Annotated in this window: 51 protein-coding genes, 1 tRNA gene and 2 pseudogenes (2 of these 54 running past the window's edge); 18 read left to right on the plus strand and 36 right to left on the minus strand. The window is 45.0% G+C overall.

Features of this window, described 5'->3' with window-relative positions; genetic code table 11:
- The 6 genes from KHN79_RS19110 to rbsD form a co-directional block, all read right to left on the minus strand.
- Window positions 1–177, minus strand: the 5' end (the start) of a protein-coding gene (locus KHN79_RS19110) for a substrate-binding domain-containing protein (protein WP_182009120.1). It extends 834 nt beyond the left edge of the window; only the first 177 of its 1,011 coding nucleotides appear in the window; the start codon lies at window positions 175–177; its stop codon lies off the left edge, out of view.
- A 34-nt stretch (window positions 178–211) separates the two neighbouring features.
- Window positions 212–1,129, minus strand: a complete 918-nt coding sequence (gene rbsK, locus KHN79_RS19115) for a ribokinase (RefSeq protein WP_182009119.1) — start codon at window positions 1,127–1,129, stop codon at window positions 212–214.
- A 197-nt stretch (window positions 1,130–1,326) separates the two neighbouring features.
- Entirely contained in the window at window positions 1,327–2,205 is an 879-nt protein-coding gene (gene rbsB / locus KHN79_RS19120) for a ribose ABC transporter substrate-binding protein RbsB (RefSeq protein ID WP_182009118.1), read from the minus strand.
- A gap of 80 nt (window positions 2,206–2,285) precedes the next feature.
- A complete protein-coding gene (gene rbsC / locus KHN79_RS19125; protein ID WP_182009117.1) occupies window positions 2,286–3,266 on the minus strand; it encodes a ribose ABC transporter permease in 981 nt (326 codons plus the stop codon).
- Entirely contained in the window at window positions 3,263–4,768 is a 1,506-nt protein-coding gene (gene rbsA, locus KHN79_RS19130) for a ribose ABC transporter ATP-binding protein RbsA (protein ID WP_182009116.1), read from the minus strand. The genes rbsC and rbsA overlap by 4 nt, the downstream gene beginning before the upstream one ends.
- A 41-nt stretch (window positions 4,769–4,809) precedes the next feature.
- On the minus strand, window positions 4,810–5,229 hold the full coding sequence (gene rbsD / locus KHN79_RS19135; RefSeq protein ID WP_182009115.1) for a D-ribose pyranase: 420 nt from the start codon (window positions 5,227–5,229) through the stop codon (window positions 4,810–4,812).
- Between the two features lie 486 nt (window positions 5,230–5,715).
- Here rbsD and KHN79_RS19140 point away from each other — a divergent pair, with 486 nt between their 5' ends.
- Window positions 5,716–8,076: an EAL domain-containing protein gene (locus KHN79_RS19140; protein WP_182009114.1), complete on the plus strand. Its 2,361-nt coding sequence runs from the start codon at window positions 5,716–5,718 to the stop codon at window positions 8,074–8,076.
- Window positions 8,077–8,127: 51 nt separating this feature from the next.
- Here KHN79_RS19140 and KHN79_RS19145 read toward each other — a convergent pair whose 3' ends face one another.
- Window positions 8,128–8,304, minus strand: a complete 177-nt coding sequence (locus KHN79_RS19145) for a hypothetical protein (RefSeq protein WP_182009113.1) — start codon at window positions 8,302–8,304, stop codon at window positions 8,128–8,130.
- A gap of 249 nt (window positions 8,305–8,553) precedes the next feature.
- Window positions 8,554–8,949: an NUDIX domain-containing protein gene (locus KHN79_RS19150; protein ID WP_182009112.1), complete on the minus strand. Its 396-nt coding sequence runs from the start codon at window positions 8,947–8,949 to the stop codon at window positions 8,554–8,556.
- Between the two features lie 452 nt (window positions 8,950–9,401).
- Here KHN79_RS19150 and KHN79_RS19155 point away from each other — a divergent pair, with 452 nt between their 5' ends.
- Window positions 9,402–10,079, plus strand: coding sequence for a murein L,D-transpeptidase catalytic domain family protein (locus KHN79_RS19155; protein WP_182009111.1), 678 nt, complete (start codon window positions 9,402–9,404; stop codon window positions 10,077–10,079).
- Window positions 10,080–10,176: 97 nt separating this feature from the next.
- Here KHN79_RS19155 and KHN79_RS19160 read toward each other — a convergent pair whose 3' ends face one another.
- Window positions 10,177–10,695: a DUF4136 domain-containing protein gene (locus KHN79_RS19160; protein WP_182009110.1), complete on the minus strand. Its 519-nt coding sequence runs from the start codon at window positions 10,693–10,695 to the stop codon at window positions 10,177–10,179.
- Between the two features lie 312 nt (window positions 10,696–11,007).
- On the opposite strand from KHN79_RS19160, the gene KHN79_RS19165 reads away from it, so the two are divergent.
- From KHN79_RS19165 to KHN79_RS19185, 5 genes are all read left to right on the plus strand, one after another.
- A tRNA-Gly gene (locus tag KHN79_RS19165) sits at window positions 11,008–11,082 on the plus strand.
- A gap of 377 nt (window positions 11,083–11,459) precedes the next feature.
- Window positions 11,460–12,476, plus strand: coding sequence for a TRAP transporter substrate-binding protein (locus tag KHN79_RS19170; RefSeq protein WP_182009109.1), 1,017 nt, complete (start codon window positions 11,460–11,462; stop codon window positions 12,474–12,476).
- Between the two features lie 53 nt (window positions 12,477–12,529).
- Window positions 12,530–13,078, plus strand: coding sequence for a TRAP transporter small permease subunit (locus KHN79_RS19175; protein ID WP_182009108.1), 549 nt, complete (start codon window positions 12,530–12,532; stop codon window positions 13,076–13,078).
- A gap of 151 nt (window positions 13,079–13,229) precedes the next feature.
- Window positions 13,230–14,507: a TRAP transporter large permease subunit gene (locus KHN79_RS19180; protein ID WP_182009402.1), complete on the plus strand. Its 1,278-nt coding sequence runs from the start codon at window positions 13,230–13,232 to the stop codon at window positions 14,505–14,507.
- Between the two features lie 34 nt (window positions 14,508–14,541).
- Complete coding sequence (locus tag KHN79_RS19185; RefSeq protein WP_182009107.1) at window positions 14,542–15,027, plus strand: gluconokinase; 486 nt, start codon at window positions 14,542–14,544, stop codon at window positions 15,025–15,027.
- A gap of 38 nt (window positions 15,028–15,065) precedes the next feature.
- Here KHN79_RS19185 and KHN79_RS19190 read toward each other — a convergent pair whose 3' ends face one another.
- Together KHN79_RS19190 and KHN79_RS21775 are read right to left on the minus strand one after the other, a co-directional pair.
- Window positions 15,066–16,073 carry a DUF2804 domain-containing protein gene (locus tag KHN79_RS19190; protein ID WP_182009106.1) on the minus strand — a complete coding sequence of 336 codons (1,008 nt, stop codon included), beginning with the start codon at window positions 16,071–16,073 and terminating at the stop codon, window positions 15,066–15,068.
- A 206-nt stretch (window positions 16,074–16,279) separates the two neighbouring features.
- Window positions 16,280–16,402: a hypothetical protein gene (locus KHN79_RS21775; RefSeq protein ID WP_259344853.1), complete on the minus strand. Its 123-nt coding sequence runs from the start codon at window positions 16,400–16,402 to the stop codon at window positions 16,280–16,282.
- Between the two features lie 441 nt (window positions 16,403–16,843).
- Between KHN79_RS21775 and KHN79_RS19195 the strand changes: the two genes are divergently transcribed.
- The 3 genes from KHN79_RS19195 (at window position 16,844) to KHN79_RS19205 (ending at window position 21,887) form a co-directional block, all read left to right on the plus strand.
- Entirely contained in the window at window positions 16,844–19,486 is a 2,643-nt protein-coding gene (locus tag KHN79_RS19195; RefSeq protein WP_182009105.1) for an EAL domain-containing protein, read from the plus strand.
- A 194-nt stretch (window positions 19,487–19,680) separates the two neighbouring features.
- Window positions 19,681–21,090: a nodulation protein NfeD gene (locus tag KHN79_RS19200; RefSeq protein WP_182009104.1), complete on the plus strand. Its 1,410-nt coding sequence runs from the start codon at window positions 19,681–19,683 to the stop codon at window positions 21,088–21,090.
- Between the two features lie 86 nt (window positions 21,091–21,176).
- Window positions 21,177–21,887: a slipin family protein gene (locus KHN79_RS19205; RefSeq protein ID WP_348542131.1), complete on the plus strand. Its 711-nt coding sequence runs from the start codon at window positions 21,177–21,179 to the stop codon at window positions 21,885–21,887.
- A 76-nt stretch (window positions 21,888–21,963) separates the two neighbouring features.
- Here the strand turns inward: KHN79_RS19205 and choV are convergent, their stop codons facing one another.
- The 13 genes and pseudogenes from choV to KHN79_RS19270 form a co-directional block, all read right to left on the minus strand.
- Window positions 21,964–23,148 carry a choline ABC transporter ATP-binding protein gene (gene choV / locus KHN79_RS19210; protein ID WP_182009102.1) on the minus strand — a complete coding sequence of 395 codons (1,185 nt, stop codon included), beginning with the start codon at window positions 23,146–23,148 and terminating at the stop codon, window positions 21,964–21,966.
- A 2-nt stretch (window positions 23,149–23,150) separates the two neighbouring features.
- A complete protein-coding gene (choW, locus tag KHN79_RS19215) occupies window positions 23,151–23,993 on the minus strand; it encodes a choline ABC transporter permease subunit (RefSeq protein ID WP_025587758.1) in 843 nt (280 codons plus the stop codon).
- A gap of 84 nt (window positions 23,994–24,077) precedes the next feature.
- Window positions 24,078–25,016 (minus strand): choline ABC transporter substrate-binding protein, encoded by a 939-nt coding sequence (locus tag KHN79_RS19220; RefSeq protein ID WP_025587760.1) that lies wholly within the window; start codon window positions 25,014–25,016, stop codon window positions 24,078–24,080.
- A gap of 61 nt (window positions 25,017–25,077) precedes the next feature.
- Window positions 25,078–26,792 (minus strand): annotated as a pseudogene (betA, locus tag KHN79_RS19225) (choline dehydrogenase).
- A gap of 20 nt (window positions 26,793–26,812) precedes the next feature.
- Window positions 26,813–28,273 (minus strand): betaine-aldehyde dehydrogenase, encoded by a 1,461-nt coding sequence (gene betB, locus KHN79_RS19230; RefSeq protein ID WP_182009101.1) that lies wholly within the window; start codon window positions 28,271–28,273, stop codon window positions 26,813–26,815.
- Window positions 28,274–28,291: 18 nt separating this feature from the next.
- Complete coding sequence (gene betI / locus KHN79_RS19235) at window positions 28,292–28,891, minus strand: transcriptional regulator BetI (RefSeq protein ID WP_182009100.1); 600 nt, start codon at window positions 28,889–28,891, stop codon at window positions 28,292–28,294.
- Between the two features lie 520 nt (window positions 28,892–29,411).
- Entirely contained in the window at window positions 29,412–30,170 is a 759-nt protein-coding gene (locus tag KHN79_RS19240; RefSeq protein ID WP_182009099.1) for an SDR family oxidoreductase, read from the minus strand.
- A gap of 9 nt (window positions 30,171–30,179) precedes the next feature.
- Window positions 30,180–31,076, minus strand: a complete 897-nt coding sequence (gene mmsB / locus KHN79_RS19245; protein WP_182009098.1) for a 3-hydroxyisobutyrate dehydrogenase — start codon at window positions 31,074–31,076, stop codon at window positions 30,180–30,182.
- A gap of 25 nt (window positions 31,077–31,101) precedes the next feature.
- Window positions 31,102–32,290: pseudogene (locus tag KHN79_RS19250) on the minus strand (enoyl-CoA hydratase/isomerase family protein).
- A 10-nt stretch (window positions 32,291–32,300) separates the two neighbouring features.
- Window positions 32,301–33,077, minus strand: a complete 777-nt coding sequence (locus KHN79_RS19255; RefSeq protein ID WP_182009097.1) for an enoyl-CoA hydratase — start codon at window positions 33,075–33,077, stop codon at window positions 32,301–32,303.
- 53 nt (window positions 33,078–33,130) lie between these two features.
- Window positions 33,131–34,285, minus strand: a complete 1,155-nt coding sequence (locus KHN79_RS19260) for an acyl-CoA dehydrogenase family protein (RefSeq protein ID WP_182009096.1) — start codon at window positions 34,283–34,285, stop codon at window positions 33,131–33,133.
- Between the two features lie 85 nt (window positions 34,286–34,370).
- Entirely contained in the window at window positions 34,371–35,864 is a 1,494-nt protein-coding gene (locus KHN79_RS19265; RefSeq protein WP_182009095.1) for a CoA-acylating methylmalonate-semialdehyde dehydrogenase, read from the minus strand.
- Between the two features lie 56 nt (window positions 35,865–35,920).
- Window positions 35,921–37,099, minus strand: coding sequence for a thiolase family protein (locus tag KHN79_RS19270; protein ID WP_182009094.1), 1,179 nt, complete (start codon window positions 37,097–37,099; stop codon window positions 35,921–35,923).
- A 209-nt stretch (window positions 37,100–37,308) separates the two neighbouring features.
- Between KHN79_RS19270 and KHN79_RS19275 the strand changes: the two genes are divergently transcribed.
- From KHN79_RS19275 to KHN79_RS19305, 7 genes are all read left to right on the plus strand, one after another.
- Entirely contained in the window at window positions 37,309–37,695 is a 387-nt protein-coding gene (locus KHN79_RS19275) for a MerR family DNA-binding transcriptional regulator (protein ID WP_182009093.1), read from the plus strand.
- Between the two features lie 69 nt (window positions 37,696–37,764).
- The gene (locus KHN79_RS19280) at window positions 37,765–38,934 is read left to right on the plus strand and encodes an isovaleryl-CoA dehydrogenase (protein WP_182009092.1); all 1,170 of its coding nucleotides are present in this window, start codon (window positions 37,765–37,767) and stop codon (window positions 38,932–38,934) included.
- Between the two features lie 98 nt (window positions 38,935–39,032).
- Window positions 39,033–40,640, plus strand: coding sequence for a carboxyl transferase domain-containing protein (locus tag KHN79_RS19285; protein WP_182009091.1), 1,608 nt, complete (start codon window positions 39,033–39,035; stop codon window positions 40,638–40,640).
- A 107-nt stretch (window positions 40,641–40,747) separates the two neighbouring features.
- Window positions 40,748–41,530: an enoyl-CoA hydratase-related protein gene (locus KHN79_RS19290; protein WP_182009090.1), complete on the plus strand. Its 783-nt coding sequence runs from the start codon at window positions 40,748–40,750 to the stop codon at window positions 41,528–41,530.
- Window positions 41,523–43,580, plus strand: a complete 2,058-nt coding sequence (locus KHN79_RS19295; RefSeq protein ID WP_182009089.1) for an acetyl/propionyl/methylcrotonyl-CoA carboxylase subunit alpha — start codon at window positions 41,523–41,525, stop codon at window positions 43,578–43,580. Before KHN79_RS19290 ends, KHN79_RS19295 begins: the two co-directional genes overlap by 8 nt.
- Window positions 43,561–44,466: a hydroxymethylglutaryl-CoA lyase gene (locus tag KHN79_RS19300; RefSeq protein ID WP_182009088.1), complete on the plus strand. Its 906-nt coding sequence runs from the start codon at window positions 43,561–43,563 to the stop codon at window positions 44,464–44,466. The genes KHN79_RS19295 and KHN79_RS19300 overlap by 20 nt, the downstream gene beginning before the upstream one ends.
- A 452-nt stretch (window positions 44,467–44,918) precedes the next feature.
- On the plus strand, window positions 44,919–45,785 hold the full coding sequence (locus KHN79_RS19305; RefSeq protein ID WP_182009087.1) for a choice-of-anchor L domain-containing protein: 867 nt from the start codon (window positions 44,919–44,921) through the stop codon (window positions 45,783–45,785).
- A gap of 271 nt (window positions 45,786–46,056) precedes the next feature.
- Here KHN79_RS19305 and KHN79_RS19310 read toward each other — a convergent pair whose 3' ends face one another.
- The 6 genes from KHN79_RS19310 to rimK form a co-directional block, all read right to left on the minus strand.
- Window positions 46,057–47,949 (minus strand): FUSC family protein, encoded by a 1,893-nt coding sequence (locus tag KHN79_RS19310; protein WP_182009086.1) that lies wholly within the window; start codon window positions 47,947–47,949, stop codon window positions 46,057–46,059.
- 14 nt (window positions 47,950–47,963) lie between these two features.
- Window positions 47,964–48,386, minus strand: a complete 423-nt coding sequence (locus tag KHN79_RS19315; protein WP_182009085.1) for a MarR family transcriptional regulator — start codon at window positions 48,384–48,386, stop codon at window positions 47,964–47,966.
- Between the two features lie 305 nt (window positions 48,387–48,691).
- Complete coding sequence (locus KHN79_RS19320) at window positions 48,692–49,096, minus strand: DUF1801 domain-containing protein (RefSeq protein WP_182009084.1); 405 nt, start codon at window positions 49,094–49,096, stop codon at window positions 48,692–48,694.
- A gap of 50 nt (window positions 49,097–49,146) precedes the next feature.
- Window positions 49,147–49,923, minus strand: coding sequence for an aminoglycoside phosphotransferase family protein (locus tag KHN79_RS19325; RefSeq protein WP_182009083.1), 777 nt, complete (start codon window positions 49,921–49,923; stop codon window positions 49,147–49,149).
- 66 nt (window positions 49,924–49,989) lie between these two features.
- Window positions 49,990–50,532 carry a DUF4157 domain-containing protein gene (locus tag KHN79_RS19330; protein WP_182009082.1) on the minus strand — a complete coding sequence of 181 codons (543 nt, stop codon included), beginning with the start codon at window positions 50,530–50,532 and terminating at the stop codon, window positions 49,990–49,992.
- A 475-nt stretch (window positions 50,533–51,007) separates the two neighbouring features.
- Window positions 51,008–51,913 (minus strand): 30S ribosomal protein S6--L-glutamate ligase, encoded by a 906-nt coding sequence (gene rimK, locus KHN79_RS19335; RefSeq protein WP_182009081.1) that lies wholly within the window; start codon window positions 51,911–51,913, stop codon window positions 51,008–51,010.
- A gap of 404 nt (window positions 51,914–52,317) precedes the next feature.
- Here rimK and KHN79_RS19340 point away from each other — a divergent pair, with 404 nt between their 5' ends.
- Window positions 52,318–53,265, plus strand: coding sequence for a universal stress protein (locus KHN79_RS19340; protein WP_182009080.1), 948 nt, complete (start codon window positions 52,318–52,320; stop codon window positions 53,263–53,265).
- 47 nt (window positions 53,266–53,312) lie between these two features.
- Here the strand turns inward: KHN79_RS19340 and KHN79_RS21675 are convergent, their stop codons facing one another.
- The 6 genes from KHN79_RS21675 to KHN79_RS19365 all read right to left on the minus strand — a co-directional run.
- Window positions 53,313–53,699, minus strand: a complete 387-nt coding sequence (locus KHN79_RS21675) for an enolase C-terminal domain-like protein (protein ID WP_244812689.1) — start codon at window positions 53,697–53,699, stop codon at window positions 53,313–53,315.
- The gene (locus tag KHN79_RS21680; RefSeq protein WP_244812691.1) at window positions 53,693–54,298 is read right to left on the minus strand and encodes an enolase C-terminal domain-like protein; all 606 of its coding nucleotides are present in this window, start codon (window positions 54,296–54,298) and stop codon (window positions 53,693–53,695) included. The genes KHN79_RS21675 and KHN79_RS21680 overlap by 7 nt, the downstream gene beginning before the upstream one ends.
- Entirely contained in the window at window positions 54,291–55,313 is a 1,023-nt protein-coding gene (dgcN, locus tag KHN79_RS19350) for an N-acetyltransferase DgcN (RefSeq protein ID WP_182009078.1), read from the minus strand. The genes KHN79_RS21680 and dgcN overlap by 8 nt, the downstream gene beginning before the upstream one ends.
- Window positions 55,314–55,395: 82 nt before the next feature.
- The gene (locus KHN79_RS19355) at window positions 55,396–56,115 is read right to left on the minus strand and encodes an ABC transporter permease (protein WP_182009077.1); all 720 of its coding nucleotides are present in this window, start codon (window positions 56,113–56,115) and stop codon (window positions 55,396–55,398) included.
- A gap of 10 nt (window positions 56,116–56,125) precedes the next feature.
- On the minus strand, window positions 56,126–56,842 hold the full coding sequence (locus tag KHN79_RS19360; protein ID WP_182009076.1) for an ABC transporter permease subunit: 717 nt from the start codon (window positions 56,840–56,842) through the stop codon (window positions 56,126–56,128).
- A 59-nt stretch (window positions 56,843–56,901) separates the two neighbouring features.
- Window positions 56,902–57,671, minus strand: the 3' portion of a protein-coding gene (locus KHN79_RS19365) for a transporter substrate-binding domain-containing protein (protein ID WP_182009075.1). It continues 10 nt past the right edge of the window; the window shows 770 of its 780 coding nt (coding positions 11–780); the start codon falls outside the window, past its right edge; it ends in the stop codon at window positions 56,902–56,904.

Below are 57,671 nucleotides of genomic sequence, written 5' to 3' on the forward strand. Positions count from 1 at the left end.
TCGGTTGATTTTAAGGCTGCGGGCAAGTGCGGACGGCGCGTAATAATTGAGTTCTTTTGCTGCGTTGTTAACACGTTCAGAAATTTCCTCGCTGACAAAGCGAGTTTTGTTAATAACATGGCTCACTGTTGAAGTGGAAACCCCTGCCAGTTTTGCGATGTCTTTCATCGTTGCCATGTTACTAATTCCTTTTTATTAGGGTCTGTTGACCCTAGCTTTCAGCCAAAAAAGCATCCACCTCATCACGAGTTGGAATAGAAGTCTGAGCACCGAAGCGAGTAACTGAAATCGCGGCCGCCGCGTGCGCAAACTTAATTGCTGATTCTAAAGACAAACCTTCCAATAAACCAGTGACGAATGCCCCATTAAATGTATCACCCGCAGCGGTGGTGTCTGTCGCCTCTACACGGAAACCTGAAATGATTTCACCGTGACCATTTTGGCTCAGCCAAACACCTTTAGCACCCAGTGTGATCATAACGATTTCGATGCCCTTCGCATGTAGAACATTCGCTGCTTCTTGCGCGCTATCGTTATCCGTTACCGTAACACCCGTTAGCACTTCTGCTTCGGTTTCATTTGGTGTAATAACGTCAATACAAGCTAGCAATTGATCTGACAACTCTCTGGCTGGAGCCGGGTTTAGAATCACATTTGTTTTTGCATCTTTAGCAATAAGGGCCGCTTTTTCAATACCACATAGCGGTGTTTCTAGTTGCATCAGCAGATACTCAGCCTGACGGATGCGCTCCAGATCAGGCTCAATGGCCTCTGCTGTAAGCTTAGCGTTAGCTTCTGCCGAAATGCAGATGCTGTTTTCACCACTGTCTGATACCTGGATCATCGCGATACCTGTCGGGCAGTTTGGCTGCATCTTAACTGCGCTGATATCAATGCCATCTACTTTAAAATTCTCACGAATATTAATACCGAATGCGTCATCGCCGACACAAGCAATAAAACCGATATCAGCCTTCAGGCGCGCCGCAGCAACGGCTTGGTTCGCACCTTTTCCGCCAGGAATAACTTGGTAGTTGCGGCCATGAAGCGTCTCGCCAGGGCGAGGAAAAGAAGGCACTTGAAGAACATGGTCAGCGTTTACACTACCTAACACTACTAACTTATTCATACGGTTATCCTCGGTTCTGAATGAACCCTTTTTGAAAAACAGTTTGTTGAAAAACGATAGATGACTTTAACTTCTCTTTTCGGACGAATGAGCCGCATTAAAAAGTCATAGGCATCTATTCTTGCTCTCTCCTCCTGACAACAGATAAAAACGGAGGAGAGAGCGAAGAAATCAGGGCAATTTATCCAGTATCAGGCTTATTTGGTTACCACTTTTAAAGGAACCGGGATGTAAGCTTCTACTTGTTCGCCTTTTAAGACTTTGTCTGCCGTCTCCACACCAAGAGCACCAATCAGATCGGGTTGCTGAGCAATAGTCGCCGCTAACTTACCGCGGTTAACTGCTGCGATACCATCATCAGTACCATCAAAACCTACGATTACGATGTCTTTACCTGATGCCTGAACTGCGCGCAGAGCCCCTAGGGCCATTTCATCGTTTTGCGCAAATACCGCTTGTACATCTGGGTTAGCTGCCAGTAGGTTTTCCATAACGTTCAGACCCTTAGTACGGTCGAAGTCCGCTGGTTGGCTTGCAAGAAGTTCCATGCTGCTACTCTTAACAGAAGTCATGAAGCCCTCACCACGCTCACGCGCTGCAGACGTACCTGCAATACCTTCTAGCTGAATCACTTTCGCTTTCTCGCCAACTCTCTCCATGATGTAATGACCTGCCATCTCGCCACCCACTACGTTATCTGAAGCAATATGACTAACCACGTCACCACGGCTTGCACCACGGTCTAGTGTAAGTACAGGGATCTTAGAACGGTTCGCCATACGAATCGCGTTAGATACTGCATCTGAATCCGTTGGATTAATCAAAATTGCTTTAACGCCACGAATGCTCAAATCTTCGATGTTCGACAGTTCTTTACTCGGATCGTTTTGCGAGTCCAGTACAATCAGGTTGTAACCAAGTTCTTTCGCTTTCGCTTCAGCGCCGTCTTTCATCGTTACGAAGAACGGGTTGTTCAGGGTTGAAACCACAATCGCCATCGTATCCTGAGCTTGTGCAGCTACTGATACCGTTGAAGAAAGAAGTGCAGCAGAGATAAGAGTTGCGAGTTTTTTCATCGTTCTAGTCCTTTGTGTAGGGGGAGCCAGTACACGTCTACCAGCTCGGTTTTATTCACATTGTTTTAGATTGTTATGAATTACTTGTTTTTGTTGTCTACCAGTACCGCTAGCAAGATAACCACTGCTTTCGCAATCATTTGGTAGTAAGAGGAAACGTCTAGTAAGTTCAGCGCGTTGTTCAGGAAGCCGATGATAAGCGCACCGATTAACGTACCCATGATTCGGCCTTTACCACCCATCAGGCTGGTGCCACCCAGAACAACTGCTGCAATTGCATCAAGCTCGTAACCCATACCTGCTGTTGGCTGTGCAGAAGAAAGACGAGATGTTACGATGATGCCGGCAAGCGCCGCTAACATACCGCAGATGGCGTACACACCAATCTTCACGCGGTCAACATTGATACCGGATAAGCGAGTCGCTGATTCATTGCCGCCAAGTGCGTAAACGTAGCGACCAAAGCGAGTGTGGTTTAGTAAGTACCACGCTGCGGCAAACACGATCACCATCAGCCAGACAGGAACCGGAATACCAAGCGCATAACCTGTACCAAACCATGCAAACGCATCTGCAGTATCAGTGAAGCCAGTTGAGATTGGACGACCATCGGTATATACCATGGTTACACCACGTAATAACGTCATAGTAACCAGTGTGGCGATAAAGGCCTGAACTTTACCCTTAGCGATAATGATGCCGCTAATCGCACCCAACGCGGCACCAGCAAGAAGTGCGGTTGGTACGGCAACCAAGACAGGAACTTCCATCGCAATCAGGCTTGCAGCAAATGCACCACAGAGTGCAAGCACAGAACCCACACTTAGATCGATACCCGCGGTCAGGATAACCAGTGTCATACCCACTGCGATGATCGCATTTACTGAAGTTTGACGCAGAATATTAAGAATGTTGTCTACCGTAAAAAAGTTCGGATTTAAAAACGACACAACAACAATCAGAAAAATAAGTGCAATCAGTGATTTTTGTTCAATCAACCACTCTTTATTGAACAGCTTTTTGCTGGTTTCAGCTGGTTTGTTCATGGTGTTAGTACTCATGCTGCTTCCTCATTGATCTTTTTGCCTACGGCACAGGCGAGTAATTTTTCTTGATCGGCGTCTTTCGCATCAAATTCGCCAGTAATACGACCTTCATGCATAACAAGAATACGGTCACTCATACCGAGCACTTCCGGCATCTCAGAAGAAACTAAGATGATGCTCATGCCGTCGGCTTTGAATTTGTTGATTAGCTGGTAAATTTCTTTCTTGGCACCAACATCCACACCGCGCGTTGGTTCATCCAGAATCAGAACTTTCGGTTTGGTCATCAGCCCTTTAGCAATAGCCACCTTCTGTTGGTTACCGCCAGAAAGGTTGCCGATAATCTGGTCACGTGTTGGCGTTTTTATGTTGAAGAGCTTGATAAAGTCTTCCACTGCCAGCACCTCTTCACCATGTTGGATTTGGACACCCTTGGTCAGCTTGTCCAACGAACATAGAGACATGTTCTCTTTGACTGACAAGCCAAGCACCAAACCATCACCTTTACGGTCTTCGGAAATGTAGGCAATACCATTTGCTAAACCATCTTGAGGGCTAACGGGATTGATGGTTTTGTTGTCCAAGTTGATAACACCACGCTCACTAGGTAAAGCGCCGTAAATCACCTTCATCAGCTCTGTACGACCTGCGCCCATCAAACCCGAAATACCGAGGATCTCACCACGTTTAAGTGAGAAGCTGACATCGTGAACACCGGAACCGGTTAAACCAACGACTTCAAGACAGGTTTCTCCATGTTTCACATCAATGCGCGGGTACTGCTCTTCAAGCTTACGGCCAACCATCATTTCGATAAGACCATCTTCATTGGTATCCACCACCTGACATTCGCCAATAAATTTGCCATCACGAAGTACGGTAATGTCGTCACAGATTTCAAAGATTTCTTTTAAACGGTGCGAGATATAAACGATGCCGCAACCTTCAGCACGAAGCTCATTGATCACTTTAAATAGAGACTCGGTTTCCGTATCAGTCAGTGCATCCGTAGGTTCGTCCATGATGATAACTTTGGATTCAAAAGAGAGCGCTTTTGCAATTTCGACCATTTGTTGCTCACCAAGACTTAGATCACCAAGCAGTGTCTTGGAACTGTGCTTTACGTTTAGACGCTGAAGTAGCTTATCGGCTTCCTGATACATTTTGCTCCACTGAATACGCCCCATCGTGCCGGTGAATTCACGTCCAATGAAGATATTCTCAGCAATCGTCAGCTCAGGAATCAAATTCAGTTCCTGATGGATAATACTGATTCCTGCTTCCTGGGAGTCTCGTGGACCTTTAAATGCCGCAGGTTGACTCTGATACTTAATGCTCCCGGAGTCCATTTGATAGATACCGGTCAGCACTTTCATCAATGTTGATTTGCCTGCCCCATTTTCACCCATGAGCGCCATCACTCGCCCTGGGTAAACGTTCAGGCTCGCTTTATCTAACGCCTTAACGCCCGGAAACGCTTTTTCAATATCGCTCAGTTGTAGAATGGCTTGAGTCATAATCTTTCCTCAAATTCTCTGGCTTAAAAAGCCATGCCAGCTTAAAAAACTACGCCAGCTTGGAAGATAACGTTCGCATATGGCGTACATTCACCAGTACGAATCACGGCTCGGCTTTGTTCTGTGCGAGCTTTAAACGCTTCGTGCGAAACATAGTTAACTTCGATGTTTCTTTCTGTTCTTTCGCTTTCTTTGTTGAGCTCTTCAATCAGCGCCTTATGAAGCTCAGGGCTAACATCGGTAAACTCTTCTGCAATAATGACGCCTTCGATTTGAGATTCAGAAAGAATCACTCGGACGGTATCAAGAAAACTTGGTACCCCATGAGTCAACGCCAAATCGATTCGTTGTACGTGTTCAGGAATTGGCAGTCCGGCATCACAAATGGTGATTTCGTCGGTATGACCTAAGGTAGCCACCAAGTAAGAAATATCTGAGTTTATAAGGGCAGTTTTTTTCATCTCATAGACCTTTCGGTTACACGTTCATACAACGATAAGTGACTGTATTAAGATATTTTGGTTATTTACAGAAAACTCATCGAAACGTTTCGACGCCATAATAATTCGATGCTGAATTTTGAAAAGAGGTCATTCAGGAAGGTGTGAGAATGATCTGCAAACCAATCATCGAAATACACAAAAATAAAACATAAATCACACATTATTCATCGAAACGTTTCGATGGACATTCTAAACCCGAGCGGGGAAAGTTTGTATGACGTCGCTTTCTCAATTGACGATTCGCGGACAAACTGAGTGACAACGTGATTAATTGGCCAAAAAGCAATCTTCAGATCACAGTTCCAGAATAGCTAGCAGTTTTTTGCGAGCAATACCCATATAAACAACTAATGAAATCAGTTACATTTCATATAGATATTTCATTCGTTCACTACCAAGCAGGTATGAAACGTTTGTAGGGAAACAAACGGAATTAAAAAAATAATGAAATTGAGCAGTAGAGTCATTTTGCTTGTCACGCCAGTTATCTTGCTAAGCGCATTGGTATCGAGTTACATCATACATAGTGTGCAAAAACAAACACTCATCAAGCGCGAAGAGAGTTATATTCAACTACAAATGGAGAAACTCGCGGGACAGTTTCGGCATGCAAGTGCTTTTCTTAACGGCCTTAACTACACTCTGCGTAAGAGTGATATTCTTCAAGACTACCTGATTAATCACGATAATCCCTATAGGGAGAGCATATTATTCAACCAACTTGATGAAACCGCTAACGTGTTAAGCCACGGATATAATGGTGCTGTTAATATGGCAATCCTCAATGGCTATCAAACACCACTCTATTTCGCGGAAAGCGAGCCTTTTGACTCTACAGACTCCATTGATCCCAATGTCTTACATTACATCTCAAATAGCTTTGAACAACACGGCAACGGTAGCCACACCGGCTTTATTTATGACTCCAGCGGTCAGAATGTTCTCCTTCAATACGGATTAGTCGATAAACGGACAGGAGAGCAGCCACTGAGCTTCGATCCTAGAAACGCGTTTTTTATTGTAGTGACCGTTTCACTTGATGCATTCAGCGATATCAAACATGAAATTGAGTTCGACACACACAGTGTGATCACTTTTTCTGACCAACCAGTTTCTCTTGATATACCGCTTGCACAAACCATCGAACTACTGCCCCACTTGTTTGCAGTCCTGTCTCCTGCGGAATACTTAATGTGGAACAAAATCGATAAAGTATGGCTAGAGCTGGCCTTGTCATTCGGTATCGCTGCATTTTGTACCATTGCATTAATTGTTTTTGTCCTGTACCGCAATGTATTGCGCCCCGTCGCTCAACTGGATGAACAACTTAAAGAACTTGAATCGAATCAGCGAAGTAATATAGAGAAGCTGGAAACCAATGATGAGATAGGCCGCCTGTCGGCACATTTCTTTGATATGTACGAAGAATTAAACGCCGCTTATCATAAAACCAAACGTTTTGCCGAAACCGATCACCTCACGCAACTCGCTAATCGCCACCGATTCCAGGAACTTGCAACGCGGGAGCTCTCCTCTCCACCTCCATATCTGTGGGTTATCTATGTCGATTTAGATAACTTTAAATACGTTAACGACAAATATGGCCATAAGGTGGGGGACGAATTATTAAAAGTTTTTTCTTCCCACATGAAGAACGCTTGCCAAAAGATTTCCCAGCAATATGACGCCCCCTGTTTTGGTGCGCGCCTATCCGGTGATGAGTTCGCTATTCTGCTAAGCTCTGACCATTATTTGCCTGACACCCCAGATTTGCTTGCAACAGAGTTACTGAAACCTATCAGTAGCCTAAGCCATTCCAGGTCTAATAATTTACCCGTTACCGCCAGTGTTGGCATTGCCTGCTACCCAGAGGATGGAACAGATATAGCGAAACTCCTCTCCAGCGCTGACGCTGCTATGTATCAGGCAAAAAACGCAGGGAAAAACCAATACGCGTACTACTCTGCCGAGCTAAACATAGAAACTAATAGACGAAGCCAAATAGAACAAGCACTCCGGAGAGCGGATGTAGAGCAAGAGTTCCATCTGGTTTTTCAGCCTTATATGAACTGCTCAGATTATTCAGTTGAAGGGTTAGAAGTACTATTACGCTGGGAAGCGAAAGGATTAGGATCAGTACCTCCTTCTGAGTTTATCCCCATTGCTGAGCAATCAGGTTTATTTGACAAAATAGACCGCTGGGTGTTTTCCAACGCAATCGCCAGATACCATGAGCTGAGAGGTATCTTTGACAAAGACATTATTCTGTCGATTAACTTATCATCAGCTGAGTTAAACTCCGTCAAGATGGCCGAGTACATTCACACGCATTGCAAAAATAACAATGTCGAATCGAAGTTCATCGAGTTTGAGATAACCGAAACTTTTACATCAGATCACCGCGGAACAGCCCTTATTGATATGCTTTCTAGATTAGGTTATCGACTCGCACTCGATGACTTTGGTTCAGGTTATACTTCTCTGACTCAACTCGTTCAGTATCCTGTTCAAAAGATAAAACTTGACCGGGAGTTCTTAATGACATTGATGAATACCGATAATAGGCATGTCATTAAACCAATTATTGAGCTTTGCCACGCTCAGAATAAAACGGTAACCGCGGAAGGCATAGAAACAGAGACAGTGCATCAATGGCTGTCTGGAAACCGTTGTGACTACGTACAAGGTTACCTGTTCGGTAAACCAGTAAATATCGGGCAACTCCGTGAGTGGTGGAGGTCTGCTAGCCGTAATCATTCCGAACAATCAAAACTGGCGGAGCTGTCAATTGCAGATAAGCGTTAAGAGTTAACCAAATAGCGTTCCGTAAGTATTCAAGATAAGTGAAATTAGAACTTAACGGTGTTTTTCTTCGGTCATAACCGGCACCCGACTTTTCGCAGGTACAGTCGACATAAAAAAATCACAAGCCAGACGGGTCGCGGTTGTGGGCTGCCCCCAAGCACCACATAAATCTTTACTGCTCGCTTTATCTCTCATGAAATGTCGGCACTGCCCGCATTTCTTATCCATATAATTACCTTTTAAATCAAAGCCTAATTTTTAATATTACTGAAGCCTGCTTAGCCAACACTTAAACTCTCATATAAAAGTGAAACAGAGAATTTAACAATCAGTAAAACTAACACAAGACATTTAATAAAAAGTTGATATTTAACAATATCCAGCCTGAATATAACTGGATACCAAATAGATAACTCTAAAAATACACAAGTTAAAACCTTTGACTTAAGTAATTCTTAAAAACTATTACCTTAATAATTAGGTAATTACATTTTTTAACCTCTGTAATTCTTTTAATGCAACTCGGTCAACTTCAGTCCCAACTGGTGAATCAACCGGGGAATACCAATCTACACACTCTGCTTCATGGCACTCTATTTTTCCTTCCCAGTCAGAAACCACATAATAATGAATTAACTGCAGCTCAGTCGTTGGATGGTAGAGCGAACATAGGTACACAAATGATTGTGGAATGACATTTAACTCTTCTTCAAGTTCACGAAACAGAGCCTGCTGTTGGGTTTCCCCTTGCTCCATATGCCCGCCAGGGATTGCTATTGCTCCCGGATCAGTTGCCTTATCTTTTGCTCTCGTTTCTAGCAGAACTTCCTCGTCTTTCAGTAACATGAAAGACACACATTCAAATACCTTCATTTCAACCTCATCCCTGTTATTGAACTTTGTATGTGACTCCACGTAAGTGCTTAAACTCTATCTTTCACTCATAAATGTTACGACCACGGTCACAAATCTTAATTTCCAAATCATATCTAACCATGAAAAATAAACATATTGAAATGATAAGATTTTTTCTACTTCCTTTATAATGAAACGTTGTTTTTTACCTTTTTAGAGAATTATCTGACGCTATAACTGGTTTTATTAACTACTCAAATACGCTATTATTCACTCTCAAGCTTTTCGGTTATATCGAAAAGCTTTTTATTTTCAAATTGTTAGCAATGATGCTGACATTAGATATTTAACCTCATACATAGATGTTTTGTCTTATGAAATGTAGGGTTAATCATATGGAAGTGCATGTAGTATTACTGAACACAGCATGTTCAGTGAGTTTGTAACACATTAATTTTTAATAATTCAAAATGAAAAAGTCATTATTATTGTTAATATGGACCTTTTTTTCCGTATTCACTTTCGCGTCTGAAACAAGTTCAGATGTTAAAAATCAAGTTGAAGAAGAGAAATACATTCAACTGCAAATATTACACAGTCTTTCTCAAGAACATGTTGTAGAAGCGTATCTTGAAGCCAAATTAGAAGGCGTTATTGATTTTAAGCTTTTTAATGACGCTTACCATGCGTACGAAAAGACAACAAAGCGCAAAAAATCAATTCTTACGATCATTGATTACAGCAAACCGTCCACTGAAAAACGATTTTATGTCGTTGACTTAGATAAGAAAAAACTTATCTATAAGACCTACGTATCTCACGGGGTTAACAGTGGCAAGAAGCAAGCAACAAAGTTCTCGAACGTTGTGAATTCACGTAAAACATCATTAGGTACGTTTTTGACTGACACTACTTATTATGGCTCTAACGGGTATTCTCTGCGCCTAGACGGGCTGAGTTCCGGAATAAACGACAAAGCTCGCGAACGTTACATTGTTGTGCACGGTGCCAAATACGCTAACCCATCTTTCATTGAAAAGAACGGTTACTTAGGGCGCAGTTGGGGTTGTCCTGCTCTTCCTGAAAACCTAACACGCGATATCATTGATACGATCAAAGGCGGCAGCGTCATTTACGCTAGCGCTTAAAAACACAGGCAATACTTAACTTAAAAAGGGAGCTGTCACTTGACGCTCCCTTTCTATTTATGTATCAGAAATACTTGAAAACCCGACAAAGTCGGCACTATTGTTCCCCGTAGGGATAGTTTTCAAACATTTTCGCAATTTCTTCTGCAATTAAATTTTCTCTGCTTTCAGTGTCCATGGATTCCGTTAGCTTACGACTGGACACTCCTTTCCACACCACTTGATTCGCTTTAGCATCCACCAGCTGGACAACCAAATTACCGTATTTTCTCTCTCTGTACCGATCAGGACCAGAACTAATCACACCAAAGCTATTCCATCCGTACCCAAAACTAAGGGTTGAACCAGAAGAAACAAACTCAGAGCTTGTAACAATATCATGGTGAACATAAATATCCCCACCACTTTCTACTTTACTCAGCCCTTGTCCCTCAAGTTGAACAGCAATGCCCTGTTCTATACGTCGTGTATCAATACTCGCAGGTGTATCTCCCAGCTCTCCAAAATCAAACGTCCTATATGATGAAAAATCGGCCTGTTTATCGACATCAGTCGTTACTGTGCCACAAGCTGTTATCAGCAAGGTAATAAAACCGATTATGAATCCTTTCCACATTTACCTTCTCCTCTGTTATACCGACAACAACTGTGATCGCGGCCTTAACGATTACTCGTATAGCTGGAAATAAATAATTGTTGATACTGATAGAGTTTTGACCATGAAAGCCAAGTGTTCAATGTACAGGCACTCTCTTAGGCTAGCATGATGCTTTGAAGTGGTAGTGTGGTCGTAATGAACGCTCTTTATCCCTTGTTAACCGGACTTTTATGACATCTTGATTAATTTTCACCCAACCAACAAACAATTGAAGAGAAAAGACTTTTCTTTTCGATTCAATGTGGCATAGTGACTACGTCCTTTCGATGCGCGGGCATCGTATAATGGCTATTACCTCAGCCTTCCAAGCTGATGATGCGGGTTCGATTCCCGCTGCCCGCTCCAAGTCTCAAATCAATCTCTAAAATAATCCCATCAATACTCTTTTATTGAATTTCGTTTTACTAACATCAAATCCATAAGCTTAACAACATCCAATTTATTCCTGCTTCCTACTACCTCATCTCGCAACAACCTTTACTCCAAAAACTGCGAATTACTTGCCTATTACCAACACATCTATGTAAGAACGGCATCTACTTAAGCTCGTTTTGATGAAAACCTCACCATTCGTGTTATGAAAAAATTAACGATGTTATAAAACGTGATCAGATTCTTAGACTTTAATTTACGTTACCGGTAACTTTCCACATGTTCCCGGTAACATTCGGGCGTAGTAGGAATACAAATAGAGATCCGAAATTAAATTAAAGGACCAATCAATGAACATCTTACAAAAATCCCTTACCTCCGCTATCTCGCTAGCTTTGTTGTCAACTTCAGCGTTCGCTGCTGACTTTAACTTTAAGTTTCAATCCAGTGACCCATCTGGTGACAAGAACTTTCAAGTTCAAAAAGAATGGACGGAACGCGTAGAAAAAATGTCTGGTGGCCGTATTGAAATCGACTTGCTACCAGTTGGTGCTGTGGTTAAACACACAGAGACCTTAGGTGCAATCAAAATGGGCATCATTGACGGTCACATCACAGCAACAGGTTACTTCACAGGTCAAGATCCAGCGTTTGGTCTGATCGGTAACATGGTTGGTGCATGGTCAGATACCCGTCAACTGCTTCAATACATCAACTACGGTGGTGGTTATGAATTGATGACTGAGCTTTATGCCCCTTACGGAGTTAAATACATTGGTGGTTCAACAACAGGTGTTGAATCTTTTGTATCTAAGGTACCGCTAAACGGTGTTGCTGACCTAAAAGGTCTTAAGTTGCGTGCTCCAGAAGGTCTGGTTCAACAAGTGTTTGCTGCGGCAGGTGCAACACCAGTCAACCTACCAGGTTCAGAAGTCTTTACTGGATTGAGCAAAGGCGTTATTGATGCAGCTGACTACACCGTTTTCTCTACCAACCATCAAGCTGGAATGAATGATGTTGCAACCCACCCTGTTCAACCGGGCTTCCACTCACTGCCAACCATCGATATTTCAATGAGTCAGAAAAAATGGGACAAACTACCCGCTGATCTTCAAGAAATCATGACGGTATCTGTTCGTGACTTCGCGGAAGATATTACGACTCAACTGCGCATCGCTGATGAGAAAGCGGTTAAAGAAGCAGAAGCAAACCCGAACATTACGATTCACAACTGGCCTGAAGAAGAGCGTAAAAAATTCCGTCAGATTGCGATGGGTGAATGGGAAAAATACGCTGAGCTCTCTCCTAATGCGAAAAAAGTTTACGATTCTATTACGACTTACCTAAAAGACTCAGGTCTTCTATAAGTTGTTAAATACAGGGAGGTTTACTCCTCCCTATTTCATTTGGAAGTTTACATATGAAAGAATCAGACACAAATATCGTGGCTGAAATGCCTCAGAATTTTCTCGACAAAGCGATAACGAAAATCAGTGAGCTGTTTAGTTTATTATTTGTCGCCACCGTCATCATTTCTTTTTATGAAGTAGCAAGTCGTTATTTATTTAACTCACCAACAATGTGGGTTCATGAAACTGCCTCTTTCATTGGTGGTTCACTTTTTGTCATTGGTGGTGCTTACGCTCTGGCAACCGACAAGCATGTACGCGTTGTATTGCTCTACGATTCTGTCTCGCAAAAAACGAAACGCTACTTAAATATTTTTCACCACTTAGCGGGACTGCTGTTTAGCGGGCTTCTAATTTACGCCGCATGGCAAACCGTTGAGAACTCATGGTTTGCTCCATGGGGAGGATTAAGACTGGAAACTTCTGGTTCAGCATGGAATCCACCGTTTCCAGCCCTTCTTAAAGGCATCATTCTATTTACCGTTTGCTTAATGTTCATTCAATTCATATTGCATTTAGTTAAAGAAGTTAAACAACTAAGGGGCGACGACAATGAGTAATTTATCCTCTACAAAGCCCAACGTGGGGAACTATAAGCCTTGGTTCCTTGTTATCGGCCTTGTCACTTTAGCCGCCGTTTTAGGTTGGGTTGGGTATCAAACCTTTACATCTAACTTGTCTTCGATTGGTATCGAATATGGCAGCTTGTTAATGCTTGCTTTGATGATTGGCCTTTTGTTAACTGGCATGCAATTAGCCTTCGTTACTGGCCTCGTCGCGCTGGTATTTACGTTAGGCTGGTTTGGCGTCGACGCACTACCGCTTATCACAAGTCGTATTTTCAGCTTCGTAAGCGGGTATGTGTTCCTGGCAGTACCAATGTTTGTCCTTATGGCAGCGTTACTCGATCGTTCAGGGATAGCCCGAGACTTGTTCGATGCAATGAAAAGCGTTGGCCGTAAAGTTCGTGGCGGTGTTGCCGTTCAGACATTACTTGTTGCTGTAGTCCTTGCATCCATGTCGGGCGTTATTGGCGGCGAAACCGTGCTACTCGGTATTCTTGCCCTGCCACAGATGTTAAGACTGGGCTATGACCGTAAACTGGCGATCGGTACAACATGTGCTGGCGGAGCACTAGGTACGATGCTGCCACCAAGTATCGTACTCATTATTTATGGTTTGTCAGCATCAGTATCCATTGGCGACTTGTTTAAAGCGTCATTCGTACCAGCATTGATTCTGGCTATGTTCTACATGGCTTACGTATTGATTCGCTGTAAGCTGAATCCAGCCCTTGCTCCACTGCCTTCAGAAGAAGATCTGGCGAAAGATGCACAAGAACACCCAAGTTACTTTAAAGCACTGTTCTTCCCTCTGCTATCGGTTGCTACGGTTTTAGGCAGTATTTACACCGGTGTTGCATCGGTCACTGAAGCCTCTGCTTTGGGTGTGGTTGGTATTGCTATCAGCGCAGCCATCCGTAAAGAGCTCAACTGGACCATGATTAAAGAGTCCTCCATCGCAACCATGCGTACATGCGGCATGATCATGTGGATCGGTATCGGTGCCTCAGCTCTGGTTGGTGTTTACAACCTGATGGGCGGTATCGACTTTGTTGAGGAAACCATACTCGCACTGAGTGGCGGTAATGCAATGTCTACTCTACTTATCATGATGGTCATTCTTTTTGTTTTAGGAATGTTCTTAGATTGGGTCGGTGTAGCACTCCTTACCATGCCTATTTTCGTTCCGATTATTACCGGGCTTGGAATGGATCCAATCTGGTTTGGTGTGGTGTTCTGTCTAAACATGCAAGTAGCATTTTTGTCACCACCGTTTGGCCCGGCAGCATTTTATCTAAAATCCGTTGCACCTAAAGACATAAGCCTTGGTGAAATCTTCACTGCACTACTTCCGTTTATAGCACTTCAAGTGAGTGTTCTGGCTCTTGTGATTGTGTTCCCAGAGCTTGCACTTTGGTGGCGATAAGTTTGCCCATTGAGCCTGATAAAGAGTTAATAATATGAATAAAAAATACGTTGTTATGGGTGTTTCTGGGTGTGGTAAGTCGTCGATCGGAGACTCATTAGCTAAATCTCTAAACATTCCTTTTTTTGATGGTGATGATTACCATCCGGTAGAAAACGTCGAAAAAATGAGGAATGGAATTCCTCTTACCGACGAAGACAGAAAAGAGTGGTTGTTAACGCTAAATGCCCTAATCCAAGAGCAAGAAAACTTAGTTCTGGCCTGTTCCGCGCTCAAACCCGAGTACAGAGATGCGTTAAGAAAGGGCTGCGATGATCTAACATTCTGCTATTTGAAAGGAGATTTTGATACGATCTGGTCACGACTTAAGGCAAGAGAAGATCATTACTTTCAGGGTTCAGCAATGTTAGAAAGTCAGTTTAAAACCCTTATAGAGCCTACTGAACAAGAAGCAATATACATCGATATCGACCAGTCCCCGGACAAAGTGGTAAGCGATATTCTGTCAAAAGTCAGATAAAACCAGAAGGGCTGCACTCGCAGCCCTTCTGTCCGTTGTTACCATTTTGCATAATGGTCTTCTGTCAGTCCCACAACATCATTCAACTCATGTTTTTTGCCATGCCTGTCAGTAACAGAACCACTAAAATAACCGATATATTGGCGGAAGTTGGTTTTGAGAAGCCAAAAATTCTTCTTCTCTGAGCGGCAGTTTAAAGGAGTAAAAGTCAGATCAATGCTCCCGTCATGGGAGGTAATCCTCCACTGATCTTCAGGATTACTACGTGAGAAATGAAACTGTACAGGAGCCATCAAATGACGCTCTCCATTTATCCACGCCACATTTTCACAATAACCGGTTTCGTTCACCCCAACAGCAAGGTTCAATCCCAAGCATTGCTTATCACTAATATGATTAATACTTGCCCATCGCCAACTGGTTTCTCTTCGCATATAACCTGCGGAAAAATCATAACCAGCTGAGACATGATTTAAGTCTTGCTCCTGTCCCAAAATAAACAGATTTCCCGTCACAGCTAACCCATTATGTTTCTGCGTATAAGTCCAGCCTGAATAGCCTGTAGGAGTGCACAACATTAGCGGCTCACTATCAGGCTCTGGTTTTAAACGCAAAACCGCATTTACAGAGTCTGTGACAAAGTGAACATGCCAAACCCCTTCTTGAATAGAGAACTGAATGGCGTTGTCTGCAAGATTAGCCACGCTTGACCAGCTCGAAGGCTCCGTCTGATAGCCGACGTTGAAAGGCTTGAGCCATTGTTGCTCAATGAGTTCGTTGTTCTTAATATCAAACAAATAACAAAATCCAGTCGCTAAATAACGAATGTCCGCAATCGCAATACCGACAAGATAGTCAGGGGTCACTAAAGAAACAAACTGGAACTGCTTAAAATCGAAATACTTGCGTATCTTCGTTACTGGTTTATCCATTTCATTTCTATATTGGAAGTTTTCAAGCTCTAAATATCGCGGAATCGCCTCTAGATGACCAAAAGTCGGCATTCCATCAGCCTGAATAAATGACTCCAGTGGATTTCTGATCATGACTCAATCTTGTTTCGTTAACACATGTAAAGGATAACATTACTTTAACAAGTTGCGGTTGCACCACTCCACAGCAATGTAAAACAAATAAAAGATGGGATTAATAAATTCAATACTGCGTGATATGCATTGAGAAGATAGCTAAAGCGAGCGACATGACGTCTCGCTCGCTTGGGTAATAGTGCCTGATGACCTTTTATATCTACTTAATTGAAAACGTCCATTAAACGATCAAACCAGGTGATCTCACCGTGTGCGACCAAGTCGTAAATAGTAAAAAAGATCATACAAATGATAGCTAACTTGACTAAGCGGTAAATAATAAACATCGTAAACTCCGTTCGTTTTTCTTCAGTTTAATACCGGAGCCGGTATTTATAAACTCGATAAGTCTTACCTCTCAATAAATTGACACACAAACAACCGCAAGATGCATGGTGTAGCGAGGATAAACTAGGGCGGTAATGACCTGACGATTTGGTGTTTCCAGCAAGTAACTTTTGTATGCAAACCACTGAATATGCATAATCCAAGCTTTTGATTGAATATTTATATCAAGAGCAAAGCAAAAGCAGTCTGATAGCATTAAACTAAAATAATGCCAGTTTGCTTTGAAAAAATCAGATATGAATCAAAAAATTCAATAACCAAATATCATAAACTTTCATCAAATCTATAGCTGTAACAAATTTTTAATGAAAGCGCTTCATCTAACCAACTCAAACCTTCGATATAAAACCGCTTTATACTTTTCTCTTGGTTTGCTGGGAATGGTGATAAGTTTCCTGCTCATAAGCCGGTATTTTTTTCTGTACAGCTTAGACGAGCTAGAAAATATGGAAATAGACCATGCCAACAAGCAGGCACTAGCCGTGGTTGATATGATGGTGACTCAACAAGAAGAGGCGTCTTACGACTGGGCTTATTGGGATGAAACCCATGACCTTTTTATCGAGCATGATATAAAGGGCTACACCGAGCGAAACCTTTATGTTGAGACCCTCGACTCCCTAAGCCTGGACTTAATGTCTTTTCTGACGCTTGATGGGAAAGAATTCTTGTCCCTGACTCGTGAAAACTCCCCTGAAATCTCTGCTCAGTTATCTGGTAAATTGGCCACTCACCCTCTCATTCAGCAATATCTGATATCAATGAGTAATCTCCCCGATTCCCATAAAACATCACTTTCCGGGCTGCTGAGAATAGATAACACCATTTGGGGACTTAGCCTGACGCCAGTCAGAAACAGTGATAGCAGCAGTATTTCGAACGGGTGGATGCTTTGGGGAAGAAACCTCTCCGTCCGTTTTCCGGGCGACTACAGTACTGTGCTTTCAACACAAAACTCACTCGATCTATTAGACTCAACGAAGCATAACCTCGCCCGAAACATAGAAAAAACTTCGAACACAATTGTAACCGCTTCCAAGTTAAATGATCTGAGTGGAACACCGATTGCGTGGCTGACAACAGAGATGAAACGCGAATATTTTAAGAAAGGGAGTGCGCTTTTCATCTACTTATTTGCTTCGGTAGGCTTAGCCGCAGCGATTATTGCAATAGTTACTTTTATCATCTTTAGAATTAAAGTCGCGACACGATTTGCACATTTTGCAGAAGACATTCATCAAATAGCCTCGGAATATCAACTGGATGGTGTGCAGTCCGTAACTAAAGATGAGCTTGAACTAGCAACAAAGTTAGTCCGAAAGCTATCTGAAAGTACCTCATTAACACAATTGCAGTTAAAAGATTCAATAGAGAATTTTGGCGCGCTATACAATAGCACCTCTCTTGGAATGATCTTCGTTATCGAACGTGAAATTGTCGATGCTAACCTACGTGCAATGGAGATACTCAGATACCAAAAATCTGATTTCATTAACCGCCCTCTTGAATCACTCTGCTCGCCTGAAGAAGACGAGTCAAAACTGGAAGGGATGTTGATTGAACTTGAAAATGGCAGAACGCAATTCGAAGCTCAAATACTCGACGGTAAAGGAGAGATCATTGATTGCCAGTTAGAAGCAGCTCTGATTCAGTGTAAAGGGCAAAGTGCGATAATGTTGTTACTTCAAGATATACGTGAGACCAAACAGCAAGCTCAAATGATTCAGAAACTAACCGAGTTCGACCCCATCTCTGGTTTTTGTAACCGCCCAGTGATCCTCGCTTCCCTTGAGAACCTTGTCAAAACGCGACCTAACCGCTTTTCGTTTATTTACATCTGCAGTAAGCAATTGAAACAAGTGACGGAAGTATACGGGCACTACGTCTTTGATGAAGCGCTTCAACACGTTTCAAAATTACTCAGGGAACACCTTGGTACTAATCAGATAGGCCGTATCAGCGAACATGAATTTATCGTCCTAATTCCAGAGACCTCAAAGCACCAAGAATTGATTGAAGCCACTAACCGCCTTCTCAACCAGCTATCTTATAAGGCCGTATTTTCAGACATTACGGTGTCATTAGATACAAAAGCGGTGATGATGGACACCAAAATCACTCACCAGCCTGTAGAGCACCTGCTTCTTGCCGCTCGTCATTCTGCGCAATCTATTCGGGGGCGAAAAATTCGTGAAGTATTCGTTACGGACGAAGAACTCTCAGCGCAAGCAGAAATGTTGATGGTCATTAACCGTGACTTAGAATCTGCTATTCAACGAGAAGAAATCATCCCGTATTTTCAGCCGATTGTTGACGCAAAGACTGAGGAAGTTATTGGCTTTGAAGCACTTGCGCGCTGGAACCACCCCTCTCTCGGTATGGTATCACCTGCTGTTTTTATACCTATGGCTGAGCAAGGAAAACTGATTATTGAGCTTGGAGAGTCCATCCTCAAACAATCGTGTGCATTTATCGGTTCACTTAACAAAGTGCGACAAGCTAAAGGATTACCTCAATTTTCTGTTCACATTAACTTGAGTGCGCGTCATTTCTACCACTCAAAATTAATCAGCTATCTAAAAAATGTAATTGAAGAGCATCAGGTGTCTGCGGGTAACCTTGTTCTGGAGATTACCGAAAGTATGCTAATGGGTGGAGAAGCTGAGTCAATTAACTGTATTAATGAGATTAAACGTTTAGGCGTGCAGCTCGCACTGGATGACTTTGGTACTGGTTACTCATCATTTAGTAGTATCTGTAACTTCCCTCTCGACATCGTAAAACTCGATAAATCCTATATCGACGAAATTGAACACAATGATCGAGCAAAAACATTGGTGCGCAACATTGCCAGTATGTCTAATGAACTGGGGTTAACTATCGTTGCTGAAGGTGTCGAGACAGCCAGCCAGGTGCGTAAACTTAAAGTCTGGAACATCAAAGATCTACAAGGATTCTATTTCTACAAGCCGATGCCAATGCATGAAGTACTAGAGACCTTCTCAGGCTATCGGGTCGCTTAGCCTTAGATATAACAGGCAAAGTAATTTTTAGCACTTTGCCTGTTAACCTGTTATTCCACGTTAAAACTACAACTCGTCAGCTCGCTCCCATCCACCAGCCAAGCTAATACATATTCACTGACCCCACCCGAATTACTTAGGTATATACTTAAATTAGCTTTCAATAAGTCCTGTCACTTTACGAGGAGGACTGTATGAAACGAATACGGCTATGCCTCTTATCACTCATCATATTTGCCAGTCAGGCGCTGGCAAATACAGTATGGGTTGTGCCAGTCAAAGGCGCTATAGGCCCCGCCACCAGCGATTACCTCGTGCGAGAAATCGAACAAGCTCAAAGTGAAGACGTCAGTTTAGTCATCTTGAAGATGGACACGCCAGGCGGCCTAGATAGTGCAATGCGCGATATCATTCACGCAATAACGACTTCCTCAACACCTATCGCAACCTGGGTCGGTCCATCAGGCTCCAGAGCAGCCAGCGCTGGTACTTATATTCTCCTTGCCAGTCATGTCGCAGCGATGGCAGAAGCCACGAACCTGGGTGCCGCGACCCCTGTAGCATTAGGTGGCGGCGCACCAAAAGCCCCAACTTCAGGTGACGAACAAGATTCAAAATCGGAAGACAAACCAAAAGATCAAAACGAGAACTCCGACAAAGTGCCCGCTAAAACAGCGATGGAGAAGAAAGTCATTAATGATGCAAAAGCCTATATTAAAGGCTTGGCGAAGTTGCACGGCAGGAATGCTGAATGGGCAGAAACAGCTGTAAGCGAAGCCGCCAGCTTAGACGCCGCCGAAGCACTGGAACTTAACGTCATTGATTACATTGCTAACTCACCAGAAGATCTGGTTAAGGCCATTAACGGAAAAGCCGTTAAGATAAACAATCAATCCGTGACATTGTCACTAGACAATCCTGTCTGGGTAGAGAGAGTGCCAGATTGGCGGGCAGAAATGTTAGCCGTTATTACCAATCCGAATGTGGCCTATATTCTGATCCTCATCGGTATTTATGGTCTGCTTTTAGAGTTCTATAACCCCGGGATTGGTTTGCCGGGTGTTTTAGGCGGCATTTGCTTATTGCTGGCTATGTACGCCCTGCAGATGATGCCCGTCAATTATGCCGGTTTAGGACTATTACTACTGGGTATCGCATTAATGATTGCAGAGGCATTTAGCCCGAGTTTTGGCGTGTTAGGCTTAGGTGGTGTGGTTGCGTTTGTTTTGGGCTCAATATTCCTGATGGACAGCGACTTGCCGGGATTTCAGGTAGCACTGCCTCTCATTATTGGCCTTTCAATTTTCTCTGTCGCCCTGATCGTCCTGACGGTTGGTATGTTAGTAAAAATTCGCCGCAGAAAAGTGGTTACCGGCTTAGAAACGTATCCAGGTAAATCTGCCGTAGTCAGTGATGACTTTATTGGCGGTGAAGGACGCGTGCAAATGGACGGCGCATTTTGGCAAGCCAAAACAGAAGCCGAAACCATAGATAATCAAGGACTAAAACAAGGTGATCACGTTACCGTTGTGGATGTTAAAGGACTAACCTTAACCGTAAAGGCCAGTGACCATCCCTTTAACAGTGACCGCCCTGAGAAATAGGAGGCGAATATGATGCTCTACACTACTGGTGTGATCCTAGTACTGTTGTTCGCACTAGCGACACAAATCTTCAAAGTGCTACGCGAATACGAACGAGGCGTGGTGTACTTCTTGGGTCGCTTTCAAGAAGTCAAAGGACCAGGCCTGATCATCTTAATCCCCTTTATCCAACAATGGTGCGTGTAGACTTACGTACCATTGTATTGGATGTGCCCACTCAAGATCTGATCACCAAGGACAACGTATCTGTGCAAGTAAACGCGGTGGTTTATTTCAGAGTTGTGGATCCACAGATGGCGATTAATAATATTGAGAGTTACAGCGAAGCGACCAGTCAATTATCTCAGACCACGCTGCGTTCCGTATTAGGCCAGCATGAGCTGGATGAACTGCTCTCTGAACGTGAACGACTTAACAAAGATTTGCAGTCGATTCTCGATCAACAGACCGATGACTGGGGCATCAAGATTGCTACTGTAGAAGTGAAGCACGTTGACCTGAATGAAAGTATGGTCCGAGCACTTGCTCGACAAGCCGAAGCAGAACGTAATCGTCGTGCAAAAGTCATTCATGCTGCCGGTGAATTAGAGGCCTCTAAAAAGCTAAAAGAGGCGGCGAAAATGCTAAACGAAGCCCCAAATGCCTTGCAATTACGCTATATGCAGACACTAACCGAAATCACGACCGATAAGACATCGACCATTGTTTTTCCAATGCCGATGAATTTAGTCGAGACCGTGCAGGATATCGCAAAGGCGGTTAACCAGAACACAGAAGAAAATGAACAGAAATCATAGACATTTCTTTGCGTAGTAAAAAGAGCCGCAAGTAACTGCGGCTCTTTTAGTCTTCATTTCAACAAGCCTGGCTTTATCAAGCCACTCGTTTAGATCTGAACTTACCCAGTAATGCGTCGTACAACTCGTTGTCGCTCAGGACACCAACCAACTTGTCATCTTCTACCAGCAACAGAGGCTGGTTACTGCGCTGCTTAAGCTCTATCGCTTCGCGCATACTGATGTTCGGGCTAACCTGAACCAGAGAGTTGGATTCGACATCATCGAGGTTCGATGATTCGCTCACCCACTGAATCAGCGACTGTTCAGAGTCCGACAAACTCAGGCCTTTCGAATCTTGCGTCACCCAAATTTCTTTATCAGGACAAATAAGCACACGCTCTTCTTCACGTACCAGAGCATCACTCGACTTCATTAGAGAACGTCCTTTAAGCACATTCAGAGGATTCGTGTGGGCAACGAAGTCCGCCACATAATCGGTTTCTGGTGCCAGAATGATCTGCTCTGGCTTACCATGCTGAATCAGTTTACCCGACTCCATAATGGCAATATTGTTACCAATTTTAAGCGCTTCATCTAAATCATGACTCACGAACAAAATCGTTTTGTTCAGCTTTTCTTGCAGCAGAATCAGTTCGTCTTGCAGCTGCGCTCGGATCAGTGGGTCAAGTGCTGAAAACGGTTCATCCATGAGGAGAATGTCTGTGTCCATCGCAAAAGCACGAGCCAAGCCCACACGCTGCTGCATACCGCCAGAAAGCTCATGCGGGAACTTACTCTCCCATTCTGACAAGCCAACCATTTCTAACTGTTCACGTGCTTTTGCACGGCGCTCTGCTTTACCTATACCTTGCATTTCCAGACCAAAGGCAACGTTATCTAGTACCGTTAGCCAAGGCATCAAAGCAAACTTCTGGAACACCATAGATACTCGGTGTGTACGTAGATGGCGTAGCGTCTGCTCATCACAGTTAGCGAGCTCCACCATATCATCGCCATCCTGGATTTTCAGAGAGCCACGAGAAATATCGTTGAGTCCGTTTACTGTACGAAGCAAGCTGGATTTGCCAGAACCAGACAAACCCATCAATACACAGATTTCACCACGTTTGACCGTTAGAGAAACATTATCAACACCGACGACCTGACCGGTTTCGTCGATGATCTCCTGGCGAGACTTACCCTGGTCCAGCAAAGTCAAAGCTTGTGATTGCTGCTGACCAAACACCACATCAAGATTTTCAATAGTAATTGCGTCCATGATTAAGCCTCCTTCTGGTTTGGTGCTTTACATAAGCGATCAAGAATGATTGCAACAAGAACAATCGCTAAACCAGCTTCAAAACCTTGCGATATATTTACCGTATTCAGTGCACGTACGACAGGCTTACCTAAACCATCTGCACCTACTAGTGCGGCAATGACCACCATCGAAAGAGATAGCATAATACATTGGGTAACTCCTGCCATGATGCTAGGTAATGCCGCTGGTAACTCCACCTTAAACAGCAATTTCATACGGCTTGCACCAAATGCTTTACCCGCTTCCAGCAGCTCTTCTGGCACTTTGATGATGCCCAAATAAGTCAATCGAATTGGTGCTGCAATAGCAAAAATGATGGTTGAAATCAGTCCCGGTACAATGCCTAAACCAAACAAAACTAATGTCGGAATCAAGTACACAAATGTCGGTACGGTTTGCATCAAATCCAGAATAGGTCTGAGTAACGTGTACAACCAAGGACGATGCGCTGCCATGATCCCCAGTGGAACGCCAATTAATACGGAAATCGTTGTCGCTGCAAACACAAGAACAAAGGTTTCCAGCATTTCTTGCCAGTAGCCAAGGTTAAGAATCGCCAACAGTGCCAATACGATAAATATAACCAGTGGGAGGCTACGATGTAAAAACCAAGCCAGTGCCGCTGTAATAATAATCGGCGCAGCTGGCGGCATCCATTTAAAGATATCCACCACAAACATAATAATGGTTTCAAGAGTAATAGAGATTGCATCAAAAAAACCTGATGCATTGATGGTTAACCAATCGACGCCAGTTTCCATCCATTGGCCCAACGGTAGTTTGTTGTCCGTAATAAAATTCACAATAAAACCTTTTCGTTAATGAAGTGGGCATTGCTGCCCACCGATATACCTCAATAGCAACTCACATCGAGTTTATAAAACGAATTAAGCGTTTGTTTTCAAATACGCTGAGATCGCAGTCTTTGCATCCTGGCCATCGACAGTTTTCACATCCTTCAGCCAAGCTTCGATTTTATCTGCGTTCGCGTTTAACCATGCCTGTGCCGCTTTAGATGGCTTTTGCTTCTGGTTAAGAATCGCTTCCATCAGCTCGTTTTCCATTTCTAGGCTGAACTCTAGGTTTTTCACGAGTTGACCCACATTCGGACACTCAGCAAGGTAGTTTTGACGTACGTTTGTATAAACGTTTGCACCACCGTAGTTTGGACCGAAGAAATCATCGCCACCCGATAGGTATTCCATTTCAACATTACTGTTCATTGGGTGCGGCGCCCAACCCAAGTAAACGATCCACTGATTGCGACGTACCGCACGTGATACTTGTGACACCATGCCCGCTTCACTTGATTCAACCAGGCTGAAGTCTTTTAAACCAAACGCATTGCTGTCGATCATGGATTGAATCAGGCGGTTACCATCGTTACCTGGTTCGATGCCGTAAATGCGGTCTTTAAATTTGTCGGCATGTTTTTCCAGGTCAGCAAAACTCTTCACACCTGCGTCATAAACGTATTTTGGTACTGCCAGAGTGTATTTCGCGCCGACAAGATTCGCTTTTACTGTTTCGACAGTGCCAGCATCTCGGTACTTAGCAATGTCACCTTCCATCGTTGGCATCCAGTTACCAAGGAAGATATCAATGTCGCCGTTCGCCATAGAAGAATAAGTTACTGGTACAGAAAGCAGATCCGTCTTGGTTTTGTAACCCAAGCCTTTCAGTAGCTCTGTGGTTACAGCCGTGGTTGCGGTAATGTCTGTCCAGCCTACATCGGCAAATCGAACGGTTTCACATTGGTTTGCGTAAGCGCCGGTAGCGACAGAAGTTAATGCGATAGTTGATAGTATTTTCGTCATCTTAGACATATTGAATTCCTTTTGATATTTAGTGATTTTTATAATTTCTGACTTTTAGCTTTATAAATAATTAAGAGATCGAATCTAAGTCTCTTTTCGGTGGATGCATTCGCTGCATCTCTTGCCAGTTCGGTGCAATCCAAACCGGAGTGTTATTTGATTTTTCTAGTGCGTTACCCAAGATCATGTCCGCAGCCCGTTCTGCAACCATGATGGTTGGCGCGTTCAAGTTACCATTGGAATGGTTGGGAAAATTGACGAGTCCACAACACGCAAACCCTGGATGCCGCGTACCTGACACTGCTCATCGAGTACTGCTAATGGATCATCGTCTGCACCCATTTTGCAGCTACATGAAGGATGATAAGCACTCTCAACATTTTGCTTAACCCACTCATCAATTTGCTCGTCGGTAGTAATATTGAGACCTGGCTGGATCTCATCGCCACGGAACTCATCCATCGCAGGTTGATTGAGAATTTCGCGCGTCAGACGAATACAGTCACGCCAGTCCTGTTTATCTTGCTCGGTCGAGATGTAGTTAAACTCAATCTTTGGCTTATCATTCGGGTTTGAAGAGACCACCTCCACCGAGCCACGGCTCTCTGGTTTATTAGGGCCGACGTGAACCTGGAAACCATGGCCATCAAAGGCAGCCTGACCGTCATAACGCATAGCTGCAGGTAGGAAGTGATATTGAATATTTGGCCACTTTAATCCTTCACGCGAACGAATAAACGCACACGATTCAAAATGGTTAGTTGCGCCAAGACCTTTTCGAGTCAGAATCCACTCGGTACCGATTAGCCCTTTGCTCACCAAGCCTAGTTTACTGTTCAGTGTGATTGACTGCTTACAGTGGTATTGGAAGTACACTTCCAGATGGTCTTGCAGGTTTTTACCTACCCCTTCCAACTGGTGTTTCAACTCAATGCCCGCTTTTTCCAGTACATCTTTAGGACCAATACCGGAAAGTTGAAGTAGCTGTACCGAGCCGATTGAGCCTGCACTAGAAATGACTTCATTTTTCGCGAAACACTGCTGAATTGAACCTGCTTTCTCAAATTCAACGCCGACCGCTTTCTTGCCTTGTAGCCCTGTCTCTTCAAGTAACACACGACGCACAGTCACTCGCTTCATGAGCGTGAAGTTCTTGCGCTTTTTAGCACGGCTTAAGTATGCATTAGAGGTTGAAGCACGTACGCCTTTATCAACGGTCATGTGCATCGGACCGAAGCCTTCCTGCTGGAAACCGTTGTAATCGTCAGTTTCTGGATAGCCAGCCTCTTTACCAGCCTCAATAAAGGCTTCATACAACGGGTTCAGCTTCATGTCATTGCCGCTACATGTGCCTAGCGGACCACTGTCACCTCGGTACTCATCAGCACCACCGACCCAAGATTCAGCTTTGCGGAAGTACGGTAAGCACGCTTGGTAATTCCAACCTTTAGCTCCCTCTTCTTCCCACTGGTCGAAGTCGCAAGCATGGCCACGTACGTAAACCATACCGTTGATAGAAGAGCTACCACCGAGAACTTTACCGCGAGGACAGTGCAACTGGCGTCCATCAAGACCATCTTCTTGTACGGTCTCAAACTGCCAAGCGTATTTTTCAGTATTCATCGGGTACGAAAGTGCTGTTGGCATTTGGATGAAAATACTCTTATCCGTACCACCCGCTTCCAGTAATAATACTGAGTGCTGACCACTCTCACTCAAGCGATCCGCTAACACACAGCCGGCCGAACCCGCACCGACGATAATATAATCGTAGTGTTGTTTCATTTTGTGTCTCCTAGGTGTGTTTAGGCGTAAGGGCTTTCGAAGTCGCTAAGCTGAACCAGTACGCTCTTAGTTTGCGTGTAGTGCTTCAGTGTTTCGACGCCGTTCTCACGGCCAATACCGGATTGCTTATAGCCACCAACTGGCATTTCTGCCGGAGAGTCACCCCATGCATTAACCCAGCAGATACCTGCCTGAATCTTATGAATTACGCGATGAGCGCGAGAGAGGTTCTGAGTGAAGACACCAGCAGCCAAGCCATAGTCCGTATCGTTAGCTCGCTCGATAACTTCAGCTTCTTCGCTAAATTTAAGCACGGACATTACAGGACCAAAGATCTCTTGCTGTACGTGGCTCATGCTGTCGTCACAGTCGATAAATACGGTTGGAGCAACGAAGTTACCATTTTGCAGACCATTATCTGTTACTTTGTAACCGCCGGTCAGCAGAGTGGCACCGCTCGCTTTTGCGCTCTCAATCGCTGACAGCACTTTGCTTTCATGTTCTTTTGAAATTAAGGCACCGATTTGTGTATTTTCATCAAGTGGGTCGCCAACAACCAATTTCTCACTACGAGTTTTAAGCTGTGCAACAAAGTCGTCGTAGATAGATTCATGAACAAATACCCGGGTACCGTTGGTACATACCTCACCCTGAGTGTAGAAGTTAGCGACCATCGCTGCTGATACCGCATCGTCCAGTTTCGCATCGTCGAATACGATCAGGGGAGACTTACCGCCGAGTTCCATCGTCACTTGCTTAAGCGTTTTTGCACTGTCACCCATAACAACTTTGCCAGTACCTGACTCTCCTGTGAACGATACTTTAGCAATATCCGGATGCGCCGTTAGCATCTGCCCTACTCGATAGTCACCCTGCACGACGTTAAACACACCATCAGGAAGACCCGCTTCAGAATAAATTTCCGCAAGCTTTAGCGCTGTAAGCGGTGTTTCTTCCGACGGCTTAAAGATCATTGCATTACCGGCAGCCAGTGCTGGTGCTGATTTCCACATTGCGATTTGAATCGGGTAGTTCCAGGCGCCAATACCTGCGCAAATTCCCAGAGGTTCACGGCGCGTATAGAAAAACTGGCTTTCATTGAGTGGTTGTTGCTCACCCTGCAAACTTGGGGCAAGACCAGCGTAATATTCGATAACATCTGCGCCTGTCGTAATATCAACAGCGATAGCTTCTTGAATTGGCTTGCCCGTGTCCGCCACTTCTAAAGCGGCTAACTCGTCATTGCGTTCACGCAGAATCGCTACCGCTTTGTTAAGAATCCGGCTACGTTCAATGGCCGTCATTGCAGACCAAACCTCAAAACCGCGCTTTGCAGATTCAATAGCGGCTTCCATATCGCTCTGGTTTGCTTGTTTAATATTGGCCAATGGCTCACCATTTGCCGGATTGTAAGTGGTGAAATGCTCTTCAGAACATCCGATATACATTGCACCATCGATGTAGTGTGTTTTCATTTCCATAGTGAAGACCTGTGACTTTTATATTTTATGAGAGTAAAACGTTAGCTGCTTTTCGAGATAATCGTTGATAATGATCCTCGCTTTATCAGCATCGATGCCTTGCGGGTTGAGCGTGCCGCGTAGCCATATACCGTCAATCAGTGATGCTATCCCGTGAGCAACCAACTCTGCTTGCTCCGCACTTAATAGTGCTTTTAGTTCTCTTCTTAGATGGGACAACAGACGTCGTTCATTCACTCGTTGCAAACGCTTAAGTTGCTCGTCATGCATTGAGTAAGACCAGAAAGCCAGCCACGTTTTAGCGACTTTATTTTCTGCCTGATAACCTACGAAGTTGCCGTCAATAATGGCGTTGATACGTTGGTGATGAGCATCTTCAGGCTGCTCACGAAGCTTTTTCGTGATCGTCGATGAAAGTTGGCGAAGGATCTCGCGCATCGTTTCTTCCAACAATCCGTGTTTACCACCAAAGTAATGATTGATGATCCCCGTAGATACACCAGCCTCTTTGCTGATCAACGAGATACTAGCTGCATGTAAACCAACTCTGTCGATCACTGACATCGTCGCATTCACCAGCTGTGGTTTCCTGATTTCAGGCATTCCCACCTTCGGCATTTCATCCCCTTTCATTTTTAATTGAACGGTTAGTTAAATATAAATTACCTAAAATTTAGTTCGAACTCAAATTAATTTTCGAGAAAAATGTTAATAGAAGACGTCAAAAGATTTACAAATCGAAGAAGATCAGGACTGGAAATTTGGCAGATTAGCTACATAAGACACTTGAAAAGTAACTTTATTTCAAATAATTACTAAATACTATGCTTTAAGAATGGTTATTTTTGTTAACACCACAACCAAACAACATAAACCCCTCAAAAAAATTTGCAACGTACACTAATCATTTAGATGTAATGATTTTAAGGGTGGGCAAATTATCACCAAACGTGCTCTAGAAGTTCTCTATTTGCTTCATTAGAGTAAAGCGATGAATTGAAGTGCCATCAGACGCACAAAGACAGGTATAAATCTTAGCCAATAAAGCTATGGTTGAGGGGGTAGATTGAATAAGGACTGGCTAACTTTATCCGAGAATATCGTTAGCCAGGTTGTTGGGGGGGTGCTGCTCCTAACTTTACATTCGCATACCGCCATCGACTTCTAATACTCTCCCTGTAACGAATTCGTTGGTTAGTACATATTTCACGGTAGCTGAGATTTCATCAGCCAGGCCTAGTCGACCAACAGGAATCATGCGGATTAAACGTTCCATCGCTTCTGGTTTAATTTGGTCCGTCATTGCAGTTTTAATCACGCCTGGGGCAATCGCAACCGAACGAATACCAAACCGCCCCAACTCTTTTGCCCATACGGTCGCCATGGTCGCGACCGCTGCTTTGGATGCGGAATAGTTCGTTTGGCCGATATTACCAGCACGAGCGACACTCGATATGTTGATCAAAACCCCTTTGCTGTCAGTATGAAGCATCACTTTGCTCGCTTCACGGCCGCACAGAAAGGTACCAGTAACGTTAACATCCATAACCGACTGAAACTGCTCCAGCGACATTGGAGTGATCTGACCATCTTTGACTTTAATGAACATGCCATCGCGCATAATACCAGCGTTATTAATCACGCCATTAAGCTGTTTAAAGTCCGTTTCTATTTGTGCAAATGTCTCGCAAACCTGTTGTTCGTTTGTCACGTTGGTTACATAACTGCGAGCCGTCACCCCAAGCGATTGACACTCTGATTGAGTTTCACCAAGTTGCTCTGGGTTAAGATCGATCAGTGCGAGATTCACTCCGCTCTCTGCCAGCGATAACGCCATCTGTTTACCCAACCCCTGCCCTGCACCAGTGATCGCAATAACCTTATTTGCTAACTCCATAAGCACTCCTTAGGCTTGGTTTTGCTTTTGGTAAAACTCAAACAAGCTAGAGAAATCTTTTTGTCCGTTGCCCTGACTATTGTGCAAAGCGAAAAGACTGCGGGCGAGACCACCCATAGGCGTCGAAGTTTGGCTGGCAACCGCGGCTTCCATGGCAAGACCAAGATCTTTGGCCATTAGCTGGCTCATGAACCCGCCCTGATAACCATTACTTGCTGGCGCATTTTCCATCACGCCCGGACATGGGTTGTAAAGTTCTAATGCCCAGTTACGTCCCGAGCTTTGCAACATAATGTCAGACAACACTTTAGGATCTAGGCCATTCTCAACCCCCAAATTAATGGCCTCGCAAGTACCACTCATTAAAATGCCTAACATCATGTTGTTACAGATTTTTGCTACCTGACCAGCGCCAACCTCGCCCGCATGGAAGATGTTTTTGCCCATATGGCTAAGCATAGTCTTCGCTCGTACAAAGTTCTCTTGCGAGCCACCGACAATAAAGGTCAATGTGCCTGCGGCCGCACCTGCAACGCCACCAGACACCGGGGCATCAACAAAGCTGATGCCAAGTTGCTCTGCTTTCTCGCCAACCAGACGTGCGGTCTCAGGATCGATGGTAGATGAATCAATCAGCAAGGTTCCCGATTCAGCGCTTTCTAAAATGCCATCCTCTCCAAGGTAAACACCTTTTACATGCTGACTCGCTGGTAGCATTGTAACGACCACACTCGCTCCCTGTACGGCTTGTCTAGCCGACTCTGCACTCGAAGCGCCAAGCCCAACTAGTTCAGCGACGGTACTCGGATTCAAATCAAAAACTTCAACGTTCAAGCCTGCTTTAACTAGGTTCTTAGCCATAGGACCGCCCATGTTGCCAAGACCAATAAATGCTATTTTATCCATGTTCTGTCTCTTCCTTGTCTTGTCGCTATTCTGCGTTACTCAGTTGCGATAGTTCAGCCGAAGCTAACTGTAGTGAAGTCAGTGGGTACTCCGCTGAATCTATCGGAGAAAAAAAAACGTTCTAAGTCTTCTGGCTTAACATCAGAAACACAGTTGTGAATCCAGTTTGGTTGATTGGTCTTATCAATCAGCAGCGCTCTGACGCCTTCCCTGAAGTCTCCCTCTAGTCCACAGCGCAAGGTGAGGTTAAACTCCATATCAAAACAAGCGTCCAGTGAGAGGCCTTGGTATTGAGTCAGTTGCTGATAGGTAATGTTTATTGAGAGTGGGCTGCCATAGCTCAGCGCTTTTTGCGCATTGATGAACCATTTATCGCTGACATCAGCGCTGATTATCGCTTCGACAATCGTTGATAAGTCGCCGCAACAAAGCTCTTCTATCAATCTAGCATGAGGCAACATCAACCCTTCATCAGGCTCTTTAACTTCTACACTTCGAAGTAGTGTGGCGATCTTCTCATCGATGTCGGTTTCATTATTCCAATCGATAGACGCAAGCTGTGCAAAGAAATGTTCCTTACTGCCTGCCGAAGCAATCCATTGGCTCAACCCTAATGCTTTCATATCTGTGGCATTAACCTGACACGCCGTTAAACCAAGAAAGAGCGCAAAATGTTTCGGCAACTGATTCAAGAAATAGGTCGCGCCTACATCAGGGTAAAGGCCTATTTTGATTTCCGGCATTGCAAATCGCGTAGTCGTTTCTACCACCCGATGGCTTGCACCCATAAACACACCAACGCCTCCACCCATTAGGTAACCGTGCCCCCATGCAATGATGGGTTTCGGATAGGTGTGAATTAGATGATCGCAGCGATACTCTAAATCGAAGAAGGTTTCCATTGCAGAAAACGCCGAGTCAAAATCTTGCTCTTTGTTCTCTAACACTCGATAGACCGCCTGAATGTCACCACCTGCGCAAAATGCTTTTTCACCCTGTGCATGCAAAACGACGGCAACAATGCTGTCATCCTGTTGCCATTCATGGAGCTGGTTATATAACTGCTCAATCATTACGTAATTAAGCGCGTTAAGTGCGGCAGGGTTATCTAACTCCAACACACCAATAGCAGAACCGTCGGCACACCCTACCTTTGACACATTTACTTTGCTCGTAGTACTTCCTTTATTGTTAGTAGATGGTTTGTTAGCCATGACGCCCCCGTTAGCTATTAGTCCAATTCGGCTTACGTTTTTGCAAGAAAGCGTTCACGCCCTCTTTCTGGTCTTGAGTATTGAAAAGCTGTAAGAACAGTTCACGCTCCAATACCAACCCAGCAGCATGAGTTTGGCTACGTCTGTTTTGAATTAGCGTTTTACATGCAGACACAGATTTCGGCGACTGACCAGCTACTCGTTGCGCCAAAGCCATCGCTGCATCGAGCGCTTGCCCTTTTGCAACCACCTCTTCAACCAAACCGATTTTTTCCGCTCGCTCCGCTGTCACACGTTCGCCACACAGGATCATCCGTTTCGCCCATCCTTCACCAACTAAAGCCGTAAGGTTTTGTGTTCCGCCCGCGCAAGGCAGTAAGCCGACAGAAGCTTCTGGCAGCGCCATCTGCACCTGCTCTTCAGCGATACGAATGTCACACGCCATCGCCACTTCCAGGCCGCCACCCATCGCATAACCATTAATAGCCGCGATAGAGACCCCATCAAATGCTGACAACGCTTCAAAGGCTTCACCAAATGCAAACGCCATATCTGCCGCTTGCGATTTATCACCCGATGCAAAGTTGTTCAGATCTGCGCCAGCAGAGAAGAACTTCTCTCCTTCACCTGTCAGAACCAAAGCATACACAGAACGGTCATTGCTGAGTTCAACCGCCAACTCTTTTAACTCATTAAGAGATTCAATCGTCCAAGTATTGGCAGGCGGATTACTAATCGTAAGCTTAGCGATGTGAGCTTCGCGTTCTAGTTTGATTTGTGCTGTCATAATCTTTAAGTCCTTCTATTCCTTAGGTAAGGGTAAGACTGTGTCTTTATTAGCTAAAGCAACTCAACGCCTTCCGTGAGTAAACGTCTTGAAATGATCAGACGCATGATTTCGTTAGTGCCTTCAAGGATTTGGTGAACACGAACGTCTCTGAAATGACGCTCGACTGGGTATTCTTTGATATAGCCATAACCACCGTGGATTTGCAGCGCCTGGTCACAGACTTTAAAGCCCACATCGGTTGCAAAGCGCTTGGCCATTGCGCAGTATGCGCTCTTTTCTGCATGTTCAGCATCGAGTTTTGCGGCAGCCAGTCGTACCATTTGACGCGCAGCAACAAGCTCTGTCGCCATGTCTGCCAACTTGAACTGCAATGCCTGAAACTGTGCCAGTGAACGTCCGAACTGCTTGCGTTCAGTCATGTACTGCTTTGCTTCGTTAAGTGCTTGCTGTGCCGTACCGACAGAACAAGTGGCGATATTAATTCGGCCACCATCTAGACCGAGCATAGCGAACTTAAAGCCTTCGCCCTCTTCACCTAGAAGATAATCAGCCGGAATACGGACATTTTCGAAGCTGATCATTCGAGTTGGTTGGCAGTTCCAGCCCATTTTGGCTTCTTTCTTACCGTAGCTGATACCCTCGCAATCTGCTGGAACGATAAAGGCAGAAACACCTCCAGCCCCTTCGCCGCAAGAACGCGCCATCACGACCAGTACGTCAGTATCTCCCGCACCAGAAATAAATACTTTCGCGCCGTTCAAAACAAACTCTTTACCATCGCGCACTGCACTTGTCGTCAGAGAAGCCGCATCAGATCCCGCATTTGGCTCAGTTAAACAGTAAGAAGCCAACTTTTCTCCTGAGATCAAGTCAGCGCTAAATCGCTGAGCGACTTCTGGTTTAGCAAAACTGGTGATCATCCAAGTCGCCATATTGTGGATAGTCATAAACGCCGTGGTTGCTGTACACCCCATCGCCAACTGCTCAAAAATAATCGCAGCATCCAACCGGGAAAGTCCTAAACCACCGTGCTCGGGAGGCGTATAGATACTCAGAAAACCAAGCTCACCAGCCTGACGAAGTACATCTTTAGGAAAATGCTGTTTTTCGTCCCACTCTGCGGCGTGTGGTGCGAGCATCTGTTCTGCGAACTGTTTCGCAACGTCTGCGAATGCGATTTGATCTTCGTTTAATTCAAAATCCATCTTGAAGTCCTAAGGTCTGATTCATTGCATTTGAATAAGCCAAGCCCATTCAAGACTTGGCTAGATATATGACTAACCTGAGTGATTAGCTCAATTGAATGGTCATATTCGGACCACTAGGGATGTCATCTTCAAACCAACGTGCAGTGACAGTTTTCGTCTCGGTATAAAAGCGAACCGCTTGTTTACCATAAGCATGCAGATCGCCGTAGAAGCTCCCTTTCCATCCCGTAAACGAAAAGAACGGCAATGGCACAGGAATCGGCACGTTAATCCCTACATTACCCACTTCAATATTGTGCTGGTACTTTCTCGCCGCTGCGCCACTGGCAGTAAAAATAGAAGTGCCATTACCAAAGCGGTTCGCGTTGATCAGCTCAATCGCTTCATCTAAATCATCCACTTCCATGGTGAGCAGCACTGGACCGAAAATCTCTTCCTGATAAATCGACATGTCGGTAGTCACGTTGGTAAACAGTGTAGGACCCACCCAGTTACCGTCAGGGAAACCTGCTACTTGGCAATCAGTACCGTCGAGAACACAGTTCGCGCCAGACGCTTTACCTTCGTTAATCAAATTCACCACTCGTTGCTTCGCCTGCGGGCTAATAAGCGGGCCATAACCTGCGGTTTCGTCATCCCACGCGCCAGGTTGGACTTGAGATAACGCCTCTTTAAGCTCTGGAATCCACTCTTTGGTTTCACCAACAAAAACCGCTACCGAAATCGCCATACAACGCTGACCTGCTGCACCAACTGATGCGCCGACAAGGTTATTAATCACTTGCTGTTTATTTGCGTCAGGCATAATAACCATATGGTTCTTCGCACCGGCAAATGACTGAACGCGCTTTAGGTTGTCAGTACCGGTTTTATAGATGTACTCACCCACTGGCACAGAACCTACGAAAGAGATCGCGCGTACAACTGGGTCGGTGAGGATACGGTCGACTTGTTCTTTAGTGCCGTGAACAATTTGCAATACGCCTTTTGGTGCGCCCGCCTGTTCAAAAAGCTCTGCCAGCTTCATCGCCGTCAGTGGAACTTGCTCCGAGGGTTTCAAAATAAAGGTGTTACCACAAGCAATTGCCATTGGGAACATCCATAGTGGAATCATTGCTGGGAAGTTGAAAGGTGTGATGCCAGCACAAACACCAAGTGGTTGAATGTAAGAATAACCATCGATACTTGTTGCTACGTTTTCAACCGTTTCGCCCATCATTGAGCTGCAAATATTCGCTGCTTGTTCTACAACTTCAATCCCGCGCCAGATGTCACCTTTTGCATCCGCTAAGGTTTTACCCGTCTCGCTTGAAAGCAGTATTGCCAACTCGTCGTGCTGTTCTTTTAGTAAATGTTGATAGCGCAACATCAATCTCGCACGCTCCGGTGCAGCCACTTCTTTCCAGCGCTTAAATGTCTCTGTTGCACTAGCGATCGCGGCATTCATCTCCGATTCGGTGGCACAAGGTACTTGCGCAATCACTTCATTGGTTGCTGGGTTAGTGACATCGAGCCATTGTTTTGAGTCGGAGATGGCGAATTCACCGCCGATATACTGCTTAACTTGTTCTGTCATGATGACGTCCTTGTATTTTTCAGCTTCTGCTGAAGAGGAGTTATATTGAAAATGAATTAGCAGATTTCAATCGCGATTGCGGTTGCTTCACCACCACCAATACAAAGCGAAGCAACACCACGTTTACCACCAGTCTGTTTAAGTGCATGAATCAAAGTCACCAAAATTCGGTTACCACTCGCGCCGATTGGATGCCCCAACGCACAAGCACCACCGCGTGGGTTGACTTTGCTCTCATCAAGTTCGAGCACTTTCACCGCGTATTGAGTCACAACGGCAAAAGCTTCATTTATTTCCCAAAGGTCAACGTCCGATTTATCCCAACCTGTTTTTTCCAGTAGTGCTTCAATGGCAAATACTGGTGCGGTAGTGAACTCTTCCGGCGCTCTTGCATGCGTGCTATAGGCGACGATTTTGGCAAGTGGTTGCAGATTTTTCCGCTGAGCAAAGTCACTGTCTACCAGTACCATTGCCGATGCACCGTCAGAAATAGAGCTCGAATTTGCGGCTGTGACGCTACCATCTTTAGCAAACGCAGGACGTAAGGTTGGAATTTTTTCAACATCGAGTTTGCTCGGTTGTTCATCATCAACTACCAAGGTCTCACCGCGTCTGTTTTTCACACTTACAGACACGGTCTCTTCTTTGAATAAGCCCTGTTCAACCGCATGCTGAGCGCGTTTCACCGATTGCTGCGCCCATGCATCCATACTTTCACGGTTAAACTGATACTTTTGCGCCGTTTGTTCAGCAAAGACACCCATTAGCTCGCCTTGATAGGCATCCTGCAAACCATCATAAAACATGTGATCGAGCACTTGTTCGTGACCTAAACGAAAACCTTCTCGTGCTTTCTTCAATAGATAAGGAGATGAAGACATATTTTCCATTCCCCCAGCGATAACAGCTCGCGCGTTTCCTGACTGAATAAGATCATGAGCCAACATCACGGTCTTCATACCAGAACCACAAACTTTATTTATTGTCGTGCAACCAACCGATTGTGGTAGTTCTGCTTTTAAGCTTGCCTGGCGTGCAGGCGCTTGGCCCACCCCAGCAGGTAGTACACATCCCATCAGTACTTCATCTATTTGTTCTGCATCCAGCTGACTTTCTGCTAATGCGCCCTGAATGGCTGTCGCTCCGAGCTCAGTGACGTCTGTTGAAGCCAGAGCCCCCTGAAAAGCTCCGATCGGCGTTCGTTTAGCGGCAACAATCCATGTTTCATTTTTCATTTTATTAACCTTTTGTTGACGTTTACGTAATAACTATACTAACATTTACGTTAACGTCAAGTTTGAGGTTGTTGTTTGTTCGAGTGAATTGTAAGTTTCAGGTAAACATCAGTAATATCAAGGCTCAAGAGTTATCACTGGTTATTTACTTTAACGTTAACGAATTGTATATTCGGATGAATGTTATACGAAAGTCGTAAGGTTAAAGCATGAATACATTTAAGATCAGTGAGCTCGCGAAGGAGTTCGATATTACAACCCGAAGTATTCGCTTTTACGAAGATTTAGGTCTCCTAACTCCGGAACGTAAAGGCAACACACGAATCTACAATGGTCGCGATCGAATTCGGCTAAAACTGATTTTGCGAGGTAAGCGATTGGGCTTTTCTCTTGCAGATATAAAAGAGTTATTTGAACTCTACGATACCGATCAAAGCACAGAGCAGTTGAACTATATGATTCGGTTAATCGAAGAGAAGAAGGCTGCATTGCAACAGCAGGCGAATGACATTCAAGCGGTAATGATGGAGTTAAACGCAGCTCAGTTGCGATGTGCAAACACACTTAGATCCATGAAAGGCGAAAAAGTCACCTGATAGCAATCCGCTCTACCAGAATCAATCTGCTATATCGGGATGTAGGTGACGTAAAGGCAAGGACACGCAATGAAATCTACCTACTCTTCCCTGAACTTTGTTTATGACGAAAATACCGACTTGCTTCGCGAGCAAATCAACAGCTTTGCTGCAAGAGAAATTGCGCCTTTAGCGCAATCCATAGACCAATCTAACGACTTTCCTAACCATCTATGGTCCAAATTAGGTGACATGGGTCTGTTAGGCGTGACCACCAGCGAAGAGTTTGGTGGTGCAAACATGGGCTACCTCGCCCACGTTATAGCTATGGAAGAGATCAGCCGTGCATCTGCCTCAGTTGCGTTAAGTTACGGCGCACACTCTAACCTTTGTGTTAACCAGATCCACCGCAACGGAACACAGGCACAAAAAGAGAAATACCTACCCAAACTAATCTCCGGTGAACACGTCGGTGCCCTTGCCATGAGTGAGCCAGGCGCGGGTTCCGACGTGGTATCTATGCAGCTCAAAGCCGAACGTAAAGGCGATATATTTCTGCTAAACGGCAACAAAATGTGGATCACCAACGGCCCGGATGCGCACACCTACGTTGTCTACGCTAAAACTGAGCCTAGCCTGAATTCCAAAGGCATCACGGCCTTTATTGTCGAACGCGGTTACCCTGGATTTACTCAGGCGCAAAAACTCGACAAGTTAGGTATGCGTGGCTCCAACACTTGTGAACTGGTGTTCCAGAACTGCGAAGTTCCTGCGGAAAACATTCTCGGTGAAGAAAATCAAGGCGTGAAAGTATTGATGAGCGGTTTGGACTACGAACGAGTTGTCCTTGCCGGTGGCCCGCTTGGAATTATGCAGGCGTGTATGGATATCGTTGTGCCGTATATCCACGACCGTAAGCAGTTCGGCAAATCCATTGGCGAATTCCAGCTTGTGCAAGCGAAAATCGCAGACATGTACACACAAATGAATGCCGCTAAAGCCTATGTTTACGCTGTTGCTGCCGCTTGTGATCGCGGTGAAACCACACGTAAAGACTCCGCTGGTGCGATTCTCTACAGCGCTGAGCTGGCAACCAAAATGGCTTTGGATGCGATTCAGCTACTCGGCGGTAATGGCTATATCAACGAATTTGATACCGGTCGTTTACTTCGTGATGCGAAGCTGTACGAAATCGGCGCAGGCACATCAGAAATTCGCCGCATGCTAATTGGTCGCGAATTATTTAATGAAAGCGCCTAGTCAATTCACTCAGGCGTTCTGACTCTAAATAACTTCCTTATTCAACCTAAATGATGACGGGTGATACCACCCGTCTACCGAATGGAGCTCGGCTATTTATGGCTTGTTTGACGACTAATATTAATACCCAATCAGAGCAGTATCAGGAAAACTACCGCTCTATGACGTCGCTTGTAGATCAACTTTATACAGTAACCGCCCAAATAGAAGATGGTGGTGGCGAGAAAACGCGAGAGCATCAGAAGAAGAAAGGAAAGCTTCCTGTTCGTGAGCGTATTCTTGCCCTGCTCGACCCTGGCTCATCTTTTCTGGAAATTGGTCAGTTTGCTGGCTGGGATGTGTATCCGGATTACGTACCCTGCGCCGGAGTGGTTGCGGGTGTCGGTGTGATAGACGGCACCGAGTGTATGATCGTAGCAAACGATGTGACGGTAAAAGGCGGAAGTTATTACCCGTTGACCGTTAAAAAGCATCTGCGTGCACAGGAAATTGCAGACAAATGCCAACTGCCCTGTGTTTATCTGGTCGACTCTGGTGGTGCTAACCTGCCCCGCCAGGATGAAGTATTCCCGGACAAGGATCACTTCGGTCGTATTTTCTATAACCAGGCTCGTATGTCGGCAAAAGGCATCCCACAAATTGCGGTAGTAATGGGGTTGTGTACCGCTGGCGGTGCTTATGTACCCGCCATGTGCGACGTATCTATTATCGTAAAAGAACAAGGGACTATCTTCTTAGCAGGCCCTCCTCTGGTAAAAGCGGCGACCGGAGAGGAAGTCAGCGCCGAAGATCTTGGCGGTGCAGACGTTCACTGCCGTACTTCGGGAGTGGCCGATTATTATGCAGAAAACGATCACCACGCATTAGAACTGGCAAGACAAGCCGTATCTCAAATCAACCACTTAAAACCGGTTCAACTCAAACAAAAAGAGCCCCAAGAACCACGCTTTACTGCGCAGGAGCTTTACGGAATCGTCGGTACTGATCTCAAAAAGCCGTTTGATGTAAAAGAGGTCATTGCCCGACTCGTGGATGATTCACAATTTGATGAATTTAAAGCGTTATTTGGTGAAACCTTAGTCTGTGGCTTTGCTCATATCCACGGTATGCCGATTGGTATCGTTGCCAACAACGGGATTCTGTTTTCAGAATCGGCGCAAAAAGGCGCGCATTTTATTGAGCTGTGCGCGCAACGCAAAATTCCACTGCTGTTTTTGCAAAACATCACTGGCTTTATGGTCGGTCAGAAGTACGAGGCTGAAGGCATCGCCAAACATGGCGCAAAAATGGTGACGGCTGTTGCGTGTGCTGACGTGCCGAAGTTTACCGTCGTAATTGGCGGCTCCTATGGTGCAGGTAACTACGGCATGTGTGGTCGCGCTTATGACCCGACCATGATGTGGATGTGGCCAAATGCCCGCATCTCCGTAATGGGTGGTGAGCAAGCAGCCGGGGTTATGGCACAGGTTACGCGCGATATCAAAACGCGCAAAGGAGAAAATTGGAGCGCAGAGGAAGAAGAAGCGTTCAAACGCCCCATCGCAGATCAATACCAGACTCAAAGCCATGCCTACTACGCCAGTGCGCGCCTGTGGGACGATGGAATTATCGACCCGGCGAAAACCCGTGATGTCGTTGGGATTGCTCTATCTGCTGCGCTTAATGCACCTATACCAGACAGTAAATTTGGCATCTTCCGTATGTAGCCAGAAGCAATGAAAACCTTAACTACCCGCTATTCACCAAAGTACTTTCACGTGATGGTTAGCGAGTACTGGATTATCAGATTTACATGTCAGACAAAGGAAGTCACATGACCGGACTACTGCTTAAAAAAGACGGCAATAACGTTGCTTGGCTGAGCTTAAATCGACCTAAGAAACATAACGCGTTTAATGACGAGTTGATCGCCTCACTTATCGAAACGCTAGAACAGCTTGAAAAGGACGATTCTCTGCGTGCCTTGGTGTTAACCGCACAGGGGAAGCACTTCTCTGCGGGCGCAGATCTGGGCTGGATGCAGTCAATGGCCACGAAGACCGAATGGGAAAATCTGCAAGATGCCCAACAATTAGCAAAACTTCTGCATACGCTGGATGCTTTTAGCAAACCGACCATTGCGATGGTACATGGCGCAGCATTTGGTGGTGCACTCGGGCTGATCTGCTGCTGCGATATTGCCATCGGCACACCTGAAAGTCGCTTCTGTTTGAGTGAAGTGAAACTCGGTTTGCTACCTGCCACCATCGGCCCATACGTTATTCGATCGATTGGGCAACGACAAAGCCGACGTTACTTTTTAACCGCAGAGCTGATTGATTCGCAGACCGCACTGTCGATGAACATTCTTCATCAGATAGACAGTCAACCTCGGGACGCCGTTAATCGTATCATCGGTAATCTACTTCTTAATGGCCCAAATGCCATGCAGGCAGCAAAAGCACTCTGTTTACGCTGTGACAACCAGCCTATCGATCATTCATTAATCGAATATACCAGCCGGGCTATTGCAAGTGCCCGAGTGTCCGCTGAAGGACAAGAAGGTCTGACTGCTTTTTTTGAAAAGCGCGCTGCCAACTGGAGGAATCATGTTTAAAAGAATACTTATCGCAAACCGCGGTGAAATTGCATGCAGAATCATTAAAACCGCGAAAAGCATGGCTATCGAAACCATTGCCGTCTATTCCGACGCAGATCGCAGTAGCTTACATGTAAAACAGGCCGATTTCGCCGAGTTTATTGGCCCTGCACCGGCGAGTGAGTCTTATCTGGATATCGATGCAATTATCCGTGCTGCAAAGAAATGGCAAGCCGATGCAATCCACCCCGGCTACGGGTTTCTTTCTGAGAACCCGAGACTGGCTAAAGCGTGCAGTGAGAATGACATTATATTTATTGGTCCTTCCACCAGCGCAATTGAAGCCATGGGTTCCAAATCGCAAGCTAAAGCCATCATGACTGCAGCTAACGTGCCTCTCGTTCCCGGTTATCACGGTACCAACAACAGCGTTGAGCATCTATTAGCTGAAGCGGAAAAAATTGGTTACCCGGTCATGCTAAAAGCAACCCTGGGAGGCGGCGGTAAAGGCATGCGAGTAGTTAACAGCGTCGCCGAAATGCCTTTAGCGGTTGAGGGCGCACAACGCGAGGCGCTTTCAAGTTTTGGCGATAAACAACTTCTGATTGAAAAATGTATTGTGCAACCCCGTCATGTTGAAGTTCAGGTATTTGCTGACCAACATGGTCATTGTGTCTATCTTTCTGATCGCGATTGCTCTATTCAACGTCGTCATCAGAAAGTTGTCGAAGAAGCACCAGCACCCAGCCTTAGTGATGAGCTGCGTAAGCAAATGGGTGAAGCCGCGGTGCAGGCTGCTCAAGCAATAGACTACGTTGGCGCCGGTACAGTTGAGTTCTTGCTCGATAGCCGGGGGCAGTTCTACTTCATGGAAATGAACACCCGTCTGCAAGTAGAGCACCCTGTCACTGAACTGATCACTGGCGTTGATTTAGTTGAATGGCAGTTCAGAGTCGCAGCTGGCGAGCGTTTACCGATCTCGCAATCCGAAATCAAGCATAACGGGCACGCAATCGAGCTAAGAATTTACGCAGAAGATGCAGCTAACGACTTTATGCCATCGACTGGTCGCATTGATTACTTAAAAGAACCTGTTTCAGACAGTAATGTCCGTCTAGCGTTAGTACGCGTTGATAGCGGTGTTACCCAAGGCGATACCATCAGCGAATACTACGATCCAATGATCAGCAAACTGATTGTCTGGGGGCAAAACCGTGACATTGCATTAAAGCAGCTTAAACAAGCGTTAACTCAGTATCATGTACGTGGTGTTACGACAAACATTGGTTACCTTCACAGCATTATTTCGCAGCCAGCCTTTGCAAACATTGAGCTCGATACAGGGTTCCTCGTCAAACACCAACAAAGTATTAGCGAACAACAAAATGTGTCGGATTCCGTCTGGCTAACTTTAGCTGCCATTGCTCGCTGGAGCGATCTCACCTCGAAATCTGGCGATTCAGCGCTCCCCACTCCCACTAAACAAGGTTTTAGGCTATCGGCTGACGACGTCTATCGATTTAACTTTACGGATGCAAATACCAACCATCAAATACGTTTGTACCAATCACCTCAGGAAACGGGAGCTCATCTTCACCACTTCACTGCGCAATGTGGCGAAGAACGGCATCAGGTAAACCTGCTGGAAAAAGATAACCAGTTCATCGTTAATATTGATGACGTGCGCTACGCCTTTAATGCACTCAACAACGAGCAAAAAACAACGCTGTTTTACCTCGGTCAGCAACGCACATTTGCTCATCAACCAAACTTTGAGTCAGTTAACAACAAAGACGATGAGCTTAGCCCGACCGCGCCGCTAAACGGTGTGATATCAGCAGTCATGGTAGCTAAGGGCGATGAAGTAGCGGCGGGCGATCCATTGTTAGTGCTCGAAGCCATGAAGATGGAATACACCATCACGGCTCCGCTAGCAGCATGCGTAGATGACGTGTTTTACCAGCATGGAGATCAAGTTCAACACGGCTCCATACTGCTTCATTTAACTTCAACGTCGGATAACGTCTGTAAGGATAAGGAGCGAGCATATGCTGCCAGCGAAGGTTAACATCGTCGAAGTCGGTGCACGTGACGGACTGCAAAATGAGGCGGCGGTGACACTAGACGATAAAATCCGTTTGATTAATCAACTAAGCAACAGCGGCTTAAAGCACATTGAAGCTGGCTCTTTCGTCTCGCCGAAATGGGTGCCTCAAATGGCCGACTCTGAACAGGTATTTGCAGGTATCACGCAACATCCAGATGTCATTTATAGCGCTCTCACACCAAACATCGCTGGGTTTGAACGTGCTCTGGAAAGTGGTGTAAAGCAAATCGCTGTATTTGGCTCTGCTTCAGAAGCGTTCAGCAAGAAAAACATAAACTGCAGCATTTCACAAAGTCTCGCGCGGTTTGAACCTGTGATCGCATTGGCGAAGCAGCACAATGTTCCTGTACGCGGTTACTTGTCCTGCACCATGGTTTGCCCATATGAGGGAATAATCAAGCCAGAGCAAACCACTGCGGTCGCAAATACGCTGTTTGATATGGGATGTTATGAGGTTTCTCTCGGCGACACTGTCGGTAAAGCGACGCCTAATCGCGTTATCGCCATGCTGGATTCGCTCTTAACACAACTACCCAAAGACGCTCTAGCGGTTCACTTCCATGACACTTACGGGCAGGCGTTGGCTAATATTTATCAGGCTTTGCTGATGGGTATCAACACCATTGACAGCGCTGTGGCAGGTTTAGGCGGATGCCCTTATGCAAAAGGAGCGAGTGGCAACGTAGCAACAGAAAACGTGCTCTATCTGTGTGAACAGCTCGGTATTGAAACCGGTGTTGATCTCAACCTCATCAATGAGGCCGGCTGGCAAATTTGTAAAGTACTCGGCAAGCCGCCCACATCAAAAGTCGCCCTAGCGCTCGGCGATCCACAAACTCTGCAATAAACTCATGCAGTAACTCATTAATTAACTGACTGTAAAAGTCTGCTTTAGTGAGTTACTGCATTACTGCCAGTTAAGTTTCCACCCAGTAAATCACTCTTTCTGACGTTTCCATAGCGACGCGGTTTACTCAACAGCTGTGGATAACTCCAATTTAGACCGATATCTATTGTGTTAAAAACATTTCGTTATTATTTACAAATGATTAGGGAAACATAAACCCAGTTTACGTTGCTTATAAAACCTATAAAACCCCAAAGAACAATGTCAGCTATTCTTACAATAATAAAAATCCAGAAAAACCTTAATTTGTATTTAGCTGTTTTATAATGAATATTATCATTTGGCATATAGCTTGCTGTTAAATCTATCGCAAAGTTAATTCTTTTTACTTTTACTTTTTTACTTTGCCCCTGTTAATAAAATTAATATTTACAGAAATAAGGATAGATATTATGAGAAAGATAATAGCTACTTTGACGTTGGCTTTATCGACTTCAGCAAATGCATCTTTGGTAGTGACAAGTACTAACGATGGAGTCGTTTTAGCCAATACTATTCTGGGAACCGGGATAACCGTCACCAACATTAATGTTTTAGGCTCCAGCACTCAATCCGGAACTTTTGTAGGTGGCACGTCGTCAGGTTTGGGCATTAATGAAGGCATAATCTTAACATCTGGTACAGCTACAGATGCGGAAGGACCAAATAGCTCAGATGGCACCACTACGGACCAAGGTGGTTCCGGTGACTCTGATTTAGATAGTTTAATACCTCAAAGTACAAGTGATGCTAATGTCTTGGAGTTCGATTTTACTACAGAGACTGGCGACCTATTTTTTAATTACGTCTTTGCATCAGAAGAGTATAACGAGTACGCGAACAGCCCTTTCAATGATACCTTTGCATTATTTGTCGATGGTGTTAACTATGCGATGGCTCCGGATGGTCAGGTCGTATCGATTAATAATGTTAATTGTGGTAACCCATACATCGGTGTAGGACCAAATTGTAATTCGTTTAATAATAACGACCTTGATGATGGTGGACCTTTTTTTGACATAGAATACGATGGTTTCACCGATACATTCCTAGCCGCTATAACCGGTTTGGATTCTGGAACTCACACAATGAAATTTGCAATAGCAGATGCAGGCGATAGCATTTTAGACAGTGCTATTTTTATCAAGGCCGGCTCATTTTCCGGGTCAGTCCCAACACCCGGCCCTGCAAATCCAATACCTGAACCAACATCTCTGGCATTATTCAGCTTGGGCTTATTGGGTTTAACATTTAGGGCTAAAAGAAAGTTATCTAAATAATTTATTAGGCACCAATTAATAATATATAAAGAACTAAAATAATCTTTGCTTCCTATATTTACCTAGGAAGCGAAGATTTTTATACACTTAGATATGATTTAGTATATTAACACTATTTCAGCACGTCATTCACTCAGATAAATATCTTGAAAAGTAAGTATATAGTTAAAATCCGATGAACAGAAACCATTTAAAATATGATAAATAATGGTTTAGGGAAACCTCCCTTAGATAAATAACATAGCTTAAAAAGTCAGTGCGAATCACCTCACTAAAGTCCCCAAAGCGGCTTAGTTTGCTCAAGCTCTTCAGCCGTGCTCAGAGCTTGAGCGCAAAGTTGCGGTGTACGATTTTGTTCTTGTTCGACATAGCGGTGTAAGACTGCCAACGTATCCTGTGGAGAATGACTTAACGCCCGCTGTAAACGTCGGTACCAAACCTGATGACGTGCCTGATGATAGCCCTCAGGTGATTCAACCGCTTCTCTACGCAAGCTTTCTATACACTGCCCCAACATTAAGAGACCTAGCCCAGCCCGACCATGTTGCGGCCAGTCCAAACTGGTTTTTCGGGTCATACTCGTTAGCCTGGCAACTCTGTGTTTCATCCTCGCTTGCCAGAAAGGGAAAGAGGTAGTGTTAGAAGCAAGTGACGACATAGAGCGCCACATCGCATGCATGAGGACTTGGTGCCGACGAAGTAAATTGGTGGGAAATATCAGCTTAAATGCCAGTAGCGCTAGTGTTGGCCCCGCAATTATTGCAATACCCTTGAGCGCCATGAGCCCTGCGTCGGGTGTATAAGGCAATACCGGAGTGGAGAGCAACAAAAAGATCATCACGTAATCCATTGAGCCTGACATCACTTTGGGATGAGCGAATGGAATTGCGATCAGCAAAATAAACGGAACCATCATCAGTAACATTTGCCACTCACTGCTCGCTAACGGCCAGAAAAGTAACTGACAGATTGCGGTAGCGCCTACCGCCACTACTTGCCATAAAGCGATGTGCTTCATAATGAGTGCCGGACTTTCGAAAGTAGAAAACAACGTTACCATCACAGACGTTCCCAACAAGACATACGCCCCGATTGGCGAGCCAGTAAATGCCCAACCCGCACCCGCTAAAAGAATAATTGCACTGGTACGATACATAGCCTGTAAGGCGCTCACCCAGTCGCGGTGAAGCACAATATGGTAAGGCGACGGCTTATTTAAAATACGTCCGTGCTGATTGAATGTATGTCGTCCGGAGAGCGCCTGTTTCAGCTCACTTAGCCCTTGTTCCAGTTGAGGAGAATCGCAGGACTGAATAGCAAGACTTAAGTGCTTCAACACTTGTTCTAACGGTGATTTAAGGTCATGAGCTTGTATTACTTTTGCTATATGCTCCGCCAGCTCTTCATTTCTACTCGTTGCACGTTTTCCTGCAAGGATGCTAAGGAGTGATATATGAGCGAATACGACAGCACGCATAGATTGTACAGCTCGACGAGATCGAAGCGAGCCTGCACTATGTGGCTCCAAAGCTTCTTCTATTTGGGCGGCTTCCAGTAAAAGTTGGTCTATAGATTGAGAAAATGGCTCACTACGAGCTTGTTCCTGCAATGCCCGAAGTACAGAAACAGTCAGGCTGCGAAGACGCCAGATCAAAGCATCCTCATCACTTTTCTCCGCAAATATCAAACCTACAGCAAGTGCAACGATTACCCCTGTAGCAACCGTCAGAAAGCGGTCGGCACCGAGCGTCCAGATGTTTTGGTGGTTTACTTCACTTAACAAAACCACCAGCGAAGCAGAATAACCAGACAGCAAAGTACAGTAGCTAAAGAGCCCATGAATAACATTGCCAGCACCCGTACAAAGCCCAACCCAAAGAGCCAAACCGATCACTAACAGAAATAACTGATCCCCACACAGATACATAAGAACAAGCCCTGCAATGGTACCAATCAGCGTTCCCAAAATACGGAACAAACCTTTTTCTATCAGCATCCCTCGCCCGGGTTGAGATGCAGCCCAGACTGACATGGCAGCCCATGATGGGTGATCTAATCCAAGAAACCAACCAATAAATAAAGCCACGCACGAAGCAATCGCCGTCCGAAGTGCAAAAGCAAAGCGGCTTGAGTCGAATCCCCAGAGTGTTAATCGTTCCTGCATCGTCTTTGTACCTATTAACTCTTGAATCGGGTCGTTAAAGTATTTAATACTTCCAGCATAGTGCTTATCTGTTCATCAGAAATACCAGATAACATATCCTCTTCAATTTCCTGCAAATGCCCTCTTAGCACTTCAACTTGCTGACGACCTGTATCCGTCAGATAGATACGCTTAGTACGGCGATCCTGCTGATCGGCTTGACGCAAGATGTGTCCTTTTTGCTCTAGACTATCGAGTAGACGAACCAAAGAAGACCCTTCTATCCCGACAGAAGCTGCCAGTGCTTTCTGGCTAATACCATCACCGAATTCATCGAGGTGCAAAAGCGGAGACCAGCTGACATCTGTAAACCCTACTTGCGATAGCCGTTGATCGATGTGTCGGCGCCACAGGCGTGAAGTAATCGAGAATTGAATACCGAACTTTAATCTATCCATAAAGCCTTCAATTAAAATAATTAGAATTCAAACTATATGGCAATATACTAACAGTATCTATAAATAGTTCAAACTATCAGTAATGAGTAACACAGCTAAGTAGCGGCCTGATGCAGGTCCACTTATCATTCGGCAGAAGTGATAATCACTTTGAACAGAGGTTGTGAAAAGGCATCGTATCTAGGTCTATCGCTTTGAACGGCAAGATCATTTTTATCTACGATGTAAGGCAATCCTGACTACTTATGAACATTGACGGGCATGGAGCATTAGTTCAAGAGCACGTGTCTATAAATGAACTACCGTTACACTCCAAGAAGTGGCAAATGTTTTCTTTGCTGGTAAGTTAACGCTAGTTCTATACAGTGCCTGATAACAGGCTCTGGCATCGGATTATGTAGGTGCAACACTATTGCTCTGTTGCCTTGAAACTCCAAAGCTTCGCTATACAGTTCCCGAAATGTGTCTACTAGCTTGGTTTGACAGTTAAAAAACAGGTAATAATTACTGGGAGATTTCAGTTTCCAGTCGATTCTGATTGGACTACCAGACTTAACACTGTAACTGGGTTCACCCCATTTGAGCGATTCTTCAACTTCACCCAAATTCAGTTCAGTGGCAACATTGAGAATCAGACTTCTTAGTTTCTCTAGCTTAACTCGAGCATCTTCTGGATATTCTCCAAATCGATTTTGTACGGCTTTGTCCATTAGAATCTTCTCTCCTTAACCGAAACGGTCTTTCATAGTTACAAACACGCTTAATCACATAATCGACTGGTGATGTAATGAGCATTGCTACTCAGATACTCAATGTCAGCGAAATACGCCAAGTGATGATTATCTTTGATGTGTTGAATGAATGTTTCGTTCCCGTTAGCAGCTTCATCCTGCATATAATCAACCAACGCATGAATTCTATCTATCATGGTGATGACTAAAGATTGACGGCTCTCGTTATCTAAACCATAGGCATCACAAAACAGTTTTGCTCTGACGGACTGAGATTTCAAATCACCCATTGAGTCATGCTCATGCGTTTTAAATGGTGACCAACAGTAAACCGCATAAGCGACGTCCCAGATCCTCGGCGCTGGATGGGCAGTATCAAAATCAAAGATTCCGACCGTTTTAACTCCATTCAACGCTACGTTGTATGGTGCATAATCTCCGTGGCAGATAACCTCCACAGGCTCTCTGACAGGTAACATCCATTCCATTTTTTCATTCGCTAACTTTGAAACAAAACAGCTCGATACATCGTGATATTCTCGTAATAGTTTCCCTGCTGATACAAGTGCTTCTTTTGTCGCAATATTCTCTTTTAATGGGTAGTTGAATACATCGCCATTCACGTAAGACAAGACTTCGTTACCGCAGCCATCAAATCCGTATGATTTAGGTGCTAAATTAAAGCCATTTTTCTCCAAGTATGATAATAGAGTATGAATGGCCGCTGACCATTTTCCGCTTGGTCGATAAACTTTGTCTTCCGAGAAGAAAATTTGGTTTTCGCGACCACCTTGTAGTTCTTCCATTACTATCCTGTCCGCAGCCTATAAGAAAGAGCCGGATAACAATACCCAGCCCTAAAATTAACAATGTTATCTGTAAATACTGGCTTCGCGATACGCCTCTAATTCCATAGGAGCATTTTGATAACCATAAATATATAGCTGCATTAAATACTGCTTGGTCTGTTCTCTCACTCCCATTTGCTCTGCTTGACGCACATGAATAAGTTCGTGAGCTAAAAGTTCTCTATCATTTTTAGAAGAACGCTTTACCCATACACCATAGCCGTATGTGTAAGCCGCCATAAATGGAGAGCTATAACCAAACTTTTTCGCTAGCGCAGCTAATTCAGGGTCTTCCGGAAAAGGAAGCTTATCGACGTAGTAAATACGGACTTTCTCTGGATTTTTAATGCCTATGTTTGAGGCAATTGTTAATTGTGGTTCAGTTAAAGGTACTCCGGACTCTATCGCTTCAGACTCATTTTCAAGAACAAACTTCTTCGCTGCCGGAAGTAACTGTTCTATTTGATCAATAAGCGCCTGAGGCGGATTGGCGTATATACCATCTTTGTCAACACAACCAGCAGTTAAGCCTGCAACCAGAATTGCTGAGAACACTCTTTTCAGCATTTATTACTCCCAATTAAAAGATCTAATGTTTGAACATGTTTGATTATTAACTTAACCACCTTAAAAAATCGCCACGCAAGTGAGCATAGATGCCAGCCAAAACACAATATTCGCCTACCATCTGCGCACAATGAACATTTGATAAATCAAAGCGACAATCAGCGATAATTCGAACATGAACTGAAACAGAAATATCAGCAGCGAGTGGTATGGCATGTAAATAATGTAAGTTTGAGAGGAGTATTTTGGATAGCAACAAGGTTGTCGAGAACCAAAAGCTAATAAATGCGATGCATATAAAAATTCAGATTCATCTACCGTTTTAAAAAATAGAATACAACGAGGAATTAGACTACAGCGAGTAAGCATTAAGCCTTCAGTCTCGCTGCAGCAACGGGAAATGGCATATAGGTAGGACCGCCCTAACAGCTAAAGGAAATCCATGAGAACACTCCAAGGCATTAATATACCGAGTTTAGCCTTTACCCAGAGTTCTCGTTCTGTGTGGTTTTGCGTTTTTCTCGATAAACTGAAAAATCAAATCCGCTACGTCTTTTTTGGTCGCGGTTTCTATCCCTTCCAGTCCGGGAGAGGAATTCACTTCCATCACGACGGGGCCGCGTTCTGCTCTCAGAATATCGACACCACAAACCTTAAGTCCCATTACCTTGGCAGCAGCAACAGCAGTCGCACGTTCTTCTGAAGATAATCTGACCAACGTCGCCGATCCGCCCCGGTGCAAGTTAGAGCGAAACTCACCTTCTGCACCTTGTCTTTTCATCGCAGCGACTACCCTCTCACCTATAACAAAACAACGAATATCGGCACCGCCCGCTTCTTTTATGAATTCTTGTATCAAGATATCAGCTTTAAGGCCCATAAATGCCTCGACTATCGCCTCAGCAGATTTAGCCGTTTCAGCCAATACAACACCAATGCCTTGAGTACCCTCCAGGAGTTTTATCACGCACGGAGCGCCACCCACGTTTTTGATTAAGTCTTTAATATTATCTGGCCTATTGGCAAATCCCGTTCTCGGCAACCCAATCCCTTTCCGGGAAAGAAGTTGCATTGAACGCAGTTTATCTCGTGAACGACTGATAGCGACCGATTCGTTTACACTGAAGCTTCCCATCATCTCAAATTGTCTGACCACGGATGTACCATAAAACGAAATACTCGCACCAATTCGCGGGATAATCGCGTCGTAATACGGTAGTTGCTCACCTTTGAATCTTACCGCAGGCTTACTACTCGTGATGTCCATGTAGCAATGCAAAGTGTCTATGACGTCGACTTCGTGGCCTCGTGCCTCGCCAGCTTCCTTTAATCTGCGTGTTGAATAGAGTTTCTTATTTCTTGATAAAATAGCGATTTTCACTTTTTAAATCCTTGTTCATTTCGAAGTTGATGATTAAAGGTTTAACACTCAAGCTCTCACCCATTATCCGAAGGTTCATCCCATTGAATCCAAGTTGAAACTCACCTTAATCGTCGTCATTCCGAGCAGGTTTGATCCAGGCTGATTGATGCTTTTCATAGTATGAAGACTATTTTTCTTTGACCTACTTAAAAAATTTAAGAGCTTACATTAACCATAGCCCACCCAGAGGAGCAATCAACGTCGTAGACTATCGCAATTGATTAAATAAAGGATTGTTGTGATCTGTAATAGAAACGAATAGTAATGTTACTAGGGCCTGAAGTACGTTCGTAGAAATTTGCATACACTTATCTATATTTAAACTAATAGTTTTGTTGGAATAAAGGTGCGAGGGATAAGTTATGATTTTTAGTCAGATATTGGTTCCCATTGTCCCTGAGCAAGGGATAAACAGTGCACTTCATCAAGCGCTGCAAGTCGCAGACAAAGCCTCTTCACATGTGACTCTACTGTCCGTTTTCAAAGAATTGGAAGAGTTCAAGGAGATACACAAAATATCGGGTAGCCCATTAGATATACTTGATAATGCAATTCAGTTTTACCACAGCACTCTGAAGGAACATGTACATACCCTGAGAAAAACTTATCCCAATATAAAGTTTGCAACTAAAGTGCGTATAGGGATTCCTTTTGTTGAGATCATTAAAGAAGCCAATGAATCAAACTCTACAATGGTGATTATTGATTCTTACCGTGAGACAAAAGTGATGGCCTGTGAGAGAGGAAGTAACACTCTGAACCTCATGCGAAAATCGGAAGTACCTATTTGGTCTACAAGCAAAGAGCCCAGAGCAATAAATAACATCGTTGTAGCAATCGACCTTACAAGCCCAGATTATCAAGCCTTTAATAGTAAACTCATTTCGCTTGCCATAGAGTTTTGCAACGGTATCGGAGCGCACCTAACTTTCTGTCATGCCTGGAAACTTGAATCCGAAGGTTTCCTCAGAGACTGGAATGGTTACTCGGATATGGATATCGCACTTCTGTCACAGAAAATGCGCTGTGAAAGAATGGAGCGTCTGGACTCGTTACTGTTTCCCTATACAGACAGTCAGGTAAGTCCAATTCAAGTGAAGCTACTCGAAGGTAATACCAAAGAAGTTCTTCCTAAGTATGTTACTGACAATAAAGTGGATCTCGTCATTTTAGGTTCGATGTCACGAACCGGCATTTCGGGATTTGTCATGGGAAACACCGCCGAATCGATGGTTAACCAACTAGATTGCTCCGTAATAACAGTAAAACCAGACTCATTCCACTCTCCGGTGCTTCATAAAAAGGATTAAATAAAGCCATGGTGAAATACCATGCTTTATAGGATTGTCAGTGAAAGTTAACCCCAAACTCCCGGAGTGGGTTCAACTACGCTCTCGCGATAATTGAGAGCCGGCGTTCTGTCTTCGGATAACAACAAAGGCCCATCAATGTCGACCCAACGAGCTTGTTGCGCGAGCAGTAAAGCCGGAGCCATTGCGAGAGAGGTACCAATCATACATCCAACCATGACTTCGAAGCCCATCTCCTGCGCTTCTTTAAGCAGTTCCAGCGCTTCTGTCATACCACCAGTTTTATCCAGTTTGATGTTCACTGCCTGATAGCGCCCTTTCAGCGTGGCTAACGAGGTGCGATCGATACATGACTCATCAGCGGTAATTGGCAAAGCTGGCGTGATGGTTTCCAGTAAATGCTCTTCTTCAAAAGATAGTGGTTGCTCTACCATTCTACGCCGAGCTCAGCTAACACTGGCAAGTAATCGCACAGTTGCTCAAAGCTCCAGCCTGTATTGGCATCAATCACTAAGCGCGTATTTGGTGCGGCCTCACGTACAGCTCGAACTCGCTCCAAATCACCTTCTCGGCCCAGCTTAAGTTTAAGGATTGGGCGATGTTTCTGCGCCGCAGCGGCTTTAGCCATGTTCTCGGCACTGTTGAGAGAAAGAGTAAATACCGTCGTTACCGGTTCTGGTGCGTTAGTAAAACCAGCCATTTGCCATGCTGATTGCTGATTTAACTTGGCTTCCAGTTCAAACAAAGCACAATCAATGGCATTGCGCGGAGCAGCCGATGGCAACAAGTTACGAAGTTCATCTCGGCTGATACCTTCCTCTACCGCTTTTACTGCGGACTGAACGTCAGCCAGTACATCATAAGGATAATCTCGCTCGAACACATTCATGCGTTCGCACTCGCCGCGCCCGACACAGCCATCTTGCTCAATTTCGACCACGACCACTTCACCGTGTTGCATTGGCTCCATGCGAGAAATGACAAATGGCTCATGCAGAGGCCATTTCTCAACGCGCACACTCATTTTACGCATAACACACCTCGGCAATGACATCGACGATTTTCGCTACACCAGTGCGTACAGGATCAACCACAGGTACACCAAATTGTTTTTCAACACGGGCAATTTCAGCTGATGCTTCTTCTTCACTTAGATTAGAAGTGTTCAGCGCAATGCCGCCCAGACGAATATTCGGATTAGTCACGCGGCCCATCGTTAGGTTAATGTCGATAACCGTTTGCAGATCCGGCACGCTAAAGCCTTCCATTTCATCCATTTGAGTGCGTCCGGCTTCGTGACAAACGATGATCACATCCGCCTGAGCGCCATGCAGCAGACCCAGACTCACACCCGCATAAGCTGGATGCAACAATGATCCCTGCCCTTCGATGATATCCCAGTGATCCGGAGCATTATCCGGAGATAGCGTTTCAACCATGCCCGAGATAAAGTCAGACACCACAGCATCCACCGGAACGCCACTGCCCTCAATGAGGATACCTGTTTGTCCAGTCGCCCGGAATGTTGCCGGAATACCACGTAGCTCCATCTCTCGATGAATGGCCAGCGTAGTAAACATTTTACCGACACAGCAATCCGTCCCGACACTCAGAAGACGTTTACCGCTACGAGGCAGACCCGTACCACATACCATAGGTCCTTGTGGTACTCGAACATCCAGCAGATTTTGACCAGTACGCTCTGCCGCAGCGACTAATTCAGGAATATCGTTAAGTCGCATGTGCAAGCCACTTGCTACGTCCATGCCCGACTCCATCGCTTCAATTAAAATCTCGACCCAATCCATCGGCAGCGTACCGCCTACTGGTGCAAGGCCAAGAATAAAAGTTTTTGCCCCACACGCGGCTGCTTCGCGTGGCGACATTTCCGCAATACCAAGGTCAGCTTTCGCGCCCGGAAGTCTATATTGAGCCAGACATTTCTCTGGTCGCCAGTGAGCCACACCTTTGGCTACTTTCGCCATCAGAAGATCATTTGCATCGCCCAGAAACACCAAATATGGCGTTTTCAATTCAATCTTGTTCATTGTGTTGATCCTTTTTTAAAGTCAAACGAGCCCACAAGAGTCTCTGCTCCTGTTGCCATCAGGTTGTGGTTGGGGTGAAAAATCAGGTCGTCGCGACAGTAGCGGGCGTTGCGCCCGGGGTACGCTGGATCTGATGACGATAGAGATAACGTTCAGCCTGACGCCAGGCTAAAACAAATAATGTAGCGATGACTAAGTACATCGCAGCCGCCAGAAAATACGTCGAGATATCGAAAGTCTGAGAAAATGCGCGTCGGGTTTGTCCCATCAAATCCATCACGGTAATTACACTTGCAACTGCTCCCCCTTTGAGCATTAAAATGCACTCATTACCTAAGGCCGGAAAGGCAATTCGATACGCCAATGGTAAAACAATGCGTCGGTATAGCAGGCTATTGTTCATCCCCATAGATTTCGCCGCTTCTATCTCTCCTGCATCAACAGACTGAATAGCACCGCGCAATATCTCGGTCTGATAAGCTAGCGAGTTAAGTGTGAATACCAGTAACGCGCAGTTAACCGGGTCTCGGAAGAAGCCCCAAAGCCCCATTTCCATTAGCCAGGGACGAAACTGCCCGGAACCGTAATACAGCAGAAAGAGCTGAGCAATCAGTGGAGTACCTCGAAAAAATGAAATAAATAGCTGTGCCGGCCAGCGAAGAATACGCGCAGACTGAATACGCAACAGAGACATTGGTAACACCAACAGAGCTGCTATAGAAACCGAGATAAAGGTTATTTTTAGCGTCATCCATGCGCCATCGAGCAACATCGGAGCGACCTTAGCGATAAAATCTGTCATAGTTTACTCCTTAGCGACTCACTCGAATGCCACGCTTCGAATGTTGCTCCATAACCGCCAAAATCCTTTCACAACAAACGCACACAGCCCAGTAAGCAAGACAGACGGTAAGGTAAAACAAAAATGGCTTTTTGGTTGCGCCAACCGCGATGTTAGCCGCACGCATCAAATCATCGAGCGCAATGACCGACACCAAAGCGGTATCTTTCAATAAGTTAATCCAAAGATTTCCCAGTCCGGGAAGCGCTAAGCGCAGCAGCTGCGGGCGTTCAATCAACCAGAAGATTTGCAGCCTAGACATAGCGAGTGCGTAACCTGCCTCGCGCTGACCTTTATTCATCGCCTTCCAGGCACCGCGCAGCACTTCTGCCGCGTAGCCACTGAACACCAAACCCAACGCAATCACACCCGCGCCAAACGGATTCAGTTCGAAGAAGCTATTAGTCGGGTCTATCCATTTCAGCGTTTTGTTAATCAGGAGACCAACGCCATGGTAGATGATAAACAGAGTGAGCAGCTCAGGAAGTCCTCGTAGTACCGTGGTATAGATATTGGCAAACCAGCGGTGGCTTTTGTGCGTACTGATCGACAAGGCCGCTACGCCGGTTCCCAAAACTAACCCCACTGGTAGGGCGCAAAATGCCAGACCAAGAGTAACAGCTAAACCTTTAAGCAGCTCGTCCCCCCAGCCAGTGTCTCCCAGACTCAAATACATCAGATAATCCATTACGTTGCTCTCTCTGTAATTTACTAACCAGTGACGACCTTAGTCGCCACTTCACTGCATTATTTCAGAGTCAGCAGGTTTATCTTAAAGAACTCATCGTTGATTTTCTGGTAGGTGCCGTTTTTAATGATGCTTGCCAGCGCATCATCTAAACGCTGACGAAGTTCCTGATCTTCTTTACGGAAAGCAATACCCACACCATCACCAACGTATTTGCGGTCAGTAATTAGGTTACCGACTTTCTCGCAACACGATCCGTCTTCCGAGGCAAGCCAGTCTGTCATCGGCATAATGTCCCCTGCCTGGGCATCGATTCGGCCGCTGACTAGATCAAGGTTCACAGCGTCCTGTGTCGGGTACAGGCGGATTTCAGAATCCGGGTATTTAGCGAGCAGGTACTCGGCCTGTGTCGTTGAACCTTGTGCACCAATGATCATCCCTTTCATTGCTTCAGGGGAGACATCTTTGATACCAGATTGTTTATCAACAACAAACGTCATTGCAGACGCCTGATACGGAGCACTGAACGATACTTTCTCTTTACGCTCATCAGTAATGAACATAGAAGCTAGAATCATGTCGTATTTACCCGCTAACAGTGCCGGGATGATACCGTCCCAGTCCTGAGCGACAAACTCACACTCTACTTTCATCTCGCTGCACAAAGCTTTACCGATTTCGATATCAAACCCAGCTAGCTGACCATCTGCGGTGTAGTAGTTAAACGGAGGGTACGCGCCCTCTGTACCAATTTTGATTGTTTCTGCATTCACACCAGCAGAGGCTGCAACAGCCATTGAGGTAGCAAGCAAAGCACCGAAAACTTTCC

It is taken from the genome of Vibrio sp. B1FLJ16 (genome assembly GCF_905175385.1).
In the GTDB taxonomy this organism is placed as follows: Bacteria; Pseudomonadota; Gammaproteobacteria; order Enterobacterales; family Vibrionaceae; genus Vibrio.

What these genes read in the sequence shown, in the direction of transcription:
- KHN79_RS19240 (WP_182009099.1), bottom strand. Translation starts at nt 30,170, where the DNA reads ATGGAGTTAGCAAATAAGGTTATTGCGATCACTGGTGCAGGGCAGGGG.
- KHN79_RS19175 (WP_182009108.1), top strand. Translation starts at nt 12,530, where the DNA reads ATGAAAGAATCAGACACAAATATCGTGGCTGAAATGCCTCAGAATTTT.
- KHN79_RS21775 (WP_259344853.1), bottom strand. Translation starts at nt 16,402, where the DNA reads ATGTTTATTATTTACCGCTTAGTCAAGTTAGCTATCATTTGTATGATC.
- KHN79_RS19360 (WP_182009076.1), bottom strand. Translation starts at nt 56,842, where the DNA reads ATGGATTATCTGATGTATTTGAGTCTGGGAGACACTGGCTGGGGGGAC.
- KHN79_RS19160 (WP_182009110.1), bottom strand. Translation starts at nt 10,695, where the DNA reads ATGTGGAAAGGATTCATAATCGGTTTTATTACCTTGCTGATAACAGCT.
- rbsD (WP_182009115.1), bottom strand. Translation starts at nt 5,229, where the DNA reads ATGAAAAAAACTGCCCTTATAAACTCAGATATTTCTTACTTGGTGGCT.
- KHN79_RS19355 (WP_182009077.1), bottom strand. Translation starts at nt 56,115, where the DNA reads ATGACAGATTTTATCGCTAAGGTCGCTCCGATGTTGCTCGATGGCGCA.
- KHN79_RS19190 (WP_182009106.1), bottom strand. Translation starts at nt 16,073, where the DNA reads ATGATCAGAAATCCACTGGAGTCATTTATTCAGGCTGATGGAATGCCG.
- dgcN (WP_182009078.1), bottom strand. Translation starts at nt 55,313, where the DNA reads ATGAACAAGATTGAATTGAAAACGCCATATTTGGTGTTTCTGGGCGAT.
- KHN79_RS19275 (WP_182009093.1), top strand. Translation starts at nt 37,309, where the DNA reads ATGAATACATTTAAGATCAGTGAGCTCGCGAAGGAGTTCGATATTACA.
- KHN79_RS19280 (WP_182009092.1), top strand. Translation starts at nt 37,765, where the DNA reads ATGAAATCTACCTACTCTTCCCTGAACTTTGTTTATGACGAAAATACC.
- rbsA (WP_182009116.1), bottom strand. Translation starts at nt 4,768, where the DNA reads ATGACTCAAGCCATTCTACAACTGAGCGATATTGAAAAAGCGTTTCCG.
- KHN79_RS19140 (WP_182009114.1), top strand. Translation starts at nt 5,716, where the DNA reads ATGAAATTGAGCAGTAGAGTCATTTTGCTTGTCACGCCAGTTATCTTG.
- choV (WP_182009102.1), bottom strand. Translation starts at nt 23,148, where the DNA reads ATGGACGCAATTACTATTGAAAATCTTGATGTGGTGTTTGGTCAGCAG.
- KHN79_RS19310 (WP_182009086.1), bottom strand. Translation starts at nt 47,949, where the DNA reads ATGCAGGAACGATTAACACTCTGGGGATTCGACTCAAGCCGCTTTGCT.
- betB (WP_182009101.1), bottom strand. Translation starts at nt 28,273, where the DNA reads ATGGAAATGAAAACACACTACATCGATGGTGCAATGTATATCGGATGT.
- rbsC (WP_182009117.1), bottom strand. Translation starts at nt 3,266, where the DNA reads ATGAGTACTAACACCATGAACAAACCAGCTGAAACCAGCAAAAAGCTG.
- KHN79_RS19330 (WP_182009082.1), bottom strand. Translation starts at nt 50,532, where the DNA reads ATGCTGAAAAGAGTGTTCTCAGCAATTCTGGTTGCAGGCTTAACTGCT.
- KHN79_RS19305 (WP_182009087.1), top strand. Translation starts at nt 44,919, where the DNA reads ATGAGAAAGATAATAGCTACTTTGACGTTGGCTTTATCGACTTCAGCA.
- KHN79_RS19185 (WP_182009107.1), top strand. Translation starts at nt 14,542, where the DNA reads ATGAATAAAAAATACGTTGTTATGGGTGTTTCTGGGTGTGGTAAGTCG.
- KHN79_RS19260 (WP_182009096.1), bottom strand. Translation starts at nt 34,285, where the DNA reads ATGGATTTTGAATTAAACGAAGATCAAATCGCATTCGCAGACGTTGCG.
- KHN79_RS21680 (WP_244812691.1), bottom strand. Translation starts at nt 54,298, where the DNA reads ATGCGTAAAATGAGTGTGCGCGTTGAGAAATGGCCTCTGCATGAGCCA.
- KHN79_RS19270 (WP_182009094.1), bottom strand. Translation starts at nt 37,099, where the DNA reads ATGAAAAATGAAACATGGATTGTTGCCGCTAAACGAACGCCGATCGGA.
- KHN79_RS19300 (WP_182009088.1), top strand. Translation starts at nt 43,561, where the DNA reads ATGCTGCCAGCGAAGGTTAACATCGTCGAAGTCGGTGCACGTGACGGA.
- KHN79_RS19170 (WP_182009109.1), top strand. Translation starts at nt 11,460, where the DNA reads ATGAACATCTTACAAAAATCCCTTACCTCCGCTATCTCGCTAGCTTTG.
- rbsK (WP_182009119.1), bottom strand. Translation starts at nt 1,129, where the DNA reads ATGAATAAGTTAGTAGTGTTAGGTAGTGTAAACGCTGACCATGTTCTT.
- KHN79_RS21675 (WP_244812689.1), bottom strand. Translation starts at nt 53,699, where the DNA reads ATGGTAGAGCAACCACTATCTTTTGAAGAAGAGCATTTACTGGAAACC.
- KHN79_RS19145 (WP_182009113.1), bottom strand. Translation starts at nt 8,304, where the DNA reads ATGGATAAGAAATGCGGGCAGTGCCGACATTTCATGAGAGATAAAGCG.
- KHN79_RS19325 (WP_182009083.1), bottom strand. Translation starts at nt 49,923, where the DNA reads ATGGAAGAACTACAAGGTGGTCGCGAAAACCAAATTTTCTTCTCGGAA.
- KHN79_RS19265 (WP_182009095.1), bottom strand. Translation starts at nt 35,864, where the DNA reads ATGACAGAACAAGTTAAGCAGTATATCGGCGGTGAATTCGCCATCTCC.
- KHN79_RS19285 (WP_182009091.1), top strand. Translation starts at nt 39,033, where the DNA reads ATGGCTTGTTTGACGACTAATATTAATACCCAATCAGAGCAGTATCAG.
- rbsB (WP_182009118.1), bottom strand. Translation starts at nt 2,205, where the DNA reads ATGAAAAAACTCGCAACTCTTATCTCTGCTGCACTTCTTTCTTCAACG.
- betI (WP_182009100.1), bottom strand. Translation starts at nt 28,891, where the DNA reads ATGCCGAAGGTGGGAATGCCTGAAATCAGGAAACCACAGCTGGTGAAT.
- KHN79_RS19180 (WP_182009402.1), top strand. Translation starts at nt 13,230, where the DNA reads ATGCTTGCTTTGATGATTGGCCTTTTGTTAACTGGCATGCAATTAGCC.
- KHN79_RS19150 (WP_182009112.1), bottom strand. Translation starts at nt 8,949, where the DNA reads ATGAAGGTATTTGAATGTGTGTCTTTCATGTTACTGAAAGACGAGGAA.
- KHN79_RS19195 (WP_182009105.1), top strand. Translation starts at nt 16,844, where the DNA reads ATGGTGATAAGTTTCCTGCTCATAAGCCGGTATTTTTTTCTGTACAGC.
- KHN79_RS19340 (WP_182009080.1), top strand. Translation starts at nt 52,318, where the DNA reads ATGATTTTTAGTCAGATATTGGTTCCCATTGTCCCTGAGCAAGGGATA.
- KHN79_RS19290 (WP_182009090.1), top strand. Translation starts at nt 40,748, where the DNA reads ATGACCGGACTACTGCTTAAAAAAGACGGCAATAACGTTGCTTGGCTG.
- mmsB (WP_182009098.1), bottom strand. Translation starts at nt 31,076, where the DNA reads ATGGATAAAATAGCATTTATTGGTCTTGGCAACATGGGCGGTCCTATG.
- KHN79_RS19315 (WP_182009085.1), bottom strand. Translation starts at nt 48,386, where the DNA reads ATGGATAGATTAAAGTTCGGTATTCAATTCTCGATTACTTCACGCCTG.
- KHN79_RS19155 (WP_182009111.1), top strand. Translation starts at nt 9,402, where the DNA reads ATGAAAAAGTCATTATTATTGTTAATATGGACCTTTTTTTCCGTATTC.
- KHN79_RS19200 (WP_182009104.1), top strand. Translation starts at nt 19,681, where the DNA reads ATGAAACGAATACGGCTATGCCTCTTATCACTCATCATATTTGCCAGT.
- KHN79_RS19320 (WP_182009084.1), bottom strand. Translation starts at nt 49,096, where the DNA reads ATGGACAAAGCCGTACAAAATCGATTTGGAGAATATCCAGAAGATGCT.
- KHN79_RS19220 (WP_025587760.1), bottom strand. Translation starts at nt 25,016, where the DNA reads ATGTCTAAGATGACGAAAATACTATCAACTATCGCATTAACTTCTGTC.
- KHN79_RS19255 (WP_182009097.1), bottom strand. Translation starts at nt 33,077, where the DNA reads ATGACAGCACAAATCAAACTAGAACGCGAAGCTCACATCGCTAAGCTT.
- KHN79_RS19295 (WP_182009089.1), top strand. Translation starts at nt 41,523, where the DNA reads ATGTTTAAAAGAATACTTATCGCAAACCGCGGTGAAATTGCATGCAGA.